Annotated in this window: 52 protein-coding genes, 3 pseudogenes and 1 CRISPR repeat array; of the genes and pseudogenes, 41 read left to right on the forward strand and 14 right to left on the reverse strand. The window is 50.3% G+C overall.

Annotated features, from left to right (window positions below):
• Window positions 1-609: 609 nt before the first annotated feature.
• A complete protein-coding gene (locus QQZ12_RS07015) occupies window positions 610-975 on the reverse strand; it encodes a hypothetical protein (protein WP_102992590.1) in 366 nt (121 codons plus the stop codon).
• A gap of 57 nt (window positions 976-1,032) precedes the next feature.
• Between QQZ12_RS07015 and QQZ12_RS07020 the strand changes: the two are divergent.
• The 26 genes and pseudogenes from QQZ12_RS07020 to QQZ12_RS07145 all read left to right on the forward strand — a co-directional run.
• Window positions 1,033-1,755: pseudogene (locus tag QQZ12_RS07020) on the forward strand (pyridoxal phosphate-dependent decarboxylase family protein); the annotation flags it as partial.
• 451 nt (window positions 1,756-2,206) lie between these two features.
• Window positions 2,207-3,283, forward strand: a complete 1,077-nt coding sequence (gene uxuA / locus QQZ12_RS07025) for a mannonate dehydratase (protein WP_102992588.1) — start codon at window positions 2,207-2,209, stop codon at window positions 3,281-3,283.
• Window positions 3,280-4,125 carry an SDR family oxidoreductase gene (locus QQZ12_RS07030; protein WP_102992587.1) on the forward strand — a complete coding sequence of 282 codons (846 nt, stop codon included), beginning with the start codon at window positions 3,280-3,282 and terminating at the stop codon, window positions 4,123-4,125. Before uxuA ends, QQZ12_RS07030 begins: the two co-directional genes overlap by 4 nt.
• 36 nt (window positions 4,126-4,161) lie before the next feature.
• Complete coding sequence (locus QQZ12_RS07035) at window positions 4,162-5,139, forward strand: sugar kinase (protein WP_102992586.1); 978 nt, start codon at window positions 4,162-4,164, stop codon at window positions 5,137-5,139.
• Window positions 5,140-5,152: 13 nt separating this feature from the next.
• Complete coding sequence (locus QQZ12_RS07040; protein ID WP_102992585.1) at window positions 5,153-5,812, forward strand: bifunctional 2-keto-4-hydroxyglutarate aldolase/2-keto-3-deoxy-6-phosphogluconate aldolase; 660 nt, start codon at window positions 5,153-5,155, stop codon at window positions 5,810-5,812.
• Between the two features lie 472 nt (window positions 5,813-6,284).
• A complete protein-coding gene (locus tag QQZ12_RS07045; RefSeq protein WP_102992584.1) occupies window positions 6,285-7,961 on the forward strand; it encodes a type 1 periplasmic-binding domain-containing protein in 1,677 nt (558 codons plus the stop codon).
• Window positions 7,962-7,983: 22 nt separating this feature from the next.
• On the forward strand, window positions 7,984-9,267 hold the full coding sequence (locus QQZ12_RS07050) for an ABC transporter substrate-binding protein (RefSeq protein ID WP_102992583.1): 1,284 nt from the start codon (window positions 7,984-7,986) through the stop codon (window positions 9,265-9,267).
• A gap of 71 nt (window positions 9,268-9,338) precedes the next feature.
• Window positions 9,339-10,256, forward strand: coding sequence for a carbohydrate ABC transporter permease (locus QQZ12_RS07055; RefSeq protein WP_189318832.1), 918 nt, complete (start codon window positions 9,339-9,341; stop codon window positions 10,254-10,256).
• Entirely contained in the window at window positions 10,253-11,098 is an 846-nt protein-coding gene (locus QQZ12_RS07060) for a carbohydrate ABC transporter permease (RefSeq protein WP_219904892.1), read from the forward strand. The genes QQZ12_RS07055 and QQZ12_RS07060 overlap by 4 nt, the downstream gene beginning before the upstream one ends.
• Window positions 11,099-11,110: 12 nt before the next feature.
• The gene (locus QQZ12_RS07065; protein WP_102992581.1) at window positions 11,111-12,271 is read left to right on the forward strand and encodes a Gfo/Idh/MocA family protein; all 1,161 of its coding nucleotides are present in this window, start codon (window positions 11,111-11,113) and stop codon (window positions 12,269-12,271) included.
• Between the two features lie 18 nt (window positions 12,272-12,289).
• Window positions 12,290-13,192 (forward strand): Gfo/Idh/MocA family protein, encoded by a 903-nt coding sequence (locus tag QQZ12_RS07070; RefSeq protein ID WP_223247942.1) that lies wholly within the window; start codon window positions 12,290-12,292, stop codon window positions 13,190-13,192.
• 34 nt (window positions 13,193-13,226) lie between these two features.
• Window positions 13,227-14,942, forward strand: coding sequence for a DUF4091 domain-containing protein (locus QQZ12_RS07075; RefSeq protein ID WP_102992580.1), 1,716 nt, complete (start codon window positions 13,227-13,229; stop codon window positions 14,940-14,942).
• A 17-nt stretch (window positions 14,943-14,959) separates the two neighbouring features.
• The gene (locus QQZ12_RS07080) at window positions 14,960-16,102 is read left to right on the forward strand and encodes a GNAT family N-acetyltransferase (RefSeq protein WP_189318831.1); all 1,143 of its coding nucleotides are present in this window, start codon (window positions 14,960-14,962) and stop codon (window positions 16,100-16,102) included.
• Between the two features lie 50 nt (window positions 16,103-16,152).
• Window positions 16,153-17,910 carry a polysaccharide deacetylase family protein gene (locus tag QQZ12_RS07085; RefSeq protein WP_284724165.1) on the forward strand — a complete coding sequence of 586 codons (1,758 nt, stop codon included), beginning with the start codon at window positions 16,153-16,155 and terminating at the stop codon, window positions 17,908-17,910.
• A complete protein-coding gene (locus QQZ12_RS07090; RefSeq protein WP_284724166.1) occupies window positions 17,903-19,141 on the forward strand; it encodes a DegT/DnrJ/EryC1/StrS family aminotransferase in 1,239 nt (412 codons plus the stop codon). The genes QQZ12_RS07085 and QQZ12_RS07090 overlap by 8 nt, the downstream gene beginning before the upstream one ends.
• 22 nt (window positions 19,142-19,163) lie before the next feature.
• Window positions 19,164-20,024 (forward strand): sugar phosphate isomerase/epimerase family protein, encoded by an 861-nt coding sequence (locus tag QQZ12_RS07095; RefSeq protein WP_102992576.1) that lies wholly within the window; start codon window positions 19,164-19,166, stop codon window positions 20,022-20,024.
• Window positions 20,021-21,052, forward strand: a complete 1,032-nt coding sequence (locus QQZ12_RS07100; RefSeq protein WP_284724167.1) for a Gfo/Idh/MocA family protein — start codon at window positions 20,021-20,023, stop codon at window positions 21,050-21,052. The genes QQZ12_RS07095 and QQZ12_RS07100 overlap by 4 nt, the downstream gene beginning before the upstream one ends.
• Window positions 21,049-22,287: a neutral/alkaline non-lysosomal ceramidase N-terminal domain-containing protein gene (locus tag QQZ12_RS07105; protein WP_284724168.1), complete on the forward strand. Its 1,239-nt coding sequence runs from the start codon at window positions 21,049-21,051 to the stop codon at window positions 22,285-22,287. Before QQZ12_RS07100 ends, QQZ12_RS07105 begins: the two co-directional genes overlap by 4 nt.
• Before the next feature lie 54 nt (window positions 22,288-22,341).
• Window positions 22,342-23,310 (forward strand): ROK family protein, encoded by a 969-nt coding sequence (locus QQZ12_RS07110; RefSeq protein WP_284724169.1) that lies wholly within the window; start codon window positions 22,342-22,344, stop codon window positions 23,308-23,310.
• Between the two features lie 36 nt (window positions 23,311-23,346).
• Window positions 23,347-24,396 (forward strand): SIS domain-containing protein, encoded by a 1,050-nt coding sequence (locus QQZ12_RS07115; RefSeq protein ID WP_284724170.1) that lies wholly within the window; start codon window positions 23,347-23,349, stop codon window positions 24,394-24,396.
• A gap of 127 nt (window positions 24,397-24,523) precedes the next feature.
• Entirely contained in the window at window positions 24,524-25,396 is an 873-nt protein-coding gene (locus QQZ12_RS07120) for a class II fructose-bisphosphate aldolase (protein ID WP_284724171.1), read from the forward strand.
• Window positions 25,397-25,424: 28 nt separating this feature from the next.
• Entirely contained in the window at window positions 25,425-26,222 is a 798-nt protein-coding gene (locus QQZ12_RS07125; RefSeq protein ID WP_102992570.1) for a glucosamine-6-phosphate deaminase, read from the forward strand.
• Complete coding sequence (locus tag QQZ12_RS07130; protein WP_284724172.1) at window positions 26,209-27,402, forward strand: N-acetylglucosamine-6-phosphate deacetylase; 1,194 nt, start codon at window positions 26,209-26,211, stop codon at window positions 27,400-27,402. Before QQZ12_RS07125 ends, QQZ12_RS07130 begins: the two co-directional genes overlap by 14 nt.
• A complete protein-coding gene (locus tag QQZ12_RS07135; RefSeq protein ID WP_284724173.1) occupies window positions 27,395-28,150 on the forward strand; it encodes an SIS domain-containing protein in 756 nt (251 codons plus the stop codon). Before QQZ12_RS07130 ends, QQZ12_RS07135 begins: the two co-directional genes overlap by 8 nt.
• A gap of 107 nt (window positions 28,151-28,257) precedes the next feature.
• Window positions 28,258-29,226, forward strand: a complete 969-nt coding sequence (locus QQZ12_RS07140) for a 1-phosphofructokinase family hexose kinase (RefSeq protein WP_189318829.1) — start codon at window positions 28,258-28,260, stop codon at window positions 29,224-29,226.
• A gap of 296 nt (window positions 29,227-29,522) precedes the next feature.
• A complete protein-coding gene (locus QQZ12_RS07145; protein ID WP_102992566.1) occupies window positions 29,523-29,720 on the forward strand; it encodes a uracil phosphoribosyltransferase in 198 nt (65 codons plus the stop codon).
• 42 nt (window positions 29,721-29,762) lie between these two features.
• Here the strand turns inward: QQZ12_RS07145 and QQZ12_RS07150 are convergent, their stop codons facing one another.
• The 3 genes from QQZ12_RS07150 to QQZ12_RS07160 all read right to left on the reverse strand — a co-directional run bounded on the left by QQZ12_RS07150 (window position 29,763) and on the right by QQZ12_RS07160 (window position 32,787).
• On the reverse strand, window positions 29,763-30,638 hold the full coding sequence (locus QQZ12_RS07150) for a carbon-nitrogen hydrolase family protein (protein ID WP_102992565.1): 876 nt from the start codon (window positions 30,636-30,638) through the stop codon (window positions 29,763-29,765).
• A gap of 3 nt (window positions 30,639-30,641) precedes the next feature.
• Window positions 30,642-31,268, reverse strand: a complete 627-nt coding sequence (locus tag QQZ12_RS07155; protein WP_284724174.1) for a GNAT family N-acetyltransferase — start codon at window positions 31,266-31,268, stop codon at window positions 30,642-30,644.
• Window positions 31,269-31,641: 373 nt separating this feature from the next.
• Complete coding sequence (locus QQZ12_RS07160) at window positions 31,642-32,787, reverse strand: CapA family protein (RefSeq protein ID WP_348651541.1); 1,146 nt, start codon at window positions 32,785-32,787, stop codon at window positions 31,642-31,644.
• A 184-nt stretch (window positions 32,788-32,971) separates the two neighbouring features.
• Between QQZ12_RS07160 and asnS the strand changes: the two genes are divergently transcribed.
• The 3 genes from asnS to QQZ12_RS07175 all read left to right on the forward strand — a co-directional run bounded on the left by asnS (window position 32,972) and on the right by QQZ12_RS07175 (window position 36,707).
• Entirely contained in the window at window positions 32,972-34,264 is a 1,293-nt protein-coding gene (gene asnS, locus QQZ12_RS07165) for an asparagine--tRNA ligase (RefSeq protein ID WP_102992562.1), read from the forward strand.
• Window positions 34,265-34,532: 268 nt separating this feature from the next.
• A complete protein-coding gene (locus tag QQZ12_RS07170) occupies window positions 34,533-35,264 on the forward strand; it encodes a DnaD domain protein (protein WP_189318828.1) in 732 nt (243 codons plus the stop codon).
• Window positions 35,265-35,432: 168 nt separating this feature from the next.
• Window positions 35,433-36,707, forward strand: coding sequence for an ammonium transporter (locus tag QQZ12_RS07175; RefSeq protein WP_284724175.1), 1,275 nt, complete (start codon window positions 35,433-35,435; stop codon window positions 36,705-36,707).
• 63 nt (window positions 36,708-36,770) lie between these two features.
• On the opposite strand, the gene QQZ12_RS07180 is transcribed toward QQZ12_RS07175, so the two are convergent.
• Window positions 36,771-37,331 (reverse strand): hypothetical protein, encoded by a 561-nt coding sequence (locus QQZ12_RS07180; RefSeq protein ID WP_284724176.1) that lies wholly within the window; start codon window positions 37,329-37,331, stop codon window positions 36,771-36,773.
• Between the two features lie 103 nt (window positions 37,332-37,434).
• Here QQZ12_RS07180 and ku point away from each other — a divergent pair, with 103 nt between their 5' ends.
• Window positions 37,435-38,343, forward strand: a complete 909-nt coding sequence (gene ku, locus QQZ12_RS07185) for a non-homologous end joining protein Ku (RefSeq protein WP_284724177.1) — start codon at window positions 37,435-37,437, stop codon at window positions 38,341-38,343.
• Window positions 38,344-38,664: 321 nt separating this feature from the next.
• Window positions 38,665-39,447: an arylamine N-acetyltransferase family protein gene (locus QQZ12_RS07190; RefSeq protein ID WP_102992557.1), complete on the forward strand. Its 783-nt coding sequence runs from the start codon at window positions 38,665-38,667 to the stop codon at window positions 39,445-39,447.
• A gap of 107 nt (window positions 39,448-39,554) precedes the next feature.
• Here the strand turns inward: QQZ12_RS07190 and QQZ12_RS07195 are convergent.
• The 3 genes and pseudogenes from QQZ12_RS07195 to QQZ12_RS07205 form a co-directional block, all read right to left on the reverse strand.
• A pseudogene (locus QQZ12_RS07195) lies at window positions 39,555-40,096 on the reverse strand (GNAT family N-acetyltransferase).
• Between the two features lie 151 nt (window positions 40,097-40,247).
• On the reverse strand, window positions 40,248-40,376 hold the full coding sequence (locus tag QQZ12_RS07200; protein WP_262983027.1) for a hypothetical protein: 129 nt from the start codon (window positions 40,374-40,376) through the stop codon (window positions 40,248-40,250).
• Window positions 40,377-40,818: 442 nt separating this feature from the next.
• The gene (locus QQZ12_RS07205) at window positions 40,819-41,430 is read right to left on the reverse strand and encodes a superoxide dismutase (protein ID WP_102992556.1); all 612 of its coding nucleotides are present in this window, start codon (window positions 41,428-41,430) and stop codon (window positions 40,819-40,821) included.
• 411 nt (window positions 41,431-41,841) lie between these two features.
• On the opposite strand from QQZ12_RS07205, the gene QQZ12_RS07210 reads away from it, so the two are divergent.
• The 3 genes from QQZ12_RS07210 to QQZ12_RS07220 all read left to right on the forward strand — a co-directional run bounded on the left by QQZ12_RS07210 (window position 41,842) and on the right by QQZ12_RS07220 (window position 44,656).
• A complete protein-coding gene (locus QQZ12_RS07210) occupies window positions 41,842-42,774 on the forward strand; it encodes a zinc-binding dehydrogenase (RefSeq protein ID WP_189318826.1) in 933 nt (310 codons plus the stop codon).
• Window positions 42,775-42,936: 162 nt separating this feature from the next.
• Window positions 42,937-44,028 (forward strand): PAS domain-containing sensor histidine kinase, encoded by a 1,092-nt coding sequence (locus QQZ12_RS07215; RefSeq protein ID WP_102992554.1) that lies wholly within the window; start codon window positions 42,937-42,939, stop codon window positions 44,026-44,028.
• Entirely contained in the window at window positions 44,000-44,656 is a 657-nt protein-coding gene (locus QQZ12_RS07220) for a response regulator (RefSeq protein WP_102992553.1), read from the forward strand. Before QQZ12_RS07215 ends, QQZ12_RS07220 begins: the two co-directional genes overlap by 29 nt.
• 99 nt (window positions 44,657-44,755) lie before the next feature.
• On the opposite strand, the gene QQZ12_RS07225 is transcribed toward QQZ12_RS07220, so the two are convergent.
• The 3 genes from QQZ12_RS07225 to QQZ12_RS07235 all read right to left on the reverse strand — a co-directional run bounded on the left by QQZ12_RS07225 (window position 44,756) and on the right by QQZ12_RS07235 (window position 46,691).
• On the reverse strand, window positions 44,756-45,127 hold the full coding sequence (locus QQZ12_RS07225) for a DUF5367 family protein (protein ID WP_284724178.1): 372 nt from the start codon (window positions 45,125-45,127) through the stop codon (window positions 44,756-44,758).
• Between the two features lie 10 nt (window positions 45,128-45,137).
• Entirely contained in the window at window positions 45,138-45,725 is a 588-nt protein-coding gene (locus QQZ12_RS07230) for a TetR/AcrR family transcriptional regulator (RefSeq protein ID WP_102992551.1), read from the reverse strand.
• A 477-nt stretch (window positions 45,726-46,202) separates the two neighbouring features.
• Window positions 46,203-46,691: a GIY-YIG nuclease family protein gene (locus QQZ12_RS07235; RefSeq protein WP_102992549.1), complete on the reverse strand. Its 489-nt coding sequence runs from the start codon at window positions 46,689-46,691 to the stop codon at window positions 46,203-46,205.
• A gap of 340 nt (window positions 46,692-47,031) precedes the next feature.
• On the opposite strand from QQZ12_RS07235, the gene QQZ12_RS07240 reads away from it, so the two are divergent.
• The 3 genes from QQZ12_RS07240 (at window position 47,032) to QQZ12_RS07250 (ending at window position 48,859) form a co-directional block, all read left to right on the forward strand.
• Complete coding sequence (locus tag QQZ12_RS07240; RefSeq protein ID WP_284724179.1) at window positions 47,032-47,661, forward strand: HD domain-containing protein; 630 nt, start codon at window positions 47,032-47,034, stop codon at window positions 47,659-47,661.
• A gap of 52 nt (window positions 47,662-47,713) precedes the next feature.
• Window positions 47,714-48,175, forward strand: coding sequence for a hypothetical protein (locus QQZ12_RS07245; RefSeq protein WP_284724180.1), 462 nt, complete (start codon window positions 47,714-47,716; stop codon window positions 48,173-48,175).
• Window positions 48,176-48,523: 348 nt separating this feature from the next.
• Window positions 48,524-48,859, forward strand: a complete 336-nt coding sequence (locus QQZ12_RS07250) for a hypothetical protein (protein WP_022737689.1) — start codon at window positions 48,524-48,526, stop codon at window positions 48,857-48,859.
• 73 nt (window positions 48,860-48,932) lie between these two features.
• On the opposite strand, the gene dinB is transcribed toward QQZ12_RS07250, so the two are convergent.
• Window positions 48,933-49,979: a DNA polymerase IV gene (dinB, locus tag QQZ12_RS07255; RefSeq protein ID WP_284724181.1), complete on the reverse strand. Its 1,047-nt coding sequence runs from the start codon at window positions 49,977-49,979 to the stop codon at window positions 48,933-48,935.
• A gap of 217 nt (window positions 49,980-50,196) precedes the next feature.
• On the opposite strand from dinB, the gene QQZ12_RS07260 reads away from it, so the two are divergent.
• The gene (locus QQZ12_RS07260) at window positions 50,197-51,951 is read left to right on the forward strand and encodes a cell wall-binding repeat-containing protein (RefSeq protein ID WP_284724182.1); all 1,755 of its coding nucleotides are present in this window, start codon (window positions 50,197-50,199) and stop codon (window positions 51,949-51,951) included.
• A gap of 382 nt (window positions 51,952-52,333) precedes the next feature.
• A CRISPR array of direct repeats spans window positions 52,334-52,698; the repeat unit is 31 nt; unit sequence GTTTTAGTTGTAACCATAGTGGTATTGAAAT.
• Window positions 52,699-52,870: 172 nt separating this feature from the next.
• Here QQZ12_RS07260 and QQZ12_RS07265 read toward each other — a convergent pair.
• A complete protein-coding gene (locus QQZ12_RS07265) occupies window positions 52,871-53,476 on the reverse strand; it encodes a tetratricopeptide repeat protein (RefSeq protein WP_102992544.1) in 606 nt (201 codons plus the stop codon).
• A gap of 254 nt (window positions 53,477-53,730) precedes the next feature.
• Between QQZ12_RS07265 and QQZ12_RS17070 the strand changes: the two are divergent.
• Both QQZ12_RS17070 and QQZ12_RS07270 read left to right on the forward strand, forming a co-directional pair.
• Window positions 53,731-53,886 (forward strand): annotated as a pseudogene (locus QQZ12_RS17070) (pyridoxamine 5'-phosphate oxidase family protein); the annotation flags it as partial.
• Window positions 53,887-54,321: 435 nt separating this feature from the next.
• Complete coding sequence (locus QQZ12_RS07270; RefSeq protein ID WP_284724183.1) at window positions 54,322-54,768, forward strand: hypothetical protein; 447 nt, start codon at window positions 54,322-54,324, stop codon at window positions 54,766-54,768.
• Window positions 54,769-54,821: 53 nt separating this feature from the next.
• Here the strand turns inward: QQZ12_RS07270 and QQZ12_RS07275 are convergent, their stop codons facing one another.
• Window positions 54,822-55,322: a GNAT family N-acetyltransferase gene (locus QQZ12_RS07275; RefSeq protein WP_284724184.1), complete on the reverse strand. Its 501-nt coding sequence runs from the start codon at window positions 55,320-55,322 to the stop codon at window positions 54,822-54,824.
• Window positions 55,323-55,517: 195 nt separating this feature from the next.
• Between QQZ12_RS07275 and QQZ12_RS07280 the strand changes: the two genes are divergently transcribed.
• Window positions 55,518-57,506: a glycoside hydrolase family protein gene (locus tag QQZ12_RS07280; RefSeq protein ID WP_284724185.1), complete on the forward strand. Its 1,989-nt coding sequence runs from the start codon at window positions 55,518-55,520 to the stop codon at window positions 57,504-57,506.
• The last annotated feature ends 165 nt before the right edge of the window (window positions 57,507-57,671 follow it).

Consider the following 57,671-nt stretch of genomic DNA (forward strand, 5'->3'; position numbering starts at 1 on the left):
TAAACATAGAAAAAACTCCTTATAGATTGTTTTTTATTGATTCGACAAAAAAGGCTGCTGACCCTGCCTTTCAAGGCAGTTTGTCAGCAGCCTCAGGAGGCTCAAACGAGCCTCCTTTTTGCTGTAGCATACTCTAAAAGAAAATACATTTGGGTAACAATACGAAGAGCATCGGGGTAGTATGCAAGGTTCTCTTTTTGACCTTCTTCAAAAATGGACATATACCGATCACGAAATCGGCGTAGGGTCGTTAGTTCATCACAGTCGTCAATTCAACACATGAAGGGAGCTAGCTATGAAATTTATCTAGATGATTCATGGACAAACTACTATTTTAGAGGCGAACACGATTATACTGCCCATTAGGTGAGGAAAATTTGGTGTAAATTCAACAAAAAAATTGAAGGGGACATAGAGGGTCTCTTCAAAATGTTTTTTTCATACTGAGAAGTGTCTCCATATTTAACTTCCATATCTCATTGCTTTCACCAGAGGGTGTCATAAACGAATGAAACAACAAAACGAGAGCTGAACGCTCTCGTTTTGTTGTTTCATGTTTATATTACACATAGATGTGAACAATTGCTCGTGTCCACATTCAGGTTGTTTTTACTGAGAAATGCTACCTCTAGCATCGCATCCATAACCATTGCCATCTTTACAAGTTAATACGATGTAGTAGCGACCACTTGAGACAGCTCTTGCATAGGCAGATCTGCTCGTAGTCTGCCCACCTGTAATAAATTGGTCTCTGCCCCATGAAACATAACGATAGACCTCAAAGCCAACATTTCTTCGGTTGTTTGAAGTTACTGCGACATGGAGATTTCCCTCTTTTACTGAGATGAGAGCTGACTGGCGGGATTTCACGTTGGTGGGTAAATACACTGATGCAGATGCTGCATATGCGACGAAGGAGCCAAGCATTACAAAAGTAGCAGCTAATGCCAGGAGTGAAAACATTTTTTTCTTCAAATGAATCAACCTCCTTCAATTTACCAACCCGAAGTAATTTAATGTAATCAAATACCAGTTGATCCACTTAATGAATTGGCGGATGTTTGTCGCGAAGTGGATGCCTGGTTGCACGCCGATGGAGCATATGGGGCACCGGTGGCTCTCACGGACAAAGGAAGAGAGCTGTTGCGCGGGATTGAACGCGTCGACTCACTGACCATGGACCCGCACAAATGGTTGTTTCAGCCGTATGACGTCGGCTGCGTGTTGATTCGGAATCGGCGGCATTTGCGGGAAACATTTAGCATGGCACCGGAGTATCTGCAAGATATCGACCTCGGCAATGAACAACAAATCAATTTCGGGGAATGCGGCATTGAGCTTTCGCGCAGATTCCGGGCGCTCAAAGTGTGGTTGTCACTCAAAGCGTTTGGCGCTGAGTCATTTCGCCAAGCAATTGACCATGGGATCATGCTGGCTGAACAGGCGGAGGCATTTATGCGCCAAACGGAGGACTGGGAGGTGGTGACGCCCGCGCAATTGGGCGTGCTCACGATCCGCTACCTGCCGAAGGGTATGGCGACACTGGACACCATCAATGAGCTCAACAAGCAACTGGCGGAAGAAGTCGTTCACAGGGGATTTGCAATGGTGAGCACCACCACCTTGAAAGGGAAAGTGGTCATGCGTCTTTGCACTATTCACCCAGGGACGACCACGGAAGAGCTGCACCAGATATTGGCGAGAATTAGCGGATTGGCCGCAGAATTGGGTGCATCATGTACACATCCCATCTGAGGCGCGCACAGAAGAAGAAAGCAAGCCGTTGCATTACCATCAGCGCGAATGGCACAAGAACCGACACAGACAGGCGTCGGTTCTTTTCATCTTGTCACTCGGTGGGGGAGCAGAACAGCAACGATTGCCCTTCTTGTAACGAAGCGCTTTAGTCTCCCGCTACCATCACTTCCTCCAAAAAAACGCCGTCCATCTCTTCGTTGGGGCTTATGGGGTGATTGGTCGAATATCCCTAACTTCATCAGATGGTCGATATCGGCGAGGAAACCGGTGGAGATGTATCGCCTGCTGATCCGGTGGATGAAAGAGGAAATTTCCCATTAAACGAGAAGTTATTGAATAATTCAACTTGAATATGATGAGGTAAGGAGGGGGTATAGAAAGATTTTATTTCTATCAAACAGAGTATTCGGTGTCCTAGCGGTTTCATGCCTGAATGGGGGGATCAACAGTGAGAATGGTGTTTCGATGGTATGGTGAAGGCAATGATACAGTCAGTTTGGCTCAAATAAAACAAATTCCCGGTGTGGAAGGGATTGTGTGGGCCCTGCACGATGTGCCGGCAGGTGAAGAATGGGCGCTCGAGGATATATTGAGAGTCAAACGGGTCGCCGAGGAGCATGGCTTACACATTGAGGTTGTCGAGAGTGTGAATGTGCATGAAGATATCAAATTAGGATACCCTTCTCGCGAAAAATATATTGAAAATTATAAAAAAACAATCAAAAAACTGGCGCAAGTCGGGGTGAAGGTGATTTGCTATAATTTCATGCCCGTGTTTGATTGGACCCGGACGGACTTGTATAAAGAGATGGAAGACGGGTCAACAGCGCTTTTTTATGAAAAAGCAAAAGTGGATCAGATGAACCCCAACGAGTTGGTCAAGCGAATGGCGGATCAACGCGATTTGACGATGCCCGGTTGGGAGCCGGAGAGATTGAAGGATCTGGAGAAACTGTTTGCGGCCTATCGGCATGTGACTGAAGAAGACTTGTGGAACAACTTGAAGTATTTCCTGGAACAAGTGGTACCTGTCGCGGAGGCGCATGGCATTAAGTTGGCGATTCACCCTGATGATCCGCCATGGCCGGTGTTTGGATTGCCCAGGATTATCACGAGCAGGGAAAGTATCAAAAGGGTGCTAAGTCTCGTAGACAGCCCTTCCAATGGAGTAACTCTTTGCAGCGGCTCTTTAGGAGCTAATCCAGCTAACGATGTTGCCGCCATGGTTAGGGAATTTGCCGATCGCATCCCATTTGCCCACATTCGCAATGTGAAAGTTTACGAAAACGGCGATTTCATTGAGACATCGCATCGGACTGGCGACGGCTCGCTCGATATTTGCGAAATCGTAAAGGCGTATCATGAGAGCGGATTTAAGGGTTATGCAAGGCCGGATCACGGCAGGCACATTTGGGGAGAGAAGTGCCGGCCGGGCTACGGTCTGTATGATCGGGCACTCGGGATCATGTATTTATGGGGGATCTGGGATGCACTGGAAAAAGCAGGGCAGGAGAGACGTGCATGATAAGGAACGAGAACTTAAAAGGAAAAGTGGCGGTGATAACGGGCGGAAGCGGGGTTTTATGCGGTGAAATGGCGCGGGAGCTCGGCCGGCAGGGGGTAAAGGTGGCCATTCTGAACCGGAGGGTGGAACGCGGTGAACAAGTGGCGCACGAAATCGTGCAATTCGGAGGTGAAGCGATCGCCATCGCTTGTGATGTGCTGGACCCAGACAGTGTGAAAAAGGCGGAAGAGGTCGTATCAGGGCGTTGGGGCGCATGCGATATATTGATCAACGGCGCGGGCGGAAATCATCCGCAAGCAACCACGACCCATGAAACATGGAAAGCGGAAGACGACGACAATGAGGACATCACCACCTTTTTTGATTTGACGAGTGAAGGATTCCAAGCGGTGTTTAATCTAAACATGCAGGGTACGCTCATTCCGACACAGGTTTTCACAAGGAGAATGGTCAACCGAAAAGGGGCGGTGGTAATTAATATATCGTCGATGAGTGCTTCTTGCCCGTTGACCAAAGTGCCGGCTTACAGCGCGGCCAAAGCGGCGGTAGAGAATTTTACCAAATGGCTCGCCGTGCACATGGCCGAAGCGGGGATTCGAGTGAATGCGATTGCACCGGGCTTTTTCCTGACATCACAAAACCGGGCATTATTAATGAAGGAAGATGGGTCGTTGTCTGAACGATCCCAAAAAATTTTGTCCCACACGCCGATGAGAAGGTTTGGTGTTCCACAAGATTTGCTTGGCACATTGATCTGGTTAGCCGATGAAAACATGTCCGGCTTCGTCACGGGTGTCACGATTCCGGTCGACGGCGGTTTTGCCGCTTATTCCGGGGTTTGATATTACAAGGGAACGAGGCGTTTGAAGGGGGATGTGATGAGCTTGGCTGATTCGCATCAATCTTTTCCGCGCGTTGACGTGGTGACGTTTGGTGAAACGATGGGTTTGTTCATGCCGATGGGTGGCAAAGACATTGCTCACTCCACGCTGTTTGAAAAATCCTTTGGCGGTGCGGAAAGCAATGTGGCCATCGGCATTGCGCGCCTAGGATATACAGCGGGCTGGTGCGGCTTGTTAGGGGACGATCCGATCGGGCGCCACATAGGCAAGGTATTGCGGGGTGAGGGGGTTGATGTGTCACAAGTCCGTTTTTTAACGGATGCAAACACCGGCCTCATGCTCAGGGAAACGATATCTGGGAGGTCCGCTGTTTATTATTACCGCAAACATTCTGCCGCCAGTTTGATGTCGCCGGCTGATTTGAACGAAGCGTACATCACCAACGCCAAAATTTTGCACATCACGGGAATCACGCCCGCGTTGAGCGACTCTTGTCACCAAACGGTGCTTCGCGCAGTCGAGGTGGCCAAATCTCAACAGGTCAAAGTCTGCTTCGACCCTAATCTACGCCTCAAACTTTGGCCTATGAACCAAGCACGGCCGATTTTATTGGAGTTGGCGAAAATGGCCGATTATTTCCTCCCTGGGTTGCCGGAATTGCGGTTGCTTTATCAAACAGACGATTTTGCGGAGATTCTGGAACATGTGCAAGCGTTGCCAGGCGCTACGATCATCAAAGGCGGAGCCAATGAAACCTATGTGCACGAGTGCGGGAAAATAACGGTTGTCCCCCATGTCAGAGTTGAGCGGCCGACAGACACGGTGGGGGCGGGCGATGGCTTTTGCGCTGGATTCATCGTCGGGCTTCTGAAAAACAAAAGCCTTGCGGAATCGGCGCATTTGGGCAATGTGGTTGGAGCTATTGCCGTTGGCTCGCCGGGTGATTGGGAGGCATTACCTACATGGGAAAAAGTCGAGCAAGCACTTGGTGCGCGCAACCATATTGAAAGGTGAGGGGTGGCGGGGAGTGAAGAAGTTGAAAACTGTACTGTCATTGATGGAGGCGGGAGTGGTGGCCGTCGTGCGCGGACGTTCGGCGGAAGAAGCAATCAACATCTCGCGGCATGTGATCAGCGGGGGGATTAGAGCGGTCGAAATCACTATGACTGTCCCGAACGCCTTAAATGCGATTGCCTCATTGACAGCAGAGTGCGCCAGCGAGGGTGTCGTGATCGGGGCGGGATCGGTACTTGATCCGGAGACGGCGCGAGCGGCCATCCTCTGCGGGGCCGAATTCATCGTGTCTCCCAGCTTACACGAAAACACCGTCATCTTGTGCAATCGCTATCGCGTGCCTGTGATCCCTGGAGCGGTCACATTGCGGGAAATGCAAAAAGCGCTGGAGATGGGTGTGGACATAATAAAGTTGTTTCCTGCAAATCAGTTTTCCCCCAGCCTGCTCCGCGCGGTGAAGGGCCCATTGCCCCAAGCCAATCTGATGCCGACGGGCGGGATTACCCCTGAGAGAGTAGGAGAGTGGATCGCGGCCGGAGCGGCGGCGGTGGGAGTTGGTTCGGAACTGACCAAAGGGGTGGCGCCCGGTGGGGATGATGCCGTGATCGCCCAAAGAGCCAGCTTGTTTATGCGTGCGTATAGGGAGGCGAAACAGAACGCGGCCAACCAGTAGAGTAAAGGCGGTGGCCTTGACTACCTGGAAAATTCATGATATTTTGAAATATATATGGTTGAAATTAACATACAAGTTTTCCATGTTAACCCTGTTGTTTTTCATGTGGACATGTGCCCGTTGTGCGGCGCAGGCGGACTGGCTGTCAAGCGTTGCTCCGGGCTTGCCACCCTGCCCCCGATCGATGGTTTCCTGCTGTGATGTCCCATCGAAGCCAGACACATGAGATTTGTTCCGACGAACGCATGATCCAACCCATTGCCGAATAGAATGATTTTGGAGTTGTTGCTGTTCCCATTTAGTAGGCTAAAGTCATTTCGCCGTGCAGTTTATGTCCGGGCTGACATCGGTGCTCAATAAACAGCCAGCTTCGTCAAATCCCGAGGGAAGCGGAGAATGCGGGTGGTTCGTTTGGGTTTCTCAGTGGTTGCTACGCTTGTGCGGTTAAAATCCATTTACAGGGGAGAGCAGAATGAAAAAAGGGATGTACTGGTTGGCCCTGATTGTCATCCTGTGGGGGGTGTTGAACATCGGCCCACCCCCGGTTGTGAAAGCGGAACCTGTGTCCAGCCGCAGTCACATAGACGCCAAACTGTCCGATTATGCGGGATTTGAGCGGGAAGCCACGCCACGGGCCGACGGGGTCCGGCATGTGGACACTCCGGCTATGATCAAAAAACTGAAAGAATTAAACGTCAATACGTATTATTATCTGAACTGGTACCAACCGACCGATTGGGACGACTTCAAAGACGAGTTTTTGCCTGCTGCCAAGGAAGCCGGCATCAATGTTGTTTTGTATTTGGTCCCCCCATCGGAATCGACCGGTAGCCGCAAATCTTACCCTTACACCACGGATTATGTGGCGTGGGGGAAAGCGATTGCCGAGCTTTCTGTACAATATGACAATCTCATCGGTTGGGCGATTGACGACTTCAACCACAACCTTGATTTCTTCACGCCAGAATATATGGCGAAGATGAGAGAAGCCTCCACAGTGATTAACCCCAATCTGAAGTTTTTGCCTTCGTTTATGCCCCTCATGTATTTCCCTGCTTTAACAGAAGAATTTCTAAGAACCAGAGGAGACTATATCGATGGTGTGATTGTGGCTTACCGCGATGATCCTTACCGCAACACCTCGGTCTGGTCTACTGAGCAACAACAGATTGACGAAGCTTACCAATTGTTAAAAAAATACAATCTGCCCCTCGTGTGGATGGTTTACACTTCGTACTTGACCAACACGCCTGGCAACCCATCGGTAGAATATGTTCGCGAAACAGTCCAGACTGCAGTGGACAATCTGCGGAAAGGTAAACTGGCAGGCATGATCACGTATGAATTGGAGAAAGAGTTTATTGCAGAGCCTGACAAGAAGGCGGCTACTGGCAATGGCTATATGAGCTTCTTTGTGCCGTCAGGGGTTTCGACCAAGCCGGGTGATAACGTTTCCGCCAGCCAGGTTATCCATCCGGATGGATCAGGCAACTATGCGCTTTCTTTCCGAACGATGGCCGAAGGTCCCAAATTGGAGGGCTATCACATCAAGCAACTGTTGATTGATGAGCAGGTGGTGTGGGAGCAGGATGTAGCCCAAAACACCGTGAGCGGCCAGTGGGAAGAGGTGAATCTGGACTTAACCCCTTACCTCACTGGGAAAACATCGGCGACATTGACGATCCGGTTGTATGAGAAAAATGGAGTCAGAAATTATTGGGACAATGTCGGGTTTGATGACTTCAACGCACGCGGTTTCGCGATGAAGAACAGCGGTTTTGAGAAGAAAAGCGGCTGGAGCATTTCCAGCAGTTACGCTGGGATGATCGGCGAGAATATCATTTACGACCCCAATCGCCGCGAAAAGGCGTTCCGAGCGGTCGAAGCCGCTTACGTTTCCTATAAGTTGCAGGATGAGATTGTCAACGCTGATCTTCGTCATGGGATTAAGCGCAGCCTGTTGAACAAGATGAACCGGGCCATCGACGCCCATTTTTCGGAACGGAATCGTAGTGCTATTCAGTCACTCAGTATCCTATCGCTTGAGATCCGCGCATTGACGGGCATCCATATTCCAAAGGAAACAGCGGCATTATGGAATGGCAAGATCGAACGATTGGTTCAACTTTACCGCATGAAATTGGAATAAGAGGGCCAAGGGGGAAACAAAGATGAATATCAGTCGTGCGGCGACTTGGGTCTTGTCCTTCTTGTTGGTTGTGGGAATGACAGGTTGCACTGGCTCCGACCCGGCGGCTGACAAATCCGAACGGGTTCAGCTGGAGTTTTGGACGATCAACCTGAAGAAAAATTTCTCGGGTTACATCGAGGGTGCCATCCAGGAGTATGAGAGAAACCACCCCAATGTGGATATCCATTGGGTGGATGTTCCCGGGGCGGACATGACCGGAAAGTTGTTCACTGCTTTGTCAAGCGGTAGCGCTCCCGATTTGGTCAACGAGACGAGTGAAGGATTATCCGTTTTGCAAGGGTATCATGCATTAAGACCGATTTCAGAGGTTGTCGCCAAAGAGAAAATGGCCCCTTATATTGACGGGCTGGTTAAAAGCGTGACCAACCGTGATGGCGAAGTGATGGCCATTCCTTGGTACCATGCCGGACCACCAATCGGCTTGGTCAACACCGAGCTGTATGAAAAAGCGGGACTTCCGTCCGACAAACCAGCGCAAACGTGGGATGAACTGTTTGCATATGGCAAACAAATTCATCAACGATTGCCCCATGTTTATGGCTCCAATGACTTGCCTGGGTTGGAAACGTTTGCCACCGAAGGGTTGTCGATATTAAGCGCCGATGGGAAGAAGGCTGTATTTAATTCTCCTCGACATATCGCATTTGTGGAAAAATTTATCCAGGCGTACAAGGACGGGGCGATTGCTCCGGGAGCGCTGGTAAAAGATGATCGGCAATTACAACAAACCATTGACAACGGATTGACGGCGCACGTCGGTTTGGCCAGCTCGTTTCAGTTGAACAACATTGAGAAAAACGCGCCCAATGTCCTGTCCAAACTGAAAGTGGTTCCGCCGGTCACCGCCACGGGAAAAGTGGCGGTCAAGGATATCCAGCTGTTTGTAATACCCAAGAAAGCAAAACATCCCAAAGAGGCGGCCGACTTTGCCTTATACTTGACCAGTCCACAAAAACAGTTGGAATTTTGTAAATTGGTCCCAATCTTCCCTTCGACGGAAGATACGCTGAAAGACCCCTTTTTCACTAATTTTGAGGTGAAAACGATTCAAGACCACGCGCGTAAAATGATGGTCACCTATGCTCCCCACCTCACCTTGACTTACATGGGCCACCCCAAGCAAAAAGAACTGCGTGAGTTTTACCTAGAACAGATCCGGGCGGCCATACTTGGGAAAAAAACAGTGAAAGATGCACTTGATACAGCTGTCAAGCATTGGAATGAAGCCCTTGCCAAGTCATAGCCGCCCATATGGGCACAGGCGGCGAAGCGCTTTTTCGCCGCCCGATTTTCTTCAATGGGGGGAGATGCGAATTGGGCAATGAAACCGTACCAACCGCCGAATATCGCGCATCCAAAAAAAAGAGGCGGAACATTCCCTTGCTCCCTTATCTGTTTTTACTCCCGGCGTTGTTATTGTTCTTCACCTTTGACTATTTGCCTATTTTCAGCGCGTTTTATTATTCATTCACCGAGTACCACATCCTGTCTCCCGCCGAATGGGTGGGATGGGAGAATTATCGGGCATTGATGCAAGATACGAAGTTTTGGACCGCGGTCAGCAATTCGTTGACATACTTCCTCATCATCGTTCCTTTGCTGTTAACGGTGCCTTTGTTCCTCGCGATATTGGTCAATCAGAAACTGCGAGGCATCCAATTGTTTCGAGTGATCTATTATTTGCCTGTGGTCACCTCGATGGTGGCGGTGGCCATCGTGTGGAAATATTTATACCATCCCGCCGGCTTGCTTAACGCCGCTTTGCAGGGAATCGGCCTCCAAAAAGAGGCCGTCAACTGGCTTCTAAACCCCGACACCGCCCTCCCTGCCGTTGCTGTGCTGGAAGTTTGGAAATCGCTTGGTTTTTACATGGTGATCTATCTCGCCGGATTGCAGACGATTTCACAGGAGTTGGTGGAGGCTGCCAAGATGGATGGTGCCGGCCGATTGCGGGTATTGTGGCATGTCTATTTGCCGCAGTTAAGGCCGACCATTGCCGTGATCCTTGTCTTATCCACATTGGCCAGCGTGCAGATGTTTACCAGCATCTATATCATGACAGGTGGTGGGCCATTTGACAGTACGTTGACATTGCCGCTGTACATTTATCAAAAAGCATTTGTGGAGCTGGATATGGGGTATGCGACGGCGATGGGGATGGTGCTTTGGCTCATTTTGATGGTCTTGACGATCATTAATTTCAAGTTGTCCAACGGGGGGCGGGTAGGATGAATGCGAAGCGCAAGCGCATGGGGATTGCTATCGCGCGCAAAGCGTTGATGTATCTGTTGCTTCTTTTGATCGCACTCTTGTTTGTCGGTCCCTTTTTGTGGCTGCTGTCGACGGCGTTCAAATCGAATGCACAGGATGTATTCACATTTCCGCCAGACCTGATCCCGAAACCGCCGGTATGGGATCAGTTTGTGGAGGCTCTGACGGTGATCCCATTCCCGAAATATTTGTTGAATTCCTTCATCCTGATCGTGGTGATGGTGCCTGCCCACCTGTTTTTAACCTCATTGACCGCTTATCCGTTGGCGAGGATGACGTTTCCGGGCCGGGATCTGATTTTTTATGCAATTATCGGCACCATGTTTTTTCCGGAAGAAGGCAAACTGGTGCCGTTGTTTATCATTACGCAAAAACTGGGGCTCATCGATTCGTGGTGGGGGTTGATCATTCCGGGACTGGTGGGCGGATTTTCCATCTTTTTGATGCGGCAAGCGTATCTCAGCATTCCGAAAGAGCTGGAGGAAGCGGCCATTTTGGACGGATGCGGCCCGTTTAGGATGTGGTGGAGCATCATGTTGCCATTGACAAAACCGACACTGGCGGCGTTAAGCGTATTTTCGTTCATATCCGTGTGGAATTCCTTCATCTGGCCGTTGATCGTGTTAAAGAATGATGACTTGTATCCCTTGGCGCTAGGGCTTGCGTATTTGTCGGGCACCTTTGGCGATGATGTGCGAGTCATGGCTGCTGGCACGGTGGTCTCCCTGTTGCCGATCATCGTTTTCTATCTGATGATGCAACGCTATTTCGTTTCCGGCATGCAAGGGGCCATTAAAGGATAGGAGGGAACGGCAGTGCGGTTAGGTGTTATCGGGTATGGACGGCGGATTCGGCACATGGTGGCGGAAATGCGCCGAATCGATCCGGATTGCCGGGTGGTGGCCATCAATGATTTGCAAAACAATGATATTAAGCAGGAGTTGGGAGAGGAAGCTGCGGAGATCGTTTTTTATGACAGTCCGGAAGCGATGGTGCAGGAGGCCGAATTGCATGGTATATTGATCGGCACCCGGTGTTCGCTACATGCAGACTTGGCCATCAGAGTCTTGCCGAAAGGAATTCCCCTGTTTTTGGAGAAGCCGGTGGCTACTGATGAGCACGCATTGCTTCGACTCAAACAGAAATATGAGGCGACCGGAACCGAGGTGGTGGTTTCCTTCCCACTTCGGGCGGCGCCGTTGGTGACATTGGTCAAAGAGATTATCGATTCGGGAAAGATCGGTACGGTGGAGCATGTGCAAGCGGTTAACAATGTGCCATACGGCGGGGTGTATTATCATCACTGGTACCGCGATGAAAAGGAAACGGGCGGATTGTTTTTGCAAAAAGCGACGCACGATTTTGATTACATCAATTATCTGTTGGGGATGCGACCGACGCTGATCTGCGCGATGACGTCCAAACAGGTGTTCAAAGGGAATAAACCGGCCGGGCTCAAATGCGTTGATTGCGATGAGCGGCATGCATGTCCGGATAGCACGGTGAATATTCGCAGATTGCCCCATGAAACACCGGCCGGTGAATACTGTTGCTTTGCGGTAGATACGGGGAATGAAGATGCAGGAAGCGCGTTGATCCGATATGAGACCGGGATGCACGTCTCTTATTCACAAAATTTCTTCGCCAGAGGTAAGGCCGGAAGCCGGGGAGCCCGCTTACTGGGCTACAAAGGGACGTTGGAGTTCGACTTCTACACAAATGCGGTCAAAGTCTACATGCACCATTCACCCGTGGTTGAGACATACGAAATGACTGAAGAGGCGGGCCACTTCGGTGGAGACGCAGTGCTCGCCCGCAATTTTATCGCGGTGATGAAAGGGGAAGCGAAGTCGATTGCGCCGATGGAAGCCGGATTGCTAAGTGCGTTGATGTGCTTGAGGGCGAGGGAGTCGGCGCTGACCAACGCCTTTTTGCCTATAGGCTGGCTGGAGGATCAAGAAGGGAGCAATCCATGACGGAAGAGGTGAAAAACCTTGAGTGAATTGAGATTGGGCATCATCGGTTTGGATACGTCGCACGTGACGGCGTTTACGAAATTGTTGCATGATCCAAAGGAGCCACATCATGTGCCGGGCGGGCGGGTCATTGTGGCATATCCAGGTGGGTCACCTGATTTTGATCTGAGCCGAACACGCGTTGAAGGATATACACGTCAGCTGGCGGATCAGTATGGCGTTGCCATTGTCAGCACGCCTGAAACCGTCGCCGAACAAGCCGACGCCATCTTATTGGAATCCGTTGATGGTCGGGTGCACTTGGAACAATTTGAAAAAATTGCTCCCTACGGTAAGCCGGTGTTCATCGATAAACCATTGGCGCTCACCAGCACCGATGCGGACAAAATCTTTGCTCTCGCCGACCGATATCAGGTGTCGGTATTGAGTTGCTCCGCGCTCCGATACGCTGAAGCGCTGACAACGGCGCTAGCTGAAACGGAACAAGGTGATGTTTACGGAGCGGATTGTTACGGCCCCATGCCACTTGAACCGACGCAACTCGGTTGGTTCTGGTATGGAATTCACACCGTGGAAATGCTGTTTGCCATCCTGGGCAAAGGGTGTGTCCGCGTCACTGCGGCAGGCAACGATGAGCAGGATGTGGCGGTAGGGGTGTGGGAAGATGGACGTATCGGCGTTGTCCGCGGTAACCGCAAGGGAAACAGTGGGTTCGGCGCTTTAATCCATCGATGCGGGGGCACGCGCACCGTTGATGTGAACGCCAGCGCCAAACCGTACTATGCCAGTCTACTCACGCATATCATGGAGATGTTCACCACAGGGAAAACACCAGTTGATTTACGGGAAACACGGCAAATCATCCGCTTCATCGAGGCGGTGAATGAAAGCCGCCTGACTGGAGAAACCGTTGCGTTATAACCAATCTTAGCGCATGCAGTCTGGAGGGATCGCGTTGCATTTCGGTTTGGCCACGATGTTTCACAAATATGTGAAGGGATCACTCACTTGGGAGGAAGTGCGGCAGGTGACGGCCACCAAACAGCTGGACCTCGCGTGTTGCCGGAGGGACAGCACCGCTTTCCAAGTGCTCATGGCCGCAGATGAAGCATTTCTGCTCACTACAAGCACCGATCCCCTGTTTTGGAAAGGCGGTTCGCTCACCATTGTGCGGTTGGAAATTGACACCGATGCGCCGGTGCGGACGGAAGTCCGTTTGATCGGATTGATTGAGGATGATGATGGGTGTTTGAAATCGGACGTGTTGCTGGAGCAAAGTGCGATGTTTGTGGAACGCCGGCATTTGCAACAAGTGTGGGTGGAGTGCGAAACGACCGATGCCAGCCAGCCAGGTGTGTATAGCGGCCGGGTGCGAATATATGCTCACACTTTGTTTGAAGATGAGCGGCTGTTGGGTGAGTGCCCGTTTTCCCTTACCATCAAAGATTACTTGTTGCCGGAACCATCGCAATACCGGTTTTATCTCGATTTGTGGCAGCACAACTCCAACATCGCCAGAAAGTACGACGTCCGCCTGTGGTCTGACGAACATTTTGCAATTCTTGACCGTTATCTGCACAGTTTGGCGCAATTGGGGCAAAAAGCGGTGTCCGTGGTGGTGTCTGAAATTCCGTGGTCGGGACAACACAGTCATCGCGATCCGGAACCTGCCGATTTGTTCGAATACAGCATGGTTCGGGTCACTCGGCACGGGGACGGCCAGTTTGTATATGATTTTTCTGCCATAGACCGCTATGTAACTCTTGCTGAACGATATGGGATTGCGGCGGAGATTGAATTGTTCGGATTGTTGAACATCTGGCAGGACCCCGAGGCGGGTTATGGGTCTGTCATCGCGGATTATCCCGATGGTGTTCGCATTCGCTATTATGACAGTGGGTCGGGTACATTTCGCTTTATGCGCCGGAGGGAGGATTTCGACGCCTACGTGCAGGCGTTGCAAGCACATTTCATCGAAAAAGGTTGGATTGACCGCGTCCGCGTTCTTGCTGATGAGCCAAAAGAATTTGCCGTGTTTAAAGAGAGAGTGGCTGCTTTGCGGCAAGTCGCTCCCTGTTTTCGTTATAAAATTGCCATCGCTCAAACGGCATTTCTTCACCATAACCTTTCCGAAATCCATGATTATGTTCCCATCTTGCAATGTGTGGCCGCCGAGTATGAGCAGTTGCTGGAACGAAAACCGCAAATCCCCGGAAAGTTGTTGTATTATGTTTGTTGTCACCCCGACTTTCCCAACACGTTCATTGGGTCGCCGCCGGTGGAGTGCAGACTGATTCCATGGTTAGCAGAAAAGTGGAAGTTGGACGGCTTTTTGCGTTGGAATTACACGGTTTGGCCGGAGCGCCCCTTGGAAAAGTTGTCATATCGGGCGCCGGTTTGGAAAGCGGGAGACATGAATTTCGTTTATCCGGGAGCTACCGGAAAACCGTTGTTGTCGCTTCGATACAAATGGTTGCAACGGGGAATCCGGGATTACGAGCTGATGCAGCTATTAAAGGAGTCGGGCCAGTCGGATCAGGTGGAGCGGGCGTTGAACCGGGTGTTTCTATTTCAGGACGCAAGCGAGTTCTGTCCCGACGCGAAAAAGACGCGCGCCGAACTATACAGTCTAAATCCAGCTGACTATGATCAATTGATCCACGAATTGTGAGAAAGGGGAGCATGCCCATGGTCGATGTTCGTTTGTTGCATGCTGATGAATTAAAGACAGCTGTTCGGCTTTCTGACGAAACGTTTCGCACGTCTAGCCAGCCTTCAATGGCGCAGGCTTTTCCCTATGTATTTTCATCTAGTCTGGGCCAGTCATACGGCGCGTTCGCGGATGGCCGGCTTGTTTCGTTTGTAGGCTTGGTGCCGAGCGTTGTGCGCATTGGTCGCGCCCGGTTGAATGTGTATTCGATCGGTTCGGTTTGCACCCATCCCGACTATCGCGGAAAAGGGATTGCCGGGTTGATTCTGCGGCGCATCTTGGCTCATATCGACGAAGCGGAAGCTTCTTTATTGTTGGTGTCCGGCTATGGGCCGTTGTATGAGCGGATAGATTGTTTCCGTTTTGGCACGGTCACCCGGTTCATGATCGGGTCGGATTCAGCGTCGGAGATTGTCCGGAACGTCTCGGCGGATGCGGATGTGCATCTGAGGGAGTTGGGGCCGACGGATTGGTTTAAGGTGACGGAATTGGTGCGGAAGAGGGAAGTCAGATTTGAGCAGAGTGTTTGGGATATAGCCACCCTGATGCAGGCAGAAGCGAATGCCAGTTGCATGAACTTGCGTCACCGGGTGTTGATTGCTGAAGAGGAAGGGCGGGTTAAAGCCTTTGCGGTGGTGGCTGTGCCTGCAGACGAGGGAGCGGCAACTCCTGCTCTGGCCATCGAATGGGCTGGGGAACCGCGCTTGGTCGCGCTTGCGTTGGCGCATGCTGTCAAGCGATATCGGCTTGGGCGTTTGGACGCCCCGGTTTTATGGCATGAGGCGGAGTTGGCACAAGCCTTGGCGCCTGCGGAACACGGTGCTGAGCAAAACCTGGGAACCGTGCGCATCGTTCATCCAGAAAGGCTGATCCAGCAACTGCGCCCATATCTGCAGGAGAAACACCAGCGCCTAGGCGCCAGCTTGGAAGTGCAGGCTTTGCCGAATGGCCGCGCGGAACTGCGTCTTGATGGGGAGAAGGTCATCTTGGATGCGCAGGCGTTTGTGTCATTGCTGTTTGATCCGGCTTCTCACACGAATCACCTTCAGGGTTCGCTCTCTGTTTTGAAAGAATTGTTTCCGATTCCGTTTCCCTATGCCGGTGGATTAAATTATGTCTGATGGCGGATTTGAGTGACTTTTCGAAATGGAATGAAAAGGTGGATTTGGCGATGAAGATGGCCCGAGTGGGTGTTTTGTTGGATCGGAAAGCGGCTCTTAGAAGATGGGACAATGGACTAAATGTGTTTCAAGTCTATCTTGGCGAAATATTGTCCCATGCTGGCATTCCGTTTGAATGGATTGATGATGTCGAGCAGTTGACAGAAAGGGCATTTGATGTGTTGTTGGTGGCGCTAGACCGAAAAGAGGAGCGGGCGGTAACGCTGATTTGGCGCTTTGCGGAGCGAGGGGGGATCGTGATCGCCTATGGGGGGCTGTCCTCTTTGGCGGGTCGACTCGGGTTTGCCGACAGAGGCCCCGTAGGCAAAGGGTATGCGTGGTTGCCTATGCACGTTGGCGTATCGCATCCGCTCAGGTACTTGCGGGCCACTCCTTGGATCGCGATGTCGGAAGATGGGCCGCCTTATAGCGCAATTGGCCAGATTCACTCTGAGCATCCGCAGGGGGCCAGCCTCGGTTCGGCTTTGCTTCAATTCCATGTGGGAAAAGGGATCATCGATCGCTGGGCGGTTGATATAGCAGAAACCGTCGTCGGTTTGCAGCAAGGTGCCGAGCCGGTGATAGAAGATGGGATTCCGGCGTTGGATGGCACTGCCTCCATTGATGATGGCATGTTGAAAGCGGACGATGGCATGGCGATGGATTGGGAATTGGATCGCTTGACAACGGAGACCGCTACCCCTTATTTTGCGCATCCTTATGCTGATTGGTGGCGAGAAGTGATGATCGGCCATCTGCTAAACAGGGTGGTCGACAGGGGGTTGACGTTGCCTTTTGTTGGCTATTGGCCCGCAGGCATAGAGCAAGTGGCTATGATTTCTCTCGACAGCGATTTGAATGTGAATGAATCGGCCGAAACGACGCTGGCGGTGTTGCGGGAACACGGTGTCAAAGCCACTTGGTGCATGATGGAACCGGGATATGATCCTCGCATTTATCCACGGGTACTGGCCGAGGGGCATGAGTTGGCTTTCCATTACAATGCAGTGGAGCATGACCAGGGAAAGTGGGGGGAAGCCGAATTCCAGCGCCAACTGCAGTGGCTAAAAAAGGCGACAGACTTAACAGAAATCCATTCCAACAAAAATCACTACACTCGATTTGAAGGCTGGGGTGAATTGTTTCGCTGGTGTGAAACCCACGGCATAGCGTCAGACCAAACGAGAGGGCCGAGCAAAAAAGGAAATGTCGGCTTTTTGTTTGGCACATGCCACCCTTACTTTCCGATCTCATGGGCGGATGAGAAAAACCGCCTATATGATGTGTTGGAAGTCGGGTTTTTGACTCAGGACTTGAATCATCCCCGGTTAGCAGACATGAGTGTGACTGTCCCGTTTCTTGAACGGGTTCGCCAGGTGCGAGGGGTGGCCCATTTTCTGTTTCACCAGGTTCACATCCACAATCAACCCTCGGTACGTAAGGCGTTGCGAAATGTCGTGAATGAAGCCAAACGTCGGGGATTCGTCTTCTGGACCGGCAAACAGATCAGTGAATGGGAGCGGGCTCGCCGCACTGTGCGCGTCGTAGGGATCAAAGAGGATGGAACAGTACAGCTGACAAGTGGCAAAGACGTAGCCGATCTGGTCGTGTGGGTGCCGGTTCCACAGGGCCAGCGCCAACTGTCGGCAGAAACGATGGCACGGCCGTTTGGGGTTCCCTGCATCAAAAAGGTGGTGTCAGTGAACAAAACCGAGGATGATCGCGGGGGTAAGCAAAGAAAATGGGCGGGAGGGATTCGGCATGGATGAACGCCGGTTGGCGATTCACGGTGGACCGAAAGTGAAAACAACGCCGTTTGGCACGGGGAAACGCTTTGGCGAGGAAGAGGCCAGAGAGTTGTTGGAAGCGCTGGAGCAGAATACGCTTTTTTACCATCATGGAAAAAAAGTGAAACAATTTTTGCAGGATTTCAACGAGCTGTATGGTGTGGATTACAGTGTAGCCGTTTCTTCCGGCACGGCCGCCATTCATGTCGCTTTGGGGGCGGCAGGGGTGACGGTGGGCGATGAGGTGATCACCAGTCCGATCACCGACCAAGGCACCTTGATCGGCATCCTTTATCAAAATGCGATTCCCGTTTTTGCCGACTTACATCCCCATACTTACAACATGGATCCTGCGTCGATCGAGTCCCGCATCACCCCGCGAACCAAGGCCATCCTGGTCGTGCATCTGGCGGGGAATCCCAGCGACATGGATGCGATCATGGCCATCGCCCGCAAGCATGATCTGAAGGTGATTGAAGACTGTGCCCAAAGCTACCTGTGCCGGTACAAAGGGCGATTGGTCGGTACGATTGGCGACTATGGCTGTTTCAGTACCAACGATTTTAAGCACATTTCCACAGGGGATGGCGGAATCGTGACGGTCAATTCGGGGGATGAAGAGGAGTATCGCTTGGTTCATGCTTTCGCCGACAAAAATTATCAACGGTTGCAGGGGCAAGTGCGACGGGACCTGTCATATTTGGCTCCCAACTATCGGATGACCGAGCTACAAGGCGCGGTCGGCGTAGCCCAATTGAAAAAGCTACGGCGGATTTGTGAAACAAGGCGACGTTACGGGGATCGCATTACTGAGGGCATCAGCGGACTCCGGGGCATTCAGCCGCATCAGGTGTATGAAGGGGGCACATGCTCTTATTGGTTTTACATGTTTCGCCTTGATCTGGATGCGCTCACTTGTAGTCGTGCGGAATTTTCCGAAGCATTGGCGGCTGAGGGCATTCCCAACCAGCCGGGATATATACCGGAAGTCGTATATTTGCAACCGCTCTTTCAAAAGCGACAAGCGTATCTGAACAGCCATTTCCCATTTGACTTGTCTGATGTTACTTATCCGCGAGGATTGTGTCCGACAGCGGAACAAATATTGCAGACAGCGGTGCGGATCAGGGTGAGCGAGTTTTTCGATGAGCAGGATATTGAGGACATCATCCAAGGCATTCGCAAAGTGACCGCGCATTACCAAAAACCATGATGAGAGAAAGGGGGTGACGTGCATGCTCAAACGGTTGGGTGTGGTGACCGACGAAGTGTCGAGTGACTTGACTGAAGCGTTGGATTGGGCCGCGGACCAGGGGTTGTCGCATGTGGAAATCCGCATGGTGGACGGAAAAAATGTCGTACATTTGACGGATCAGGAGATCGCGTGGGTGCACGAAGAGGTGGTGAAGCGTGGCTTGTTTGTGTCGGCGATCGCTTCCCCGTTGTTCAAATGCGCTCTTGATCCGTCGCGCCCGGTGGCTTCTGGGGACAGGTTCGGGCAGCCTGAAGAGGATGTTGCTACACACTTCGCTATGTTGCACCGCACGATCCAGATAGCCAACATGTTGCAAACGAGAAAAATCCGCCTGTTTTCGTTCTGGCGGGAACAGGAACCACGGCGGTATCAAGCGGAGATTGTTGGTCATTTGCGACAGGCAGCCGCAATAGCGGAACAAGAACGGATGTTGCTTTTGCTGGAAAACGAACCGTCTTGTAATGGCGGTTATGCCGAAGAAGTGGCCTGTCTTGCAGAAGCGGTCGATTCTCCTGCCCTCCGGGTGCTGTGGGATCCTGGAAATGAAGAGTACGGGGGCCGTCCCGCTTTTCCGGAAGGGTACAGATGGGTAAAGGATTGGCTTGGCCATGTGCATTTGAAAGACGCGTTGGTCGACGACCACGGTGAACCACAATGCGTGCCGATTGGCCGTGGCCGAGTGCGCATGCTAGAACAGTTGCAAGCGTTAGAAGCCGATGGGTACAAAGGATACTACACCATTGAGACGCACTACATTCCGCCGGGCGGAACCGCGAAGGATGGCACGCAACAGTCGTTAAGAGGGTTGCAAAAGCTCCTGAAGGAGGCGGAGTGGTTGTGAAAACCTGGGGGTTTGCCTTGATCGGTTGCGGGGCGATCGCCGAGTTCCACCTGCAAGCGATCCGCAAGATCAAAGGGGCCCGGCTGGTAGCGGTCGCCAGCCGGGATGAGCGGAAAGTACGTGCCGTCGGTGAGCGTGAAGGGTGCAAATGGACAACGGATTACCGCACGTTGTTGCGCGATAAGGAAGTGGACATTGTTTGCGTGACGACCAGCAGCGGTAGCCACGGCGCAATCGGCTTGGAGGCGCTACAGGCGGGAAAACACGTGGTGGTAGAAAAACCGCTTGCGATGAGCGCGGCGGAGGCGGATCGCCTGATCCAAGCGGCAGAAGCAAACGGTCTTTATTTGACGGTCGTGTCACAACGTCGCTTTGAACCGCAACACCAACTGGTCAAACGCGTCCTGGACAGCGGGGGGATCGGCAAATTGCTGATGGTGGAAGTGGCCTGCCCATTTTATCGCCCACAAGCGTATTACGACAGTGCAAAGTGGCGGGGGACGTTGGCCGAAGACGGAGGGGCGCTGATGAACCAGGGCATTCATTCCATCGATTTGACGTTATGGTTGGCAGGCCCAGTTAAGTCAGTTTTCGGCAAAACGGCCACCCAGACGCACCGTATGGAGGCAGAGGATATGGGCTTGGCTGTGCTCACGTTTGCCAATGGAGCATTTGGCACACTCCTCTCTTCCACCAGTATTCGGCCGGGCTTTGCTCCCACTCTCTCTTTTTATGGGGAAAGCGGCACCATCAAATTGGAAGGGATGGCGATCACGCATTGGAGCGTTCCCGACATGCCACTGCCGCAACTTGACGGGGTGCGTGGCGACGGAGCCGGTGTCACTAATCCGCGTGACATCCCATCAGAGTATCATCAATTGCAACTAACCGACTTTGTGAACGCATTAGCTGAGGGAAGGTCTCCCGCTGTTGCTGCCCGTGAAGGAAGAGATGCAGTGCGGTTGATTGAGGCGATTTACCAGTCTAATGCATCGGGTAAGGAAATACACTTAGGGGATGCAACATGACACCGACATTGGCATTGGGAACGGCCAAGGTTGATATCACCCCGACTTGGCCGGTGCCATTGGCGGGATTTGAAGGGCGGGTAGGGAAATATCGCGGTGTATCTTTGCCATTGCACGCCCGAATGTTGTTTTTTGTACAGCGGAGCGACGCCGGGAAAACACAGTCGGCGTTGCTTGTGTCGGCTGATCTGATTTGGTGGGGGCCAGAGTTGGTTGAGAGCTTGCGTCGCCGCTTGGCGAAGAGGTGGGGGATCGAGGCGCCGTTTTTCATCCTGCATGCTACACACACCCATTCGGGGCCACAGACAACCCACCGTTTTTCTCCCGCATTGGGAGAAGCCGATCCAGAGTATCTAACATGGTTGGAAGAGAGACTGCTTCAGGGGATTGCATTGGCTACTGCCAATGTGGAGCCGGTGGTAGCAGAGCGGGGAAAGGGCGCCTGCCATTTCAGCATCCACCGCCGCAAACCGGTTGCCGGAAAGATTGAGATGGCACCCCATCCCGACGGGCCCGTTGATCCGGAAGTGCATGTGGTGCGTTTCCGCACGAAAGCGAACCAAACCAAAGCGTTGCTCGTCCATTTCACTTGCCACCCCACGACCACGGATGAGCCACTCGTTTCATCCGAGTATCCCGGCGCGGCTATGGCGCTGCTTGAAAGTAGTTTGGATTCGGGGGCAGTGGCCGCATTTTTGCAGGGATGTTGCGGTGATGTCCGGCCTGCGTTGGTCAAAGAGGGGCGGTTTTATAGAGGCGGTGAGCGGGATGTTCGCCAGCTGGGGAAGCTCCTCGCGGAGGAGGTGACCTGGGTCTTAAACCAACCGATGGAAACATTGGCTCCATGTTGTTTGATCGGGAGAATGACGCATGTCCCGTTGCCTTTTCAATCATTGCTGGACCGTAATGAGTTAGCGCGGGATGAGCCTCGACATCATTTGCCTCCCATCCCGTTGGAGATGTCTTGGTTGAAGCTGTGCGAGGGGTTTTCGTTGCTGACGATGAATGCGGAGATGGTGGTGGAATACGGATTGTTCATCAAACAACGATTTGCCGGGTCTGTGTTGCCAGTGCCTTATAGCAACGGCATGATCGGATATGTGCCCACGCAACGTCAGGTGGCTGAAGGCGGTTATGAGGCGCGGGAATCGATCGTTTATTTCTGTCTGCCCGCCCCGTTCGAAGCCACCGTCGAAACGGCCATCCATGAAGCGATCAACCGGCTGATCGATTAGTGATCACTTCTTCCAGATGGTGCGGCGATTGTCGTGAAACGGGGGAGAATCATCATGAAATATCTGGTGGGAATGGATGTGGGTGGCACCAACATCGTATGCGGGCTGTTGGATGGTGAAGGACGTCTGCTCGAAAAAATCAAGCGGCCAACCGAAGCCCATCTCGGCAGTGAACATGTGCTGGAGGCGATCGCCCAGACGGTGAAGACACTGATTTCATCTCGGCAAGCGGATACCCGTCAAGTGCTGGCCGTGGGGGTGGGCAGTCCCGGCCTAGTTGATCCGGAACAGGGGATTACCCTGTTTGCTGGAAACCTCGGTTGGCACCGTGTGGAAGTGGCAAAACAGTTGAGCGGAAAACTGAATCTTCCGGTTTTTGTTGACAATGATGTGCGGATGTATGTGTTTGGCGAAGCGATCACAGGTGCCGGAAAGGGATATGACCATGTGCTGGGAATCACGCTTGGCACAGGGGTAGGTGCGGCAGTGGTCGTCCGTGGCCAGGTCTATTATGGCGGCGGTTTTATGGCTGGCGAACTCGGACACATGAGGATGGAGGGGGAACAGACTACTTGTGCTTGTGGCATGCGGGGGTGTTTGGAGACGGTCGCTTCGGCCACGGGCATTGTCAGACAGGTTCGCGAGGCTGTCGCCCAGGGGAAACAGAGCGTTTTAGGGACTTGGTTTCCCACTGCAAATCTGTCGGGATTAACGGCGGCCGATGTCTCCAAAGCGTATGACTCCGGTGACCGGGTGGCGCGGGAAGTGCTGGATCACACCGGCAGGGTGTTGGGCCGGGCTTTAGCTTACGCCGTGACGCTGTTCAGTCCGGACGCAGTCGTGATCGGCGGGGGAGTGGCCGAAGCGGGGGAGCGGTTGCTTGCGCCGATGCGGGAAGAGTTGCAACGATCCGTTTATCAAGGGTACTGGTCGCGCCTTGCGATACGCACGGCCCATTGGCCGGATGATGCGGGGGTGATCGGTAGCGCGCTTTACGCCAAGCAGAAAGTGGAGGAGGCGTGATGGATCATCACTTGCAAAAAAAAGAGGGGGAGACGGATGGTGCAAACACACACCTACCAAGAAATCAAACAGCAGCCGGAGACTTGGCGGCAGACGATCAAATTAGTGCTTTCCAAAGCGGCGGAGTTGAAACAACTCTTTAACAACATCAATCCGGATGAAGTGTTGTTCACCGGTTGCGGAACGTCTTATTACATTGCGATGACCGCCGCGTCGACGTTTCAGGAAAAAACGGGGATTTCTGCCAAGGCGGTGCCCGCTTCGGAAGTTTTCCTCAATCCAGGTGCCGTTTTTGGCAAGAACAAGCGGACGGTGTTGATCGGTTCCTCCCGTTCGGGAAACACCACGGAGGTAGTCCGAGCAGTTGCCTATGCCCAGCAAAACAAGCTGGCACATTGCATCGCTATTACCACCCAACCAGATAGTGAGTTAGCCCGCATAGCAGATGATGTGATCAGCTTGCCCCACTCCCAGGAGAAAAGTGTCGTCATGACTGGCTCATTTACGAATCTGTTGCTTGTTTCACAGTTGCTTGCTGGCATCCTGTCTGCGGACGAAGGGTTTTTGGCGGAATTGTCACGCCTGCCCGACATCGGCGCATCGGTCATTGCCCGTGTCGAACCAACCGCAGAATCAGTGGCGGCGGATGAAGCGTTTGGTCATTTTATTTATCTAGGTCTTGGCGCATATCTTGGGTTGGCCTATGAAGGGATGTTGAAGTTAAAGGAGATGACGCAACTGTACGCTGAAGCGTTTAACCCGCTTGAATTCCGCCACGGCCCGATTTCGGTACTGGACGGGCAATGTCGCGTTCTCCTGTTGAGCAATGGGGCAATCCGTTCTTATGAGCGGGCTTTGGTGGAGGATGTGCGGAAGTTTGGAGCCGACGCGGTGGTGTTGGGCGATGGATTGGATGATTTCCATTGCGACGTGAAAATCGCGTTGGACAGCGGTTTGGGTGATCTCAGCCGGAGTCTGTTGTATTTGCCATTTTTGCAACTGTTTGCTTACCACCGAACGTTGAAGATGGGCTTAAATCCTGACTCACCGCGTAATCTGGAGCAAGTGGTTGTGCTGGATGAGTAGGGCGTGTCTGGTGTATAGGCCAGCAGCTTCAAAACCGTGTTCTTATTCGCTTGGCAGGGGTGCGAAGACAATCACTTTTCCAGTCAGTTGAGGCAATGGGCGGAATAGATGAGGAGGGGATGCCGCCATGCCATTGGTAACTTCAAAAGCCATGCTGGAAGACGCATATCGCCATCATTACGCTGTCGTGGGGTTTGCCATCCATAATCTGGAGGTTATGAAGGCTGTAACCGAAGCGGCGGAAGAGCTGGAGACCCCTGTCATTTTCCAGACAACCCCACGGACGATTCACTATGTTGGGCTGGATTACATGGTGTCGATGGCAAAGGTGGCCGCACAGTCCGCCAAGGTGCCGATTGCGTTGCACTTGGATCACGGAGACAGCATGGAGACGGTAGTCCGATGTTTGCGCGCTGGATACACGTCATTGATGATTGATGGCTCTCATCTTCCGTTCGAAGAGAATGTGGCGCTAGTCAAACGGGTGGTGGAGATCGCCCATGCCGTTGGCGTGCCCGTGGAAGCGGAGTTGGGTACCATCGGCGGGGCCGAGGAGGAAGGTTCTATCGATGAGGCAGAAGCCGCTTATACGGACCCCGCTTTGGCGGAAGAGTTTGTTGCCCGAACCGGAATTGATTTTTTGGCTCCGGCGTTCGGCACGGCGCATGGCGTTTACAAAGGTGAGCCTCAACTGGATTTCGCCAGGTTGCAAGCGATCTCTCGACGCGTCGCCATCCCGCTGGTTATGCATGGAGCGTCAGGTGTGCCGGATGAAGGGGTACGTCGGTCGGTGCAATGTGGTGTCAGCAAGGTGAATATTTCCACTGAGCTGAAATTGCCGTTTGCCGAAGCATTGCGAGACTACTTGCTTGCACATCCGAATGAGGCCGACCCCCGCCGCTATTTCCTTACAGCGCGGGAAGCGGTCAAACAAGCGGCCAAGCGGAAAATCCTGCTGGCGCAACAAAGCAAAGGGGAAGCCAGCGATTCGTCGACGTAAGCACCGCGTCCAATTTCAGGAAGGGGGGATGGGCATGGATGCCAGATGGCAACCAGTCGTGCAAACCACTGTGGACCGTTTGCACGTTCGCGTCTACAAGAGCCGAGACGCCATGGGGGCGGCGGCTGCGGCCGAGGTTGTGAACAAAATGAAACAAGTGCAAGCGCGCAAGGGAAGGGTTCGTATGGTGTTTGCGGCCGCACCGTCGCAAAATGAGCTACTCATGCATCTTTGTCGCGCAGAAGGAGTGGATTGGTCGCGCGTTGAGGCGTTTCATATGGATGAATATATTGGGTTGCCGGAGGACTCGCCTCAGCGTTTCTCCTATTATCTGCAAGAACATCTGTTTCGCCACGTCCAGCTGGGGCAAGTGCATCTGATCCGGCCAAACGGTGATCCAGAGCGGGAGTGCGCCAGGTACGCCCAGTTGTTGAGCGAAGCGCCGATTGACATTGTGTGCCTGGGGATTGGCGAGAATGGGCATATTGCATTTAATGATCCTGGCGTGGCCAATTTTGATGACCCCGCTGTCGTCAAATCCGTTTGCCTTGACGAGAAATGCAGGCAGCAACAGGTAAACGACGGGTGTTTTCCTGATCTTGCATCCGTTCCCAAGACTGCGCTGACGCTGACTGTGCCAGCACTGATGTCCGCAGATTACCTGATTGGCGTCGTTCCAGGTCCGACAAAGCGCGAGGCGGTGCGCAGAGCCCTCACAGGTCCCGTGTCTGCGGACTGCCCTGCGTCGATCCTGCGCAGGCACCAAGATGGGGCATTGTATCTGGACACGGATGCATACGGGGTGAGCGAATATGCAGGAGACTGAGATTCGGCTCGTCGAGGGGATGGATTATCGGACGGGATGTCCGATCGCGGTGGAAATCGAAGGGGGAATCATCAGCAATATCCGCCGCATTCAGAATCGACCGGGTTTGCCGTGGCTGGCGCCCGGACTGGTTGACTTGCAGGTGAATGGATTCGGCGGGGTGGACTTGAATGCACCGCCCTTTTCCCCCGACTCGGTCACCGCCGTGACCCACATGTTGTGGCGGGAAGGGGTGACTGCCTATTTGCCGACCATCATCACCAACCATGACGAAGGGATTGAAGAAGCGGTACGGGCCGTTGCTGATGCCATCCGCCAGTCACCTACACTTGACCGTGTCATACTGGGAATTCATTTGGAAGGCCCGTTTATCTCGCCGCAGGACGGTCCGCGCGGAGCTCATGATCCTGCCTTTGTTAAAGCCCCGGATTGGGCACTGTTTGAGCGATGGCAAAAGGTGGCGGACGGACGTATCCGCTTGGTGACCTTATCGCCAGAGTGGCCAGGCGCACACGAATTCATCGAATCCTGCGTCCGGCATGGGGTGAAAGTCGCCATCGGTCACACTGCAGCCAACACAGAGCAACTTACGTTAGCGGTGCGGGCTGGAGCAACCCTGTCCACCCATCTCGGCAACGGTGCACATCCGATGCTCCCTAGGCATCCCAACTACATTTGGGATCAGCTAGCCGAGCCGGACTTGTGGGCGTGCATGATCGGCGACGGGTTTCACTTGCCTGATTCGGTCATCAAAGTGATTATGCGCGTGAAGCGGGACAAAGCCATGCTGGTCAGCGATGTGGTGCAGCTTGGCGGGCGCGAGCCGGGGGAGTATGAGACGCATATCGGCGGCCGCGTGGTGTTGACACCGCAGGGCAAGCTACATTTGAAAGGTCAACCGCAGCTGCTGGCCGGTTCCGTGCAGACCTTGCGGCAGGGCGTGTGGAACCTGTTTAAGAAACAACTGTGCGGATTGCAAGATGCATGGGACATGGCATCGATAAGACCTGCCGCTTACTTGGGATTGTCGGCACGGCAGGGGCTCACTGTCGGAGCGCCGGCTGATTTGGTCGCGTTTGCGCCGGCGGATGAGGCGGTGCGGATACTCCGCACGATCAAACAAGGGATGATCCTGCATGAAGCAGACACCCACATGCAAGGGGGCGGTGCCGATGACTGAGACCATCATGGAACAGTATTTGCGGAAGATCGTCGCTCACTTGGAATCGCTACGTGAAGAAGCGGACTCGGTTAATCGAGCGGCGCGCTTAATTGCCGACCATGTCAGCCAAGATAAGATCGTATATGTGTATGGCCCAGGGGGTCATTCCAATCTGGGGGCGCAGGAAGTCTTTTTCCGAGCCGGGGGGCTGATGCATGTTAGTGCTATCCTTGATGAAGGAACCCTTTTGAGCGGGGGCGCCTTGCGCTCGATGGCCATTGAACGCACTCCGGGTTACGGGACGATTGTCATCGACGATTACAACTTGCAAGCGGGTGATTTGCTCATCATCGTCAACGCGTATGGAATCAACGCGGCTACGATCGACGCGGCGCTGGAAGCGAAACGGCGGGGAGTGACCACCATCGGCGTCACCTCTGTGAAACATGCCACCGCTACGCCGGCGAACCATCCAGCCCGCCATCCGAGCAAAAAAAATCTGTTTGAATTGGTAGATGTGGTTTTAGACTGCAAGGTAGAAGTGGGGGACGCGGTCATCAACATTCCGAATCTGGATCAACCGGTCGCCGCCATGTCTACCTTCGCTAACGCTTACTTATTAAACTGCGTGATGGCGGAGGCAGTGCGACTGATGGTGCAAAAAGGGATCACGCCGCCGATTTGGATGAGCGGCAATGCACCAGGCGGAGATGAGGCCAATGCGCGGTTTATTGAACGGTTCAAGGGGCGCATTAAAAAGTTGTGACGCCATGAATGGGTGCCATTTCTGAAGTGGTTGTCATGTTTTTCCATCAATGCGGTGATCGGGTGTTCTTGCTCACTCGCATTTGTACAGCAGATGAGGAGGGGAACATGAGCCGGATTTTGACAGTGACATTAAACGCCGCTCTGGACACCACGTATGTAGTGGATTGCTTTCAAGCTGGGGAAGTGCACCGAGTGCGGCAAAAGTTCACCCAGGCGGGAGGAAAAGGCATTAATGTAGCCCGTACCATCCACCGTTTGGGAGGTACGGTGACGGCGACCGGGTTTGTGGGCGGGGACAATGGGCAAACCATCATCAGAAAATTGCGGGAAGAGGGAATAGACGCCGCATTTTACGAAGTCCCAGAGGGAGAGTCGCGCGTCTGCTTATCCATCATTGATGAAAGCTACCAGAAGGCGACAGAGATCTTGGAGCCGGGCTTACATGTGACGGCTGGCCAAATGGAGCGGTTAAAGAGACGGCTCCAATCTCTGATCACCACAGGCATGATCGTCGTGTTTTCTGGGAGTTTGCCGCCAGGTCTTACGATGGAGGAATGGCGTAGCTTGCTTCGCTTTGTCCGTCAGCGGGGCGCGCGTGTGGTTGTTGACACCAGTGGCACGGCCTTGGCGGCCGCCGTCGATTGCCAGCCCAGCATCATAAAACCGAACCAGCATGAGTTTGCGGCTCTGACGGAAGCGGATGCCGGGGAGCAACCGACGGCGCCTATCCTCCAACACTGGCGCAAGCCATTGGCGGACTTAGCCTTAAAAGGAATCGACTTTCCCATCATTACGCTGGGTGACCGAGGGGCAGTCGCTTATCACCGATCGATCTATTATCATGTGCCTGCACCGCAAGTCGATGTGGTGAATCCCGTCGGCTCAGGCGATGCATTTATGGGGGGACTTTTGTGGAGTCTGGCCAACGGTTCTACTGCAAAACGCGCGCTGGCCACAGCGGTGGCGGCTGGAGCGGCGAACGCGGCCCAACCGGTGGCAGGCAAGGTTGATAGAAAAGTTGTCACCGCACTGGCTGATCATGTCTTGGATGAGATCACGGAAGAAGGCGAATGATAGGTAATTTGACCTATTCATCAGACACGCTCTAGAACCGATGGTTGAGTCTGTGTTTTAGGTCACTTATATGAAAAGTCTTGATCGCTAAATTTCAGAAGCGGGCTTAGGGTTGCCCGCTGACGATCTCTATGGCTATTGTTTGTTGGGGCTTGCCTCGATGATGTTTTTGTGAGCAGTCACCTGAGAGGGGTGAATGCATGATTAACCCGGTTCCAAAACGGGTATACCATGGCTATTGGAATGGGAAGTCCTGTTGATGCACCATAGGAAACAGAAAGGGAGAGAAATGAACAATGGCCAGAAGCAAAGCGAAAAAACACCGACTAAAACAGATTCGGGAAGGCAAACTTGATCCTACCTTAAGCCGTGAGATGTGGGCGATCAATCCAGTAGCGAGAAAAACGCCAACGAAGGTGGAGAGAATAAGAAAGCGTGAGAAAAAGCACTTCTCCAATGATCTGGGGGGTGTTTTTTATTTGCATATAGCATAAGGCACGATCCCTGACAGCGATCGTGCCTTTCATTGATTCCGTTTATTGAGATGGTTGACCGGCCAACTGTTGGTATAACTCAGGCTTCCGATCCCGATAAGGAGAGACTTGCCCTTCTTCCCAGTTGCGCTTCAATTGGGTAAGGTCTAGATCGACAATGACCAGATCTTTTTGCATGTTATCTGTGATACACAGCACGCCATTTGCCGGGAATGGAAAGTCGCAAGGCGAGAAACAGCCGCTTTCGGCGTAACCCGCGTCGATCTGCGGAATGTACGGCAAACTTCCAACCATCCCGCTCAAGGCGACAAAGCGTTGGTTCTCGATCGCTCGCGCTTGGGCGCAGTGGCGGACGCGATAGTAACCGGCCGCTTGATCTGTATAAATGGGGTTGAGGATGAGCGCCACTTCCTGTTCAGCCACGATGCGGGAAAGTTCCGGGAATTCGATGTCATAACAGACCAGAATCGCCATTCGGCCGAAATCTGTGTCAATGATATTAAGGCGGTTGCCTGGGCTTAGATGCCAGCAGTTGCGCTCCTCGGGCGTCAAATGGAGCTTCTGCTGGGTCTCGATTCGACCGTCCGGGAAAAAGAGATAGGCTTCATTCACATAGCCGCTCCCAACGCGGCGGATGTGCGTCCCCGCGAGGATGATGATGCCAGTGTCGCGGCTTAAGTCACTGAAAAAGTGGATGTATCGATCGGTGAACTGATCAAGGTAAGGAGCCGCTTCATCGTGGGCCAGCGGCTCGCTCAAGGCCAAGAGGTGGGCGGTTAAGTATTCTGGATAGATCAGCAATTGTACCCCGTCAGCTTTTGCTTGATCCGCATCGCGCCGGATGCCATCCCAAAAGTCCGCTTCCATCTTTAAGGGTGCTAGTTCGTATTGCACAATGCCGATGCGCAGTGGTTTCATTGTTCATCCCTCTTTTTTGTATGGATTTTTCCATTCTACCAAGACGGCAAAATGGCAAGACTCCTCATCATCCAGGTAATGTTCCAAAATTTGCAAAGGTTCAAGTCCCTGACTGAGCATAAAGCTAAGTACGCTGTCTCTTATTTCGTTTTGCTTCACTTTCCTCACGTACGTATCAACCGACAGCGCATGCTGATAGCGGTGATAGCCTGGGATTCGGCATCCGGCGATCAACCGCGTCAAGCCTAAGCGTACCACCAGCTCTTTGCGCGCTTGATATAGCGCTTGCGCTATGCCTTGACCGCGGAATTGTGGTCGCACGCAAACATCGATGCCGTATAGACTGTCCCCGTCTTGCGCATGGCTTCCTTTGATATAACCGTTGTCAGACACCTCTGCCCACGTGTGGGGCTTGCCTGTGTGGTGGACAATCAAAGCGGTTGCCGAACCGGCCGCTACCCCATCCACTTCAGCCAGAAGGGCCCCTTCGGGAAATGTGTGGACATGGGAGGAGATCTGATCGCGGTTCCACAGGAGATCCTCGGGGAACGGAGGCGGGAAGGCCTCTTTTTGGATCTCCAGCAGTTGTGGGAAATCGGCGAGCGTGTAAGGTCGGATCTGGATGTTCATGGGGAGCCACCTTTCTTTTAGATTGGATACATCAATTTATTATATCTTAATTTATTTGTGAACTGGGCGATAATAAAACCGAACGTTTGGAAAAGGTTGCCTGGCTAATGCGGTGTATGAACTGCAAATGCCGAAAACACGGGGATGGCGGGATGAAAAAAAGCACTTTCATATGGAGAAAGTGCTTAAGCTGTTGGATCAATTTAAAAACGACATGACTGGGAACGTGAATCGAGCGAAGAGCGTTAGACTTTGCCCATTGCCTGCGGTTGGTGTCGATGCACGTTCCCGCATAGCGATGAAAGAATGCATACTAAAAACTTCGGTTTGGGGATGCTTTGCCGAAATGCTTAAGCACTTTCTAACATGGGGGTCATGGGGAATATACGGGAAAGCCTTTCGCGTTAATCAAGGAAGTGGTGTGTTGCCATGCGCTTTGCCATTTCGCTTTGGTGATGCCAGGATACGGCGGCAGTCGCTCCGGCAATTGCTCAGTGATTGGAAGCACGGTATATTGTTTGCCCTTTTGACCGATATAGCGGTGGGTCAAAGTCGGCAAATACGCGATGTTGTCAAATGTGACCTGCTTGGTATCAGGGTGTTGCACCACATCGAAATACCAAATGATCCCCTCGTCAGTGTACCGTTTTTGCTGGTTGGAGATGAAGTTGCCCATGGAATAAATGATCAGCTTGTCCTGGCCATTGATGCTTACTTTTTCGGCATGTTGCACCACATGGGGATGGCTGCCCAATATCACGTCCGCCCCGCTGTTCAAGATCTGTCGGGCGATGCTGATCTGCTTGGGGGTTGGTTGGCGCTGGTATTCCACCCCGAAGTGAAGAGACACGATGACCGCGTGTGCCCCCTGCTTTTTCGCGTCAGCAATATCCTTGGCGACTTGCGTAAGGTTCAGCCGATTGACCAGATATGGTTTTTCTTTGGGGACGGGCAGGCCATTGGTAGATTCGGTGTAAGCGAGAAAAGCCAGGGTTAAGCCGTTTTTGCGCACCAACACCGGTTTTCTGTCCTTTGCCGACGGGGCTGTGCCGATCGGCTGCATGCCTGCCTTCCACACTTGTTGGTAAGTTCGTACAACCCCTTTTTCGCCGGTGTCCATCGCATGATTGTTGGTTGTACTCATCAGGTCTACGCCCGTGTCAGTGAGGGCTGTCAAGATTTCATCAGGCGCGTTGAACCGGGGAAAGCCGCTGTAAGGCAATCGTTTGCCGGCCAAAGTCATTTCCAAATTGCCGATTGTCAAGTCGGCGGCGGAGAGGTAAGGCTTGATTTCCTTGAAAAAGGGTCGGAAGTGGTATCCCCCTGCCGCGGTTTTGCCCGCTTTCATTTGCGGAATATGCATCATCACATCACCAAATGCCGCTATTTTAACAACTTTGGGTTGAGAGGGTGCCGGGTTGGCTCCGGGCGGGTCCTTTGAGGAAGGGGGTTGCGCATGCGGAATCCACAAGGAGGAAAACAGAATGGCCAAAATGAGGAGAAAGAAAAGGGCTGACAATGTTACTATCTTTTTCAGAGAGAGTCACCTACTTCGTTGTTAGTGATTTATTTAACTTTAATTTATATGTTATAAACTTATGGCATGTTTATGCATGTGTGGGATGATGGCGGTTCATTGACTGTTCAAAATGCAGAGTTGTATAATTGAATCGGTTTAACTTAAGGGATGGGGGTTTACATACGTGCTAACTACGATTAAAGATGTAGCCGCACATGTTGGCCAGGAGGTCAAATTGGGCGGTTGGCTATATAATAAGCGCTCAAGCGGAAAGATCCAATTCCTGCAATTGCGTGATGGCACCGGGTTTATTCAGGGCGTGTTGGTGAAGAGCCAAGTCGCTCCGGAAGTATGGGAAGACGCGAGCAAATTGACGCAAGAAAGCTCCCTGTACGTGACCGGGACAGTTCGGCAAGATGACCGGGCGCCAAGCGGATTTGAGCTCGATGTGAAACATGTGGAAATCATTCAAGTGGCGGAGGAGTATCCGATTACTAAAAAAGAGCATGGTGTCGACTTCTTGATGGACCATCGCCACTTGTGGTTGCGTACGCCGCGCCAACGCGCGATCCTTACCATCCGCGCGGAAATCATCCGGGCCATTCAAGAATTCCTTGATCAAAAGGGATTCACCTTGGTCGACCCGCCAGTGTTGACGCCTTCTTCTTGCGAAGGGACGACCAACCTTTTCCACACCAAATATTTCGATGAAGACGCGTTTCTCACGCAAAGCGGCCAGCTTTACATGGAAGCGGCGGCTATGGCTTTGCGCAATGTATATTCTTTCGGCCCCACGTTCCGTGCCGAAAAGTCGAAAACGCGCCGCCATTTGATTGAGTTCTGGATGATCGAACCGGAAATGGCTTTCGTCGAACATGAGCAAAGCTTGGAAATCCAAGAACAGATGCTCAGCTATGTGGTGCAGCAAGTGCTGAAAAATTGTGAGCGTGAATTGAAAACACTGGATCGGGATATCAGCAAATTGGAAAAAGTGCAGGCGCCTTTCCCACGGATTACCTATGATGAAGCGGTTGAGCTATTGCATCGGGAAGGGTTTACCGATTTCAAGTGGGGTGAAGACTTTGGCGCACCTCATGAAACGAAAATCGCCGAAAGCTTCGACAAACCTGTTTTCATCACGCATTATCCGACAGAGATCAAAGCTTTCTACATGAAACCAGATCCCAACCGCCCAGAAGTAGTATTGTGCGCCGATTTGATCGCTCCGGAAGGATATGGGGAAATCATCGGCGGAAGCCAACGGATTGACGATCCTGCCTTGATGGAAGAGCGTTATGCCGCGCATAACCTGCCGCTTGAGGCATACCAATGGTACCTGGATTTGCGCAAATATGGTAGCGTACCGCACTCTGGCTTCGGATTGGGCTTGGAACGGACCGTTGCCTGGATCTGCGGCTTAGACCATGTGCGTGAGACGATTCCATTCCCACGCATGTTGAACCGACTGTATCCGTAATAGGAGATCCCGGCGCCCTCCCGGTCGAACTTTAGGCGGGCGAGGGGACGTGCATCGCTTGTAAAAGCCATTTTTTCACCGCCGTTCGTTGTGGGGAAAAATGGCTTTTCGCATTGCGGGCTTAGCGGTCGAATGTCCGATGATAAGAGATTTATTGTGGTGCCAGGCACTTGATACGGAAATCTTTCAACGTTTTTTTTCGTTTTTCAAGTCTATATCTGATTATCCGTGCGTGATATAGTAAAGTGGATAAGTGAGGTGGATGAACATGGATCGAAAAGGATCAGTGCAGACCGCTCTCGTTCATCTCCTTGAACAAGGTTCGCTTTCTCTGCCTGTGCTGTTGTTGACGGAATATAAGCGGGTAGGTTTGACAGAGCCGCAAGTGATGCTGATGATCCATATCATGCTCTATCAGCAAAAAGAACATAAGGCGTTTCCGACGGCAAGCGAATTGTCTGAACGCATGAACATGACAAAAGAACAGATCGTCGGCTTGATTGAGCAGTTAGTACGGGGCGGCTTTTTGCATATTGATGATGAAGTGAATGAATACGGGTTGCGCAGCGAACGGTTTTCATTGACGCCGCTGTATCAGCAACTAGTCTCTTCCTATATCGCCAAGGAAGAGGAAGACACTTCAACTAGCGAGGAATCCTATCAATTTATCTTCCGTTTGTTTGAACAAGAATTTGGCAGAGCCTTGTCTCCCATGGAGTGCCAAATGTTGGCGCGGTGGCTGAGTGAAGATGGACACCGGGAAGAACTGATTGAAGCCGCGTTGCGCGAAGCCGTGTTTTGCGGCAAATTGAATTTCCGCTATATTGACCGGATTTTGTTTGAGTGGCAGCGCAACCAAGTCCGCACAGCAGAAGATGCTGTGGAATATTCCCGTAAATTCAGACAAAAAGGGATGCTGTACCAAACCAACGTGCAAGAGAGAGCTTCTACGCGGCCCAATGGCTTTTCATTTTATAACTGGGTGAACCAAGAACAGTAAATGATGAAGAAACTGACCGGCATGCCGAAAGTGATCGGCAAGGCTGGTTTTTTATTTTCTGCTTGATTTATATGTCATATTATCTGACATAAATATGGTTAGGAGATACTTCACATGTTATTATGCCCTTAAGATGTTAATTAACATGACATGAAGGGGCGTGCGAATATGTCAGCCATGTTGGCAGTAGATGGCGTTTGGGTGATGTTGTCTGCCATTCTCGTCTTATTTATGCAAGCGGGATTTGTATTGTTGGAAGCCGGGGCCACACGGATGAAAAATGCAGGTCATATTGGCAAACAATTGCTCGGGTTTTCAGTAGCCGCGTTGACTTTCTGGGCTGTAGGTTACGGGCTGACTTTTGGTGAGGGGTCATGGATTGGCCATACGGGTTGGTTTCTTGATCTGCCGGAGGAGAAAGGCGCTATACCAAATGAACTTTCGTTTCTGTTTCAGCTTTCCTTTGCGGCGGTTTCCTTGGCCATCGCTTGGGGTGGCTTTGCTGAACGAGCAAAATTAAGTGTGTATCTGATTTTTGCCTTCATCTATACCGTGGCCATTTACCCGGTGGTCGGGCACTGGATTTGGGGCGCGGAAGGCTGGTTGCACAGCTTGGGTAAACAAGATTTCGCTGGATCAACGGTCGTTCATTTGCAAGGGGGCGTCGCGGCGCTGGTCGCCACGCTGATGTTGAAACCGCGTTTAGGCAAATACAACCGCGACGGTTCATCCAATGTGATTCCAGGACACAACCAAGTTTATTCCGTATTGGGCGTGCTGATCATTTGGCTGGGTTGGTTCGGTTTTAATCCAGGAAGTACGCTTAGCGCGCAAGACGGATTTTATGGGTATGTGGCGCTGACTACGGTGTTGGCCGCGGCGGCAGGGGTTTTGGCGGCCTATTGCACCTCGCTCCTGTTGACGGGAAAAGCGGAAATTCCAGCTATCTTAAACGGAGTGCTGGCCGCTTTGGTTGCGATCACTGCCGCGTGTGCGTTCGTGGAGGCTTGGGCGGCGGTGGTAATCGGATTGGTGGCTGGTTCCCTGACCACATACACTGCTGTCTATTTCGACAAAAAAGGCGTTGATGATCCTGTGTTTGCTTTCTCCGTCCATGGCATTGCTGGAATTTGGGGCAGTCTGTCCACGGGGTTATTCGCTTCGCCGCGTTTGGTGGAGAAAGTGGGGATCGGCAAAGCGGGATTGTTCTATGACGGTGGATTCAGTCAATTGGGTGTGCAATTGGTTGGCGTGGTCGTGGCGGCTTTGTATGTTGCCTTGGTTACTTTTATTGCACTTTGGATATTGGATAAAACCATGGGGCTCCGCGTGTCGAAGGAAGATGAACTGAAGGGGTTGGATATCAGTGAACATGGTAGTTACAGCTATCCTGAACATGTGATGTTCATGAGACATGAGGAAGAGATACGGCGGGTGATGTAATCAACATGGGTAAACCCCATGTTTTTTTGTTTGGTTATGTAAATGGCGGGTAAGCTGGTTTTCTCAGGGTTTCTTTTCCAAGAGAGCGGCGATATCGAATGTCCGTTTGAGCAGTTCAACTAGATGGGGTTCGATTACCTGTTTGAGGGCGGCAAAGGGATCATCCTCCTTGAAAATACGGGAATGCGCAACCGTCTCAACTAATTCGTCCGGGTCAAAAAAGAACTGAACCCCTCCCTCTTCTTGTGCTTCGTCCAATGTTTCCACAAATGCATCGTCTTCCAACTTCGCGTAATCTTCCATTGTATGCAGGTCAGCGCATCGCAAAGAGAATGTTTCATCTTTGAAATTGGCTACGGTAAGCATGACGGCGCCGTCGCTTTCCCTATTGTCTACAAACTCGACACGCGCGACAAACGGTTCGATTTGTGGTTTAACCTCTTCGCTGATTTGGGCGAATAAGTTGAAAAGCGCGTCGGCATGGTCAATCCATTTGTTGTTGATGTTCGCTTTTTTTAGTTCTTTTTGTATCTGTCGCTTGTAGTTCTCTACTTGCGAAGACACAAACTCCTCAAAAATCGTTCCTTCGGCTTTGGCTTTGATTTCCGCTAATCTTTCCAACACCTTCCACACCGCCCGCATCTCAATTTGGATATAGGGTGGCCTGGCGAAAAAGCCTTTATGCGTTGGGGCGCTGAGTGATTCAGGAATAGGTTGGAGAACATAAGTGAAAAGAGCGAAAGGGTGGATGTCCATGCGATCCATGTGGAAAGGGAGCATCAGTTTTGGATTGGTCAATATTCCCGTCAGCCTGTACAAGGCAACGGAAGACCACAAGACCAGCTTCCGCAGTTTGCATGAAAAGTGTAAGCACCCAATTCAATACAAAAAATGGTGCCCGGTCTGTGACCGTGAAGTGGGATCTAAAGAGGTGATTCGCGGTTATGAATACGCTCCAGGCAACTATGTCATCATCACCGACGACGACATCAACGAATTGCCTTTGCCCACCTTGCGCACGATTGAGATTCTTCATTTCACAGACAAAGATAGCATTGATCCCGTTTTCTATGAGAAGTCATACTATCTGGGGCCTGGAGAATATGGAGGGAAGCCGTACAAGCTGTTGCATGAAGCAATGAACCGGACAGGGAAGGTGGCAGTCGCCAAAGTTGCGTTTCGCACTAGTGAGCATCTGGCGGTTATTCGAGTCCACAAAGATTGCCTCTTGCTGAACATCATTCATTATCCGGCTGAAGTGAGAGCGGTTGAGGGCGTGCCCGGCATCGAGGGGATTGCGGCAACAGAGGTGAGTGAAGCGGAATTGGAGATGGCCACCAAATTGATAGAGGAAATCAGCAAGAATTTTGGTGACGATTATAAGAGCAACTACGAAGAAGCACTAAAAGAGTTGATTCAAGCTAAAATTCAAAACAAGGAAATCGAAGAGCCAGATGTTGCGCCGCGAACAGACAATGTGGTCGATTTGATGGAAGCGTTGCAACGTAGCTTGAATGCGTCCAAAGTAGCACCGACAATGACAGACCCGGGGATGGGGACGGAGGCGCGAAGGGCGGCTGGAACTGAAACCGGTCCGGCGGCGACCCCGACACCGCGCCGGAGACGGAAGGTGTAATCACGAGCGATGCGTTAACCCCTTTGACGTCTTTTTGGAAAGGGGTTAACGCGCATGAAAAAAACATTGTAGCGCTAAATGAGCATGGCGAATGGTTGTTATACCGAAAAGAAGGTTTTATGCTGACCAATGATTTGGACTTTCGTTAAAAATCGCGCTTGCGTGACTTGTATGAACAATATAAACTCCGGGTCCGCCGTTGCTTAAAAAGGAACTACGACGAATTTCGCTTTTTGTTTCGTAATTTCCAAGGATTGAAAAAGCGTTGACTAGGGTATTTATAGGATGTAGAAAAATACGCAATATTGGGAGTGGTTATTTATGACGTTGAAAATGCATGAATTGTTTTGCAAGCGAATTGGGTTTCCCGTCGACGAAAAAGTCATATTTGAAGCCTTGGGACGAATTCTAGAAAAGACAGCGACGACCATCCCTTTCGAAAATTTGTGCGTCATCCGCAAGGACAGGAATGCTATCACCAAGGAGAATTTGATCAACAAAGTGTTGGTGAGAAATGAAGGCGGCCTGTGTTATGAATTAAACACGCTTTTTTATTATTTCTTGTTGGAGCATGGGTTTAATGCCATCATGGTCAAGGGGGCGGTGTACAACACCGAAATGCAAGACTTTGAGGAAGTGGGGAGAACGCATGCCGTCATCTTATTGACACATGAAGGAAAAACCTATCTAGTGGACACCGGATTCGGGGGAAATCTGCCCTTGCGCCCTGTACCAATGAGCGGTGAGGCCGTCACGTCGCCGAATGGGGAGTTTCGGGTGGAACAAATGGATACCGAATACGGTGATCATGTTTTGAAAATAAAAATAAAGCATACCGACAAGGATTGGCGGATCGGTTATGCGTTTGATTCCAAACACCCGGTGCAGAAGGCTGAAGAATTGGAAGAGATCCAAACCATCATCGCCGAACACGAAAAATCACCCTTTAACAAAAAGCCGTTAATCACTCGATTGACGGAAAGGGGAAGGTTGACGTTAACAGAAGGTTCCTTCACGCGGTGGGTTGACGGACAGGCGACGAAAGAAGAGATTGATCAGGAAACTTTCAATGAATTGGCCAAACGGCACTTTGGTATCAGCTAGGTCGCCGATACGCAGGAAGGCCGGTTGCTGCGGGTGTCAGCAAACTGGGCAGAAGGGAAAATGACTTGAGGAGCTATGCCGACTCAAGTCATTTTTTGTTGTTTTCCTCAATCTTCTTCGTTAATGATGGCGAGATGCACATGATCTTCCCATTTTCCGTTAATCCGCACATTTTTTTATTGATGCCTTCGGTGTGGAATCCCGCTTTTTTCAAGACTTGGATTGAACCGAGGTTATGGGGCATCACTCCTGCTTCAATCCGGTGTAATTTCAGTTCATTGAAGGCATAGGAGACGACAAGGCGGACGGCCTCGGTCATATAGCCTTTGCCGTTGTGACGTTTATCCAGATAATACCCGATCCAGCAACTCTGCAAGTGATGTCGCATCACTTCTGAAAGGGTGATTTTGCCGATCAATTCCCCGTTTTTCGCCAGGAAGATCCCAAACCAGTATTCCAGATCGTCAGCTTTTCTTTTTTCCATTTGCTTGAGCAGTTCCTGTTGCCTTTGCACAGTGTAAAACGCTTCGTCGCGCAAGGGGGTGTATGCTTGAAAAAAATCGCGGTTTTCCGTTTCGAGACGCGCCAAAGTCGGAGCGTCACCAACTTCTAGCATTCGGACGAAGATTTCTTTCCCTTTTAATTCCATTTGCTATACCTCCTCGTTGATGCCCCAAACACTCGTCCTAGATAAAAAAACGCCACAGGTTGGCCCTGTGGCGTTGGTATTGCGATATGCGAAACCACGGGGCTAACGACCCGTGGCGTGTGATCCATCCTTCATTTTATAAACTTTCTGATCAAAGGATGACGAGTCGTTGGCAAGCTTTATTTTTAGACAGACTGATCCCGTGATTAGAAAGATTGTAAAAAACAGCAGTCGAGTACCCAACCCCTTTGGACAAAAACGCCAGTGATTTCTTTTTCATGTGGGTACTCTCCTTTCGCTGGTTTATCCGTATTGTAGCATTTACTATTTTCGCAAGCAACACGATTAATATTTTTAATATTATTCGGTGTAAATTGCAACCAAAGAAGGTTAAATGACTGAATTTGTAGAAAATAAAAAAACGGAGGTGAAAGCGGGATGAAATATCTGTATGGCGAACCGCCACAAGCTTAAGGTTACATAATGATTAGTCGAAAAGCGCACACAGTCAATGGATGCCAATACACATAAGGCATTAGGCCCTTCCATTGCCAGGAGGGCTTATTTCATTGAAGAAGTGGGAACGTCAGCCTGCTTCGTTTGGTAATCAGTATGAGTTTGAGATGCTATGTACGCTTCAAAAAGATGAATGCGAGTGATGAAAACGACTGAGCTCATATGGCTCAGCCGTTCATTTCTGCGCTGGCGTAATTGGATGAAAGTTATGCGCGCGCGGCAAGATAGCGGCGGTTTACTTCATCCCAGTTGACCACATTCCAGAATGCATCGATGTAAGCGGGGCGCTTGTTTTGGTATTTAAGGTAGTAAGCGTGCTCCCATACGTCCAGGCCCAAGATCGGTGTAGCCCCTTCCATCAGCGGGCTGTCTTGGTTAGGGGTGCTGGTCACAGCCAACTTGCCGTCTTTCACAACCAACCATGCCCAACCGCTACCGAAGCGCTTGGCCGCTGCATCGGCAAATTGTTTCTTGAAGTTGTCAAAGCTGCCAAAGGTATCCGCGATTGCTTGAGCCACTTCACCAGTCGGCTCACCGCCGCCGTTGGGGCTCAAGATTTCCCAGAACAGGCTGTGGTTGGCGTGTCCACCACCGTTGTTACGAACAGCGGTGCGCACGTTCTCCGGTAGCGCATTCAGGTCGGAGATCAAGGCTTCCACGGAAGTAGCGCTCACTTCCACCCCTTCCAGAGCGGCGTTCAAGTTGTTCACATATGTGGCATGATGGCGGTCATGGTGGATTTCCATGGTTTGCGCGTCAATGTGCGGCTCCAATGCGTCAAAAGCGTAAGGCAATGCGGGCAGTTCGAATTTCGCCATTTCAGAACCCTCCTATGTAAATGGTTGATTGAATTCCTTTCTAACTTAATTATGCAATAACTTGCTCATTTAATCAATATATTAAATTAAAAAGTATAAAAATGGCGGCCGGGAATCACTACCGAAATGTCCGGTAGATTTTTACGCTGGATCAGTGAATTCCCTGAAATACAATCACGACTCAATGTTTTAAGATAGAAGTGAAGAGTTGGCAAATGCGGCATGCCAATCGACCGGAATGCGGAGAGTCCATTGGATCGTCCTTTGCCGGAAGACCGAATACAGATTAACACAACCAACCGTTCGGCTATGACTATGATCGGCCCATTACCCATAAATAAAGAAAGCCAACTCAACGGATCACTTTGCGGTGGGGATTTTAACCAACATCGGTTATGTAGGAGGAGTAAAATGAAAGTGGCTGTTGTGAATCGGTTTTTCAACCAGCTTGAACTGAAAGAGATGTCTGCGCCCTTGATTGGATCTGGTGAGGTATTGATACGAATGCATGATTGCTGCGGGGGTTGTCACATAGGATGTCACTCAACCGCCTGTGTCACAGCGTCTTCCAATCGCCCTTCGCCACAATACATGGGGATCGTATGTGGCATCGGCAAAGGGGTTTCATCGCTGGCCGTGGGTGATCGTGTTGGCCTTCCCTGTTTTCATTCTGCTTGCGGCGAATGTGGGTATTGCCGGTCCGGAAAGGAAAGGATGTGCGAACATCAGTTGGAAGACAGTGAAGCGGTGTTTGGCGATGGAGTCGATTATGGCGTTTTCCCGGCTTCACATGTGGTCAAAATTCCTGGAAATCTGCATTTTCAAGAGGCGGCTCCTATTTTTTGCAAGGGCGTCTTGATTTACAAAGCGTTAAAAGAAAGCCGTGTCAAACAAGGTGAATGGGTAGCTGTGTTTGGAATGGCGGGCCAGGGACATCTTGCCGTGCAGTACGCTAAAGCGATGGGCTTGAGGGTAGTAGCAGTGGATGAACGGCGAGAAAACAGAGAGTTGGCGAAAAAGTCGGGGGCCGACATGATTTTGGATACTGAAGATGATCCCGTTGCCGTGATTATGCAAAAAATCGGAGGTGTGCATGCATCTCTCTGTTTGGATATCAGGCAAAATCCGTTCCGACAATCATACTTGGCCGTCCGGCGGGGCGGAACGGTTGCCCTGGTTTGGAGTCCCCATGAGGAGTTGAAAGTACCGCAATTCGACAAGGTGTTGTTTGGAATCAGAATCAAAGGCTCGATTGTGGGAACGAGAAAGGATGTCAAGGAAGCGCTCGATTTTGTCGCCGGTGGCAAAGTAAAGGCTTGCTTGAGAAGGTTGAGCATTGGTTAACCCCGGTTGACCCCCATCAGGGAATTCCCCCATGGCGAAGTCTGCCTGCTCCAAGGTAGACTAAGAGTGGTGAAAACATGTTGGTTACATTTCAGTGATCCATAGCAAGCACCCCCGGGCGGTAGGGGTGCCATTCGATCTGTTTGGAGGAGGGGGAGACACATGATGACTTATTTGAGCGGCGAGAGCGACTTGGTTGTTCCTTCTTATTATGAGGCCATCTTTCAGCACGCGGCGGATGCGATCTTTGTCGTTCAGCCAGGCGGTGTCATCCGGGAAGCCAATCAGGCTGCTCTGACATTGACCGGATATAGTCGGTCAGAATTGAAAAACATCCTTTTTTGCTCGATTTGCAAAGGAATTGCGACGTGTGTGGAGGAGGCCAGCTGTACAGGCTGTTTTTTCAACCATCAGTCGCTGTCTTCCTTTGAAATGCAGATCAGGGCCAAGGATGGCAGGCAATATCCGGTGACGGCGAGCGCGGCGACCTTGCCCGAAGATCCGCTGGGCTCTATGGTCATCGTCATCAGAGATATGTCGCAATTGCAACGCACAGAGCGGGAGCGGCATCATCGGCTTGTCACCAATAAAATCATTCAGGCGCAGGAAGAGGAACGTAAAAGAGTGTCCCGCGAACTGCATGATGGTGTCGGACAAGCGCTGTACAGCATTCTGATTGGCTTGAAGGTGATCAATCATCTCCCACTTGATGACGAGAAAAAGAGGCATTTGCTTGATGTGCAAGCGATGGTTGAGCAGACGCTGGATGAAGTGAAAAACCTGGCTACCGACTTGCGGCCGTCGGCACTTGACGACTTGGGATTTTTGCCAGCGATCCGTTCATACGCCAAAAAATTTGAAGCCACTTTCGGCATTAAGGTGGAGCTTGTGGTGAAAGGCCCCAAACGCCGCTATTCGTCCACCGTTGAGACGGCATTGTATCGCATAGTGCAAGAAGCGATGATCAATGCGGCCAAATACGCGGCTACCGACAAAATCAAACTCAGCCTAATCGACACCACAGCAGAGGTTCGCCTGTTCATCGAGGATTTCGGCAGAGGCTTTGATCCGTCCCAGGTGGAGGGAGAGGGAACCGGATTAGGTTTGTACGGGATGAAAGAGCGGGCCGCGCTGTTGGGGGGAGCATTGCGGATCGAATCAGCTCCTAATGAAGGCACGATGGTGTATGTTCGTATACCAATAGACAGAGAGGGGGAGTCTGTTCATGCCGACGAGGGTACTCATCGCGGATGATCATGCCATTGTTCGCTCAGGGCTGACATTGCTTATCAATTCCCAGCCCGACATGGAGGTGGTCGGGGCGGCGATGGATGGCAAAGAAGCGGTGGATCTGTCCTTAGAACTTCAGCCGGACATCGTTTTGATGGATTTGAGCATGCCACCTGGAGAGAATGGGTTGACGGCCACCAAAAAACTGAAAGAAGCTGCTCCGGAGATCAATGTATTGATCCTCACCATGCACGATGACGAAGAATACTTGTTTCGGGTATTGCACGCGGGCGCTTCTGGATACATATTGAAAAACGCCAAAGATATGGAGTTGATCCGGGCCATACAAACCGTTTCCCAAGGCGCGGCCTATTTATACCCTTCAGCCACCAAAATGTTGATTCAAGAATTTCTCAACCGTGTACAAAAAGGGGAACAGTTGGAGGATTATCATATTTTGACGCAGAGGGAGCAAGAAGTGCTAAGTTTGATCGCCCAGGGATACACGAACAAAGAAATCGCTGAGAAACTGGTCTTATCAGTTAAAACGATCGAATCACACAAAGCTAACATCATGGAAAAGCTGCATTTGAAAACGCGGCCAGAATTGGTTCGCTATGCTTTGAAAAAAGGGTTGCTTGATTTTGTTTGATAGACCATCGGAGATAGAAGAGAGCCGGGGCATCAGCTGTCCGGCTCTTTGCGTTATGTTTAAACAGACGGGTTGTGGGGCATATCATCGACACTTAAGTCAACTTTTTGGGGTGAATTGTTTTTTGATGAAACCACAACTGATGATGATTCCATATGCCCACAGTAACCATGCGGCAAGCAAGGTGATTTGCTGAGGGTCAAGCGCGGGAAATACGCTTTCGTGAAAGATTAAGCTGAAAATGTCAAGCAACATCCCGGGAAGGGCGATTAACACTGTACCGGGCAGCCGCTTGTCGACAGGGATGCGCTTGAGCGCCGGCAAGAGCGGAATCGCCATGATGGGCACGGCGGCGAATAGAGCGACAAGGACAATCGGACGTTCCACATCAAGCAGATTGGTACCGAACGCCCGGAAGATCAGCGTGGCGATGAGCCATAGCGAAGTGCCGAATAATGGAAAATACACCATCAAACTCACCTCATATTTCATTCTTTTTGATTCTCTTCGTTAACAAAGATTCCAACTCGCTGTAAACAAGATCAGCAGGAAAGTTTCGATTTAACAACGCTTGCAGAGCCAATCCGTCAATCAGGGCATTGAATAAAATGCCTGCGGTTTGCGGGGACACCTCTGGGGGGAGAAATTCGGCTCCGAGCCGATCAAGTAATTGTGCTAGATAATCATTCTCCTTCTGAAACAACGTCCCCAGTTGTTCACGCATGGTTGGGTGATGAAAACTGGTGACGACGAGCGATAAGAGCACTTGATGATAGAATGACTCATAATCGCATCGGCTTCGGGCCGAATGAAGTGCTTGCGCGACGGCTTGTTTAAGATCAGAATGTTCCGTGTTGACGAGCTCGTTCCATGAAGTTTCACATATTTCTTTGACAATTTGAAACAACAATTGCTCCTTGCTCTTGAAATGGTAATACACGGTCCCTTGCGTAACGCCGGCACCTTCGGCTACTGCCTTGAGCGACAATTTGCCGATGCCGTTTTCGGCGATGCATCGCATTGCTGAGGCGATGAGTTCCTGTTTCGATATGCCATTGGGTTTGGCCACGAGCATTACCCTCCTTAGTTAGTTATCTGACTAACTAATTATATGATTTATTTTATTTGCGTGCAAGTGTGAATATTCTCCGTGGGGTGGCGATAAACGCCAAAGAGGCGCTATCCCGTTCAATTGACATCAATCATTTTTGATTTTATAACCAAAAAAATAAAAGGTGGAACAAAGTATATTGTTAAGTTGATTCTCTATATGATTTCTGGTGTGATTGGAAGTGTTATTTTATCGATTGGCCATAATCTAGAACAATTTTATATTTTTACTACAATCGTTGCGATTGGTTATTTTTTGATAGATGAGTTGAATGCTACGTTTATTTATAAAAAATAGTGTACTTTCGAACCGGCCTAAGGCAAAAGGACGTTTATATGGCAAAAATTTGCCTTTCGGCGACTTAACATAATACCCCGGAACGTTTAGCCAGCCGTGAGTGTCGGTTGGCTATTTTAATAACTTTAGCTGAAAAGACTAACTGAGTTCAAATAGCGAGGGTTGGTAGAACGATATCCGTTGTTTGTTTTTCCGTTTGGCCTGCGTTGCCCGGTCATAATCTTGTTCCGTGTTGTAGAGCTTAGAAAAGGGATACATTGCGATCCAAAACGCTTCCCGTTGCTTTCTCTTTTTCTTGTCAGATATCTTTTCAATGATTTCAACTTCAAAGGCGCCGGGACCATACTTGTGGAATTCGGTTTGTAACTTCAGAGCGGGGTGATACCCGTTGGCCAATGATGTCCGATGGCTAATGATCCGTTTATTGATGCAGGAAGACTGGCCGATGTATCTTTTGCCATTAACGCCACAAATGATTTGATAGACCCCGGCTATATGAGGTTGGAAGGTGACGACATCTAGCCTTTTGTGGCGGTTTCGATTGTTTTTGTACTCAGCCCAGTTGAGAAGTTCAGCCTTCTCATCATCGGGCAGCTGAGACCATTTTTCGTTCAACTCATCACTCATTGAACATCCTCCTTTTCTTTTCTGACCGAATGGATAGTATTAAGTAATTAATTACTATGATATGCAAGGAAATCCTTTTTATTCTGATTATTTTTTAGTGGAGTGAATATTTAGTCTAGCTCCGAGAAATAAAATAAATCCCGTCTATGTATAAAAGTATCAAGATGGTAGATTGAACTCTCTTGACCCGGGGGATAACGAAATTTCACACAAAAAATCGCACTGTAATATAAAATTGAAGTGGCTAAGGAGAAAGTCATCTTGCCATACAGCAGCTGGTTGATGACTGATGAAGTTAGTTAAACACGGCACTTATTATTGAAAAGGAAGAGGGGATCACATGCATAATGATCGCAATCTTCAGCAATTGTCGGACGTTCTTTTATTGGAGCAATCCCAAGAGGTGGGTCGAGTTGTGATGGATGAGAAGGAGTTAAGTGAATATATTCCGCCAGATCGTCATCGCTATAAGCATATTCTTGGCGTTGTGGAGCGGATGAAGGAGGTATTGGTAAAAATAGAGATGGAAGACGAAACAAAGGAGCTGCTTTTGCAAACGGCTTTTTTGCATGATATTGGGTACAGCGACAAGCTAAATCAATATGATTATCATCCCCTTGACGGAGCGTTTTTTGCACAACAGTGCGGTTTTCCTAAACCAGTGATTGCGGCCGTCTTATTTCACTCGGGAGCATATGAAAGTGTGAAAAAGACACGGCCAGATCTGGTTTCGATCTATGCTTACAACGCGCAATGGTTGGATGAAACCGATCAGTTGTTTATCGACTTGATTACTTATTGTGATTTGCATACATCGCCAGTGGGGAAAAAGATTTCTGTGAAAGAGCGGATAGACGATATTGTCACGCGATATGGGGCGGAGCATGAGGTTAGCCGGTTTATGATTGGAAATCTGGAGGGTTTTAAAAAGACGATCGAGCGGGTGGAGCATTTGCTAGCAAGAAAATAAAGCTACTGGATGGAATAACCAGTAGCCTAATCTTCAACATCGAGGTGTTCGATTGGTAGAAAAAATAAATGATCACAACGAGGATTGGTTTGAAGAATGGCTAATGCTACTTCCAGATGAGTTAGAGAAGTTAGAGAAGGCACTTCATCATCTTGATCTGGATTATTCGCCGGAATCGTTACTACGCTTAGAGGGTTGGATATTGGCAAATTATCCTTCAATGGATGCCATACTGGACGATCGAGAAAAAATGACTCTAGATGCTTTGTTACGTTATGTTGGAGAAGTATTCAGGGTACATCTACAAGGGAAATGGGATATCGTACGCAATGATCCTCAATATGTCTTTGATCATCTGCCTATCATCCGTTTTTCAGGAAATATCCCGAATACCTCTCCATTATTGTTGGTTACTGCGAGCTTTGATCGACATACAGGTGAATTTATATATGATTCACTAATGAAAAAAAGGCGCTTTATGGAGAGCCAAGGGTTAATCGATGTTCAAAAGTAAAAAAGAATTATCTTAAGAGAGCCGTCTGTCGATGTAATACAGACGGTTGATTTATGTCCATAACTATGTATATACCACCAGATAGAACAGGATATATAGGTAGATTGGCAGCATGAGCCAATAAATGGCCAAAGCTATTTAAACATCTTGTACATTTCATCCTCTTATCACCGTTTAATTGCTACTTTATTATCATTTTTCATCTATTCATTCGTGTTCATTTGAGGTGTACCAACCATTTTGAAACCATCGCTTTATTTTGGAAATTTATCATACAACAAATTATAATAATTAGATGTTATAATATTACTGCAATAACAAAAAAATAAACATCTGGAGGGAACACGCATGAAAAAGACCGTTGTTGCATGGTTAACCGCATTCACTCTGCTGGCGGCACCCTTGCTCGTCAGTGGCAACGTCGCGCACGCTGCCGTGAAAGACAGTGACGCTGTCATCCAAAGTTGTGATAAAAGGAAGTTTTTGGATATCGGCTCCTATCTTTATTTGTATGGCGATCAATTCATTGTTCACTTTGGTGAAAGTGATGGCGTGATTGAAACCTGGTTTCAATATTCTTACCCACGGTTGAGGGTTACTGGCTTGAAAGAGGGCGAAGCGGTAATTGAAGCGAATGATGGTGGGGAATGGATCACCTATTGCATCTATGTGTCCGACCGGTAACGATAAAAAGTCAGCAAAGGCGGCCTTCGACAGATAAGGTCGCCTTTGCCGGCTTTTGATGCCATACAACCGTTTACCCTTCCTCCAGGGGGAGCGTCAATTGTTCATAGTCTCCAACCATCGATTCTAAGAAGTTGGAAAAACCCACCCCAACCAACCGAACACCCGCTGTATAATCAAAGGCATCAAGCAACTCTTCCAATACTTTCTCCCAATCGGTGCCAGGCTCAGTTGTCCGCTGTTTGGAGCGCAACGTGAAATCAGCGTATTTGATTTTTAGGGTCAAGGTCTGCGGGGTCACCTTTTCATCGGCAATCTCCCGTTGCACTTCCGCTAACAGCTCTCTAGCTACTTCCGCGACAGCCTCCCGCTCAAACAAATTCTCAGGCAATGTGGTTTCACGACTGTGCGACTTGGGTGCCCGATCCATAACAATTTCTCGGTCATCCTGCCCTCGTGCCCGATAATACAGGGCATGGCCGAATTTGCCAAACATCCGCACCACTTCTTCCAGGGAGAGTCGCCAAAAGTCGGAAATGGTGAAGATCTCTTTTTTTGCTAGCCGTTCCTGAGATTTTTTGCCGATGCCGTGAAGGGCACCGACTGGCAAATCCTTTAGAATCTCTAACGCTTGTTCCGGTCTGATGATTACAAACGCATCCGGTTTTTTTAAATCACTGGCGATTTTGGCCAAGGATTTATTATATGATAACCCCACACTACAGGTTAGCCCGGTCTCTGCCTGAATCCGCCGCTTGATTTCACGGGCGATGGGAACGGCATTGTCATAATGGGAGACATCTAAGTAGACTTCATCCAATCCCACAGTCTCATAGCGGTCACTATAAGCGGCATAGATTCGGCGTACCTCCGCCGACTTCTCACGGTACCGCTCGTACCGCACTGGCAAAAAGATGCCTTGCGGACATTTCTTACGAGCCATCGCCATCGGCATAGCCGAACGTACCCCGTACGCCCGGGCTTCGTAACTGCAAGTGGACACCACTCCCCGTTTCTCCCGGCCACCAACGATCACTGGCTTTCCTCTCAATTCGGGGCGGTCAAGCTGTTCTACACTGGCGAAAAACGCATCGAGATCCATATGCAAAATTTTCTTCACCAGTGAATCACCTTCCATGCAAACATATATTCCTATCTTATTATGGACAGATAAAAGAAGAAATGCAACTTTAGCCGTTGTTGCACTACCCAGCCTACCTTGCTTAAGGTGCAGAGCAATCTTTCTTTCGACAAGGAAAACCGGTTCTACCATGACAAAAAATATCTTGATTTCACGAATAAATTCATATGAAATCAATTTTTTAAAAGGAGATGACATGGAGAGAATGAAGAGGCAAACCAAAAAAATCTTCCTCCTCACTGGTTTAGCTTTAATCGTCGGAAGTTTGCTGGTTGTTCCACCCTCTTTTGCCCAGACCATCCCTCTGCCGCGCACAGAGACCGGCATGACGCAACAACAAAAAAACGAACAAACCTTGGACCGGATGATGCTTCAGCGCGCAGAATCCCTTGTAGGCACTTCCACCGCCGAACCTTATACGGACCCAGTCGAATACAAGGGAGAAGTAAATGAAGGCATCTCGCATGTCTACCACTTTCAGACCGTCACAGAAGGAACGATCAATCTTGACATTAAGACCGGTTTCGACCGCTTGAGCTACTCTATTGCGTCCGTATGCGAAGAGGGACAAGATGATTGTCAGACACGTTTCTATAAAGACGGGGACACGCTACCTGCCGGGAAATATCGGATGTATATTACAGAAGATATTTTGCACGATCAGGACCCCAGTGATGATTTGATCAAAAAACCATATCATTTTGTCATCAGCGGGCTGACATTCGCCGGACGGCCGGATACCACCTTGCCGTTGCTGAACATCACCAGTCCTACTGAACAGCAACCGAGGTTGCCTCTTGGTAGCGCTTCTATCACCTTCACCGGCGAAACGAATGCCACCGAGGCATACGCCCACTATATGGAAGATGGGCAAAAAACCATTTCCGGCAAGTTTTCATTCACGCTTGGTAAGAAGGAAGCGACTTATGGCGGCGTCTACTTTTATGCTTATAATGCTAACGGCAATATGCTGAACATCGATTATCATCCCTTGTTTCCTGAATTTCAGCGAATCGGTGGCAAAGACCGTTATGAAGTGGCTGTCAACAGCAATCTAGCCATGGTGGAAGCATTGCAAGAAAATGTCCATGACGGATTTGATCCCACCGGGCGTACCATCGTTATCTCTAGTGGCACTCAATTTGCTGATGCGCTGGGGGCAGGGGCATACGCTGCCAATAAAGTATATTCCTTCTTTTTAACTCCCTCTACCGGATTAACACAACAAACGATAGACCGCATTCGTCAACTCCAACCGAAGCAAGCGGTCATTGTTGGGGGAACCTCATCCGTATCTACCAATGTTGAAAAACAATTGCGCGATCTCTCCATTGGAGTGAGCCGGATTGACGGCAAAGACCGCTATGAAGTGGCGACTGGTATCGCCGGCAAATTTAATACCTCCGGGGATACCGCCCTCATTGCCAGTGGTCAGGACTTTGCCGATGCTTTGTCGGTCTCAGCAGTGTCGGGACGGCGTAATATGCCCTTGTTGCTGACTACAGCCCAGAGTTTACCAGCCTCGGTGGTCACGTTCTTAAAGAATCATCCCAACTATACCAAGTTCGTGATCGTTGGGGGACCCGGCTCTGTGTCCGACAACGTCGCTTCCCAGCTGGCTACATTCGGAAAAGTGTCGCGAATCGGCGGCAAGGATCGTTACGAAGTGGCCGTCAATGTGGCGAAATACTTCAAATTGGAGCCGCACCACTTTCTGGTCGCGCGGGGAGATGTATTCTCTGACGCATTATCTATTACCCCGCTGGCTGCGTTTGTCTACTACGGCAACGCTTCTCCAATCTTGCTGACCACGACGACCGCATTGCCACCAGTAGTGGAGCAATACCTGAACGAAAATCGCAGCTTCTTGCTCAAAGGCTATGTGGCTGGGGGACAAGCTTCCGTACCATTGGAGATTGAAAACAAAATTAAAGAGATGTTATCGCCTTAGGGTGTGTCTGTAGCACGTTGGCGGATAGAAGCGAGGAAAACGGTTTTTCTATTGCCGGCCACCAGATATGCACTAGAAAAAAAGCCTGCTGAGTTGATCAGCAGGCTTTAAACATAGCACATGACCTTCTTGCTACTTGTGATTTCTACCGAAACGAGATAAGGTAGGTAAGATGACGGGCATGGCTATTTGAGTTGATGTTGGTAGTATAGATATGCTAAAAAGAATTAAGGGATGAAGTGGATATTGGAGATGTACCATATCCTTTAGTGTGCTAAAAAGTCTGTGAACCTCCCGGGATTTTTGCATCATGAACGGTTCACAGATTATTTTGGTTTTTGTTATAATGAAAATGCTTGAAATGACTGAAGTTCACATACGGGTTTTAGTTGTAACCATAGTGGTATTGAAATCACATTCTCTGTCACAGCCAACAGCAAATCTTCTTTGTTTTAGTTGTAACCATAGTGGTATTGAAATCACTATCGTATGTTCTATCTGCTGGTCTTCCAGCGTTTTAGTTGTAACCATAGTGGTATTGAAATATTTTTTAGTGGTTTGGGGGGGTGCGAAATGGCCGGTTTTAGTTGTAACCATAGTGGTATTGAAATGCAAAGTTCTTCGTTGACATCGACAACAATCCAGCAGTTTTAGTTGTAACCATAGTGGTATTGAAATATCGGTCAACGGATTGTCAGAGGTAACGATATATTTGAGTTTTAGTTGTAACTATAGTGGTATTAGACCGCCATGAGTGATGCCTGCTGTGAAATAGATGAGAAAAGCCCGATTTCAAAGAGAAATCGGGCTTTTCCCTAATATTGTCTACTCATGCTTACTTTTTGCTGGGGCTGGCAAAAGAGGAGAATATCCCTAGAGCAAGATATAAATAACAAGTGATCCGATTTTGCGGGAAAGGTCATTCACTTGGAGGAAAGGTTTTCTTCAACATATCCTTTGCCGAGCGCATACCGGTTGCTGATAAATGACGAAGAAGGTGCTCGGCTTGTTTCGGATCAGGGGCAATCCCTTCCCCATTTAAAAGGCGGATGATCCAGTCATACAGGGCATCTGTGTTGCCTTGTGCAATGGCTCGTTCATACCAAAGGCGGCCTTCTTGTTCATTCTGGGGGAGGTATTCCCCATCTAACAAGAGACAACCCAGTTCCCACATCGCCATTGTTTCTCCAGCTTCTGCCGCTTGCCGCAAGAGTTTTTCTCCAGTATCTATATCTTGAGTAATACATGCTTCCCCGCAGACCATTCGCCAGCCCAATTCATACATCGCTTGCGGATTTCCTAACTCCGCCGCTTGCCTTAACCAGCGTTCACCGGCTACTTCCTGAGAATAAGTGCGTGAATCCATCCTTAGGCTACCAACAGTTGCCGCTTCGTTGAGCAAAGCGACGCCGATTTCACACATCAGTTTTTCTGCATGATTTGACAGGTGTATTCGTAGATATGCTTCTACGACTTGCTCCATTTCTTCGTCGGTCAGATTTGTCGCGTTTACTTCGTTATGCATTGCTAAACCTCCCCATTCGGCATGCCAATCAGCACAATCTTCTTTTATTTACCCAGTAGCGAGAAGGGTTAAAAGAGGGGCATGGATCACTTGAAAAAAAGGTACGATATCGTATTAAAATGGAATCAAGTAATTTGTTGATTTCATTGGAGACGCTATATGAATCAGTTATTTATCGCTCTTTCTAAAAAATTGGATGAAACCCCTACTCATTGATCAAGAGATCAATGAAATTTTAAAAAGCTACAGTCAACCCTGACGGCACTCCACATGTTACGCCGATCGGGTCACTCATACTTGATAAAGATGAGCCCAAAGGCTTGTATTTTCAAATTTTTACTTCTCAGATGACACGAAACTTGGAACACAATCATCGAGTCTGTATTCTTGCTATTAACAACAGCAAATGATTTTTGTTACGGTCCATTCTATCCAGAAAATTTGATGCTCCTCCAGGGGTGAGGCTGTCAGGAACCGTTGGAGAAAAACGGATCGCAACAGAGGATGAGATTCAAGCTTTAAAAGAAAGTTTAGGGTTGATGGGGAAATTTTTTAAACCAGGCGCGGGTGGTTTTAACATCAAGTATGTTCGGGAGATTTACTTTGACTCTGTCAAACCCGTTACAATTGGAAAATTGACGGCGCACTTATCATTCGAAAAAGAGAGTCACCGATAACATTCGATTGGTATCAATGACCTATTTACTCAGCTGTGATTTGTTAGGGATAGATCATCGATCGTTTCATCTTTATAGTTAACTGGGAATAAGTAAAAGAAGAACTTATCCTTTTCGTAGGGTTTAAAAGTATTCAAAGATTATTGTCTGGAAAGAAGGAGGTCTGAGATGGAGAAGAAAAAAGCAAGGGTTGGGACACCATGGCATCTTTGGTTCGTCGGAGTATTCTTTGTCTTTCTCAATGCTTGCGGAGTTTATGATTACTTTATGATGCTTGGACACGATTCGGCTTATTACCGAATGAACAATCACGGAGAGGCCGTCGTTGCGTATTTTACGGATTATCCCATTCTGTTTAATGTTTTCTGGGCCGTTAGCATCAGCAGTGGTCTGATTGCATCCATCCTCCTTTTATTTCGCTCTTGTTGGGCGGTTCCGGGGGCGCTGATTTGCTTTGTTTCTTTAATTTGCTTAGATGTTCTGACGTTTGCATTGAGGGATCGTTGGCATGTGTTTGGGCCATGGTCAGCGCTGTTTGACATCGTCATCCTGTTCATGATGTTTGTTCTTTTCTTGTATAGCCGGAAGATGGCCAAAAGAGGCGTGTTAAGATGATGAATAAGTTGTCGAAGCAAAGAGCCGGGTAGTTGATGCCCGGCTCTTTGTCGTCATGTCAATATCTTCGCCATCAAGTATTCATCCACATACGTCCCATTTACCAGCAACGAGTCTTTTTGCAGGCCTTCAATGACAAACCCTTGCTTTTGATAAAGGCGCAATGCCCGTTCATTGTGGGTCATCACGGTGAGGCCAAGTCGGTGGATCTGATGTCCTCGCGCCCATGATTCCGCGTGTTGAAGCAATTTCGCGCCCCACCCCTGTCCGCAACAAGATTGTAAGAGGCCCATAGCGATAATTGCGGCATGCCGGTTGCGGTGCACGTTGCCGCGGCGCAAGCCCAAGTAACCTGAAATGCGCTGTTCGTCGGTCACCACCCACATGCGCTCGGAATTGCTCTCCAATATTTGTTGAAGCCGGATTTCTTGCCGTTGACGGGACGGGTTTCGTTCACCAGGTTCAAACAGCAAAAAGTTTGTTTCGCGGTCCAATTGTTCAAAGAAGGTAAACAGCATGTCAGCGTCGGTGTGTTTGACTGGACGGATATGCAAGATGAATGGATCTCCTTTCGAAATAGGGGTGAAAACGCCACTATCATAACATAAAAAGTGAGGGAGCAAACGATGGTTGTCCATTCGAGCATAAGCATAGTTGAAGCGATAAGATTCATAATATGTGGTATGCGCGCCAAACATGCGTAGCGGGTATCATGCGAAAACGATTGAGTGCGAGGAGCGGAACCGGAGATGCAAGGTCACGTCATTTTTCAGTTGGGCGATTTTCCGCCTTTTCCCGGTGAAACGGATGACACGGGACGGTTTAACCGAGCGATTCGGGCGATGGCCCCAGACGGGACGTTATTTGTTCCCGCCGGTCGGTACGCGGTGAAAGAAATCACGGTGACCAAGTCCATTTCCCTGTGGTTTGCCGAGGGGGCCTGGGTAGAGGCGAGTGATCGGGAGACGGCGTTTTTATTTCGGTTTGCGGGGGAGAAAAGCGCTGACGGCTATCCCTTGCTAAGAGAGGCTAAACGGGGGGATCGTGCGCTTTATCTTCCGCCGTCCGCCGCTCGTGACATAAAGGCGGGGGATGTGATTTGGCTGAGCGATGACAGCGCCCGCCCGTCTGATGGGCAACAAGAGATCAACAGTGAAATGCATGAAGTCGCGGAGGTTGAGTGCCGGGAGCGGGAGTTGTTGGATCATGTGGTGGGGAGCACTGGGGTGCGGGGTTGGAAGAGCTGGAAGGATTCCCCTTCAGGCCCTCATGGCACCGCGGTGATTTGTTCTGAGCCGATCCCGGTTGAAGCCGGGCGATTCTACCGATTAGAAGTGTCCGCTAAGCACGGCATCTCCGATAATGGAGCTTGCGGAAGCTGTTATGTGGAATGGGTAGGGAAGCAGGGGAAAATGATTGCCCGCTCAGATGTGATCTCTTTTTCATACAAGGGTTGGCATGTCCATCAGGGTTGCAATTGGGTTGCCCCCCGCGGAGCAACATGCGCCCGGATTTTCCTCCGGTTGCCATCAGAGCAAGCTGTCCAATCCCGCTCTTTGTCGGTGGAACAGGTTTCGTTTAAAGAAGTGTTTACCAAGCTGACGGTGTGTGATTTCATCCGGCTGCCCAAACGGGTGGCGCGGGTCAATGTGGTGAAGATCACCCCGCTTATGCATTGTCGGATAGTCAATTTTCGTTATCGTTTACAGCAGGGTGCGTCCAAAGGCTTCGGCATATTGGCCCAACAAGTGCGTCACTTTCATGTCAATGGTTTGTACGCCGAACAGGGAGTGGAGTCAGCGATTCAAGTGCGGCGTAGCATGGATGTAACTGTGGAAAATTTTATGATACTGCCTCCGCAACGCCTCGGCTCAGGGCAGGGATATGGCGTCCAGTTTTTCGGTGGCAATCTGGGAGTGGTGGTGCGCAATGGGTATGCTTGCCGCACCAGGCACGCGGTGGACCTGGACAGTACATTTGACGCGGTGGTGGAAGGGGTGACCGATATGGAGGGGCGCGGCGTATCCTTCTTGCTCACCCATAACGGATGGGGAGGGGATATGGTGTTTCGCCATTGTCGGTCGCTTTGTTCCGGCTCGTCGGGATTTGTGGCCGAAACACAAGGAGCAGCCAATCCCTATGACTTGACGCATCCCAACATTCATATCATCGACTGCGCCTGGCAACGGGATGTCAGACCCGGCAATGGACTGTGTTATGGCTTTGGCGTATGGTTAAAAGCGCCGGTGTCGGGCAGGATTGAGCGCTTCACGGCCGAAGCGGGAATGGGCCTGCATGATGTCGAGGGGATGGACAATGCGGCGGTGCGCCTCCTGCCAGTCGGAAATCGATTGCATGTGTGTGATGTGGCGGCGAGAGGCTTGCGTCGTGGACTGGTAATCGCCCATCCGCATGAAACCGATGAAACGGAACCTGATCGATATATTTGCGTGGACCGCATTTCTGTACAGCATTGTCAATCGGCCATTTATGTGAATGGGGGGTGGGGCAAGCGCTTGTACTTGCGTGACCTCACCTTGGATCAGGTTAAAAAGTACGTCATCGAGGGAAATCAGACGGGCGGCTATGAAGCATTTGTGATGGAACGCGTGTCGATCACCAATTCTCCGTCGGCGAAGCTTTTCCAATCTGGCCCCATGCCAAGGTCCGGTTCAGTGGTGCGCGGCTGGATTAGAAGGGTGTGGCGGGATTGGGTGTCCAAAGTTGTAAAGCGTTGAATCCTCTTCAATTTATGGACATAGGGCGATTTACGCGGTTGCTCCCTTTTTATTATTGTGATTAGAGTAAACAAGTTTGCTATGCAAACAAAGTGCTCGATAAAAACTTGACCATTCGATATAATAACAAATGAGAGGTACATAATTATCTACTAAAAGAGGTGG

The sequence above is a fragment of the Laceyella tengchongensis genome, from assembly GCF_900182735.1.
GTDB classification, from domain to species: domain Bacteria; phylum Bacillota; class Bacilli; order Thermoactinomycetales; family Thermoactinomycetaceae; genus Laceyella; species Laceyella tengchongensis.

What these genes read in the sequence shown, in the direction of transcription:
- QQZ12_RS07060 (WP_219904892.1), top strand. Translation starts at nt 10,253, where the DNA reads ATGAATGCGAAGCGCAAGCGCATGGGGATTGCTATCGCGCGCAAAGCG.
- QQZ12_RS07280 (WP_284724185.1), top strand. Translation starts at nt 55,518, where the DNA reads ATGCAAGGTCACGTCATTTTTCAGTTGGGCGATTTTCCGCCTTTTCCC.
- QQZ12_RS07085 (WP_284724165.1), top strand. Translation starts at nt 16,153, where the DNA reads ATGAAGATGGCCCGAGTGGGTGTTTTGTTGGATCGGAAAGCGGCTCTT.
- QQZ12_RS07260 (WP_284724182.1), top strand. Translation starts at nt 50,197, where the DNA reads ATGGAGAGAATGAAGAGGCAAACCAAAAAAATCTTCCTCCTCACTGGT.
- QQZ12_RS07080 (WP_189318831.1), top strand. Translation starts at nt 14,960, where the DNA reads ATGGTCGATGTTCGTTTGTTGCATGCTGATGAATTAAAGACAGCTGTT.
- QQZ12_RS07210 (WP_189318826.1), top strand. Translation starts at nt 41,842, where the DNA reads ATGAAAGTGGCTGTTGTGAATCGGTTTTTCAACCAGCTTGAACTGAAA.
- QQZ12_RS07220 (WP_102992553.1), top strand. Translation starts at nt 44,000, where the DNA reads ATGCCGACGAGGGTACTCATCGCGGATGATCATGCCATTGTTCGCTCA.
- QQZ12_RS07225 (WP_284724178.1), bottom strand. Translation starts at nt 45,127, where the DNA reads ATGGTGTATTTTCCATTATTCGGCACTTCGCTATGGCTCATCGCCACG.
- QQZ12_RS07175 (WP_284724175.1), top strand. Translation starts at nt 35,433, where the DNA reads ATGTCAGCCATGTTGGCAGTAGATGGCGTTTGGGTGATGTTGTCTGCC.
- QQZ12_RS07150 (WP_102992565.1), bottom strand. Translation starts at nt 30,638, where the DNA reads ATGAAACCACTGCGCATCGGCATTGTGCAATACGAACTAGCACCCTTA.
- QQZ12_RS07110 (WP_284724169.1), top strand. Translation starts at nt 22,342, where the DNA reads ATGAAATATCTGGTGGGAATGGATGTGGGTGGCACCAACATCGTATGC.
- QQZ12_RS07095 (WP_102992576.1), top strand. Translation starts at nt 19,164, where the DNA reads ATGCTCAAACGGTTGGGTGTGGTGACCGACGAAGTGTCGAGTGACTTG.
- QQZ12_RS07215 (WP_102992554.1), top strand. Translation starts at nt 42,937, where the DNA reads ATGATGACTTATTTGAGCGGCGAGAGCGACTTGGTTGTTCCTTCTTAT.
- QQZ12_RS07035 (WP_102992586.1), top strand. Translation starts at nt 4,162, where the DNA reads ATGAGCTTGGCTGATTCGCATCAATCTTTTCCGCGCGTTGACGTGGTG.
- QQZ12_RS07130 (WP_284724172.1), top strand. Translation starts at nt 26,209, where the DNA reads ATGCAGGAGACTGAGATTCGGCTCGTCGAGGGGATGGATTATCGGACG.
- QQZ12_RS07115 (WP_284724170.1), top strand. Translation starts at nt 23,347, where the DNA reads ATGGTGCAAACACACACCTACCAAGAAATCAAACAGCAGCCGGAGACT.
- QQZ12_RS07090 (WP_284724166.1), top strand. Translation starts at nt 17,903, where the DNA reads ATGGATGAACGCCGGTTGGCGATTCACGGTGGACCGAAAGTGAAAACA.
- QQZ12_RS07135 (WP_284724173.1), top strand. Translation starts at nt 27,395, where the DNA reads ATGACTGAGACCATCATGGAACAGTATTTGCGGAAGATCGTCGCTCAC.
- QQZ12_RS07145 (WP_102992566.1), top strand. Translation starts at nt 29,523, where the DNA reads ATGGCCAGAAGCAAAGCGAAAAAACACCGACTAAAACAGATTCGGGAA.
- QQZ12_RS07030 (WP_102992587.1), top strand. Translation starts at nt 3,280, where the DNA reads ATGATAAGGAACGAGAACTTAAAAGGAAAAGTGGCGGTGATAACGGGC.
- QQZ12_RS07265 (WP_102992544.1), bottom strand. Translation starts at nt 53,476, where the DNA reads ATGCATAACGAAGTAAACGCGACAAATCTGACCGACGAAGAAATGGAG.
- QQZ12_RS07155 (WP_284724174.1), bottom strand. Translation starts at nt 31,268, where the DNA reads ATGAACATCCAGATCCGACCTTACACGCTCGCCGATTTCCCACAACTG.
- QQZ12_RS07250 (WP_022737689.1), top strand. Translation starts at nt 48,524, where the DNA reads ATGAAAAAGACCGTTGTTGCATGGTTAACCGCATTCACTCTGCTGGCG.
- QQZ12_RS07125 (WP_102992570.1), top strand. Translation starts at nt 25,425, where the DNA reads ATGGGCATGGATGCCAGATGGCAACCAGTCGTGCAAACCACTGTGGAC.
- QQZ12_RS07050 (WP_102992583.1), top strand. Translation starts at nt 7,984, where the DNA reads ATGAATATCAGTCGTGCGGCGACTTGGGTCTTGTCCTTCTTGTTGGTT.
- QQZ12_RS07170 (WP_189318828.1), top strand. Translation starts at nt 34,533, where the DNA reads ATGGATCGAAAAGGATCAGTGCAGACCGCTCTCGTTCATCTCCTTGAA.
- QQZ12_RS07105 (WP_284724168.1), top strand. Translation starts at nt 21,049, where the DNA reads ATGACACCGACATTGGCATTGGGAACGGCCAAGGTTGATATCACCCCG.
- QQZ12_RS07200 (WP_262983027.1), bottom strand. Translation starts at nt 40,376, where the DNA reads ATGAAAAAGAAATCACTGGCGTTTTTGTCCAAAGGGGTTGGGTACTCG.
- QQZ12_RS07120 (WP_284724171.1), top strand. Translation starts at nt 24,524, where the DNA reads ATGCCATTGGTAACTTCAAAAGCCATGCTGGAAGACGCATATCGCCAT.
- QQZ12_RS07235 (WP_102992549.1), bottom strand. Translation starts at nt 46,691, where the DNA reads ATGAGTGATGAGTTGAACGAAAAATGGTCTCAGCTGCCCGATGATGAG.
- QQZ12_RS07240 (WP_284724179.1), top strand. Translation starts at nt 47,032, where the DNA reads ATGCATAATGATCGCAATCTTCAGCAATTGTCGGACGTTCTTTTATTG.
- QQZ12_RS07190 (WP_102992557.1), top strand. Translation starts at nt 38,665, where the DNA reads ATGACGTTGAAAATGCATGAATTGTTTTGCAAGCGAATTGGGTTTCCC.
- QQZ12_RS07140 (WP_189318829.1), top strand. Translation starts at nt 28,258, where the DNA reads ATGAGCCGGATTTTGACAGTGACATTAAACGCCGCTCTGGACACCACG.
- QQZ12_RS07270 (WP_284724183.1), top strand. Translation starts at nt 54,322, where the DNA reads ATGGAGAAGAAAAAAGCAAGGGTTGGGACACCATGGCATCTTTGGTTC.
- QQZ12_RS07205 (WP_102992556.1), bottom strand. Translation starts at nt 41,430, where the DNA reads ATGGCGAAATTCGAACTGCCCGCATTGCCTTACGCTTTTGACGCATTG.
- QQZ12_RS07045 (WP_102992584.1), top strand. Translation starts at nt 6,285, where the DNA reads ATGAAAAAAGGGATGTACTGGTTGGCCCTGATTGTCATCCTGTGGGGG.